This is a genomic window from Rhizobium leguminosarum bv. viciae (assembly GCF_012276115.1).
GTDB lineage: Bacteria > Pseudomonadota > Alphaproteobacteria > Rhizobiales > Rhizobiaceae > Rhizobium > Rhizobium leguminosarum_T.
Window position 1 is genome coordinate 166,732 of sequence record NZ_WIEU01000005.1, and the last position, 56,075, is coordinate 222,806.

Sequence of the window (56,075 nt, forward strand, 5' to 3'; positions counted from 1 at the left end):
TTCAGCACATCGGCAAAGTTGCCCGCGTGATAGATGTGGCGGTAGTTCATTTTCGCTGATGTCCGTATGAATTCGCGTCATGGGAAATTTTTGTGGCTTTTGGCCGTGCAAGCCTTGGAATATACAAATGCCATGAACATTGCGACCCCCATCCACGCCAAATCAGAAAAGCCGGACAACAGGGTGGGCCACACGGCCTGTCCGCATGACTGTCCCTCCACCTGCGCGCTGGAGGTCGAGATATCGGAGGATGGCCGCATCGGCCGTGTGCGCGGCGCGAATGACCATTCCTACACTTCGGGCGTCATTTGTGCCAAGGTCGCCCGTTATGCCGAGCGGCTCTACCATCCCGACCGCCTGATGCATCCGTTGCGTCGCGCCGGCGCCAAGGGGGCAGGGCAGTGGCAGCAGATTTCCTGGGACGATGCGCTGGATGAGATCGCAGAAGCCTTTGTGAAGTCCGAGGCAAGGGACGGAAGCGAAGCGATCTGGCCCTATTTTTACGCCGGCACCATGGGCTGGGTGCAGCGCGATTCCATCGATCGCCTGCGTCATGCCAAGCGTTACTCCGGCTTCTTCTCCTCGATCTGCACCAACCCCGCCTGGACCGGCTTCACCATGGCGACCGGCACGCTGCGCGGTCCCGATCCGCGCGAGATGGGCCGCACCGATTGCGTCGTCATCTGGGGCACCAACGCGGTGTCGACCCAGGTCAATGTGATGACCCACGCCATCAAGTCGCGCAAGGAGCGCGGCGCGAAGATTGTCGTCATCGACATTTACGACAATCCGACGATGAAGCAGGCCGACATGGCGCTTGTCGTCAGGCCAGGCACCGACGCCGCGCTCGCCTGCGCCGTCATGCACATCGCCTTCCGCGACGGTTATGCCGACCGCGAATACATGGCGAGATATGCCGATGATCCCGAGGGTCTCGAAGCGCATCTGAAAACCAAGACGCCGCAATGGGCCGCTGCCGTCACCGGCCTTTCGGTCGAGGAGATCGAAGCCTTCGCCAGCCTCGTCGGCACAACGAAGAAGACCTTCTTCCGCCTGGGTTATGGCTTCACCCGCCAGCGCAACGGCGCGGTCGCCATGCATGCGGCGGCCTCGATCGCCACCGTCCTCGGCTCCTGGCAATATGAGGGCGGCGGCGCCTTCCATTCGAACAGCGACATCTTCCGCTTGAACAATACGGAACTGACCGGCCGGTCGATGAAGGATGCGGATGTCCGCATGCTCGATCAGTCGCAGATCGGCCGCGTGCTGACCGGTGACGCTGTCGCGCTGCGCCATCGCGGCCCGGTGACTGCAATGCTGATCCAGAACACCAATCCCGCCAACATCGCCCCCGAGCAGCGCCTCGTCAGGCGCGGCTTTGCCCGCAACGATCTTTTCGTTGCCGTGCACGAGCAGTTCATGACCGAAACGGCCGAGATCGCCGATATCGTCATTCCCGCGACGATGTTCGTCGAGCACGACGACATCTACCGCGCCGGCGGCCAGAACCATATCCTGCTGGGGCCGAAACTGGTCGAGCCGCCGCCAACCGTGCGCACCAATCTCTTCGTCATCGAGGAACTGGCAAAACGCCTCGGCGTCGCCGATCGCCCCGGCTTCGGCTTCACTGCCCGGGAGATGGTCGACCGCATTCTGGAATCGAGCGGCCTGCCGGATTACGACCATTTCCTCGAACACAAATGGTTCGATCGTCAGCCCGCTTTCGAGGAGGCGCATTATCTGAACGGTTTTGCCCATCCGGATGGCAAGTTCCATTTCCGCCCGGACTGGATCGATCAGCCGGCGCCGAACAAACCCCCGGCTTCTATCGGCGTGCTCGGGCCGCATGCCGCGCTTCCGGCCTTCCCTGATCAGGTCGATGTCATTGAAGTCGCCGATTCCGAACATCCCTTCCGACTCGCCACCTCGCCGGCGCGCAACTTCCTGAATTCGAGCTTTTCCGAGACCAAGACCTCCCGCCAGAAGGAAGGCCGCCCTGAAGTGATGATCAATCCGGGCGATGCCGAAGCCAACGGCATCGCGCACGGCGACCTCGTCCGCATCGGCAACAGCCGCGGCGATCTGCGCATCCACGCCCGCATCACCACCGAAGTTAAATCCGGCGTGCTGATCGCCGAGGGGCTTTGGCCGAACAAGGCGCATGTCGACGGCGAAGGCATCAACGTCTTGACCGGCGCCGACCCTGTCGCGCCCTATGGCGGGGCGGCCGTGCATGACAATAAGGTCTGGCTTCGCAGGGACGCAGCATGATGCAGCCGAAATCACGCGTGAAGATCGCCGGCGAGGAAACCCTGTCGAATGGGTGGACGCGGCTGAGCAGCTACCTCCTCGACTATATCGACCGCAGGGGCGCAACCCAGCGGTTGAAGCGTGAAGTTTACCACCGCACGCCGGCCGCCTGTATCCTGCTTTATGATCCCAGGCGCGACCTCGTCGTCCTCGTCCGTCAGTTCCGCCTCGCCGTTCATCTCAACGGCGATCCCGCCTGGATGATCGAGGTTCCGGCCGGCCTTCTCGATGACGACCAGCCCGAAGCGGCAATCCGTCGCGAGGCGATGGAGGAGACCGGCTATCGCCTGCGCGATGCGCGCTTCCTGTTCAAATCCTATACGTCGCCGGGTGCCGTCACCGAAGTCATGCATTTCTTCGCAGCCCTCGTCGATACCGCCGATCGCGTGGCCGAAGGCGGTGGCCTGGACGAGGAACATGAGGATATCGAAGTTCTCGAGATCCCGCTCGACGAGGCGGCAACGATGATCGAAACCGGCGAGATCTTCGACGTCAAGACGATCGTGCTTCTGCAATGGGCGCTGTTGAACAGGGGAACGCTTTTCTAACCCAGCCCGAAGGCGAGATTTTCCGCTGACGCTGCACGTTCCAGTCTGGCGTCCAGCGTCGCAAGCGATACGTTCTCTGCGACCGCGAGCGCCAGATAAGCGGCGTCATAGGCCGATAGCTGATATTTTCCGGCAAGTCGTAGGATCGAAAGATGGTCTTCGCTTGAGACAGTGCGCAGCGGCAGGCTGGTGAGTCGCATGAGACAAGCGAGCACATCCTCGTTGGAGATGCGTTTCCGCCGTTCCGCGGTCAACAGGATGTTGCGCATCTCATGCCAGAAGAGATCGGGCACCAAGGCATCTTCCGTTTCGAGAAACGACAAGGCTTCTTCGGCAGTCCGGCTTTCCTCGTTGGCAAGCAACCAAGCTGCCGCAACCGAAGCATCAACCACGAACGGCATCAGCGCTGGCCTTCGCGCCGCCAGGCTTGAATTTCAGCCGCGGTTGCTCCGGCGCGTTCTGCCCGTTCGCTGCGGAGTGCACGGATGGCGTCGAGCCTCTGGCGACGGTCGTCGATCTTGATCATGCGGGCGACCGCGTTGTTGCCGCGTGATATCACCACATCTTCGCCTGCTTCCACCTTTGTCAGAAGCTCCGAGAGATGCGTTTTTGCCTCTGCCACTTTCACTTTGATCGTCATAGCCACCGTCCATTTTGTTTCTAAGCTAATGTCATGTCAAAACTTGGTCAACTGATTGGTCAAGTATGGCAAAGCAAGAACGAAAAGGCTAAGAAGTTTGGAAGTTCTTCATGCAGTTGTCACGAAGCGGTTCTATGCGCTGCGGTTTGTCAATCATCGGATGCGATCAGGAGAAAGCCCATGTGGCTCAGCAATTTCACCCTCGTTCTCCCAAGCGAGGTGGTGAGTGAAGGTTCCGTGCGTGTTGAGGATGGCGCCATCGCCGAGATCAGGGCGGAGCCGGTCGCAGGTGCTGCGATCGATGGCGGCGGGCGGCTGCTGATGCCGGGCTTCGTCGATCTCCACGGCGACATGATCGAGCGCGAGATTGCCCCGCGGCCGAACGCGACGATGCCGATCGATTTCGGCATCCACGAACTCGACAAGAAGCTTGCCGCTGCCGGTGTCACGACGGCGTTTGCCGCAGTCTCCTTTGCGACCGAAAGTGTCTACGGCCACGTCCGCTCGCTGGAGACGACATCGGCAGTGATCGAAGGCATCAACCGCCTGCGTGACGATCTGCTGATCGACCACCGCGTCCACGCCCGTTACGAAATCACCAATGTCGGCGCAGCCGCGGCACTCGAGCGCCTGCTGAATGCCGATCAGATCGACATGGTTTCGCTCACCGACCACACGCCGGGCCAGGGCCAGTACAACAACCTGCAGAGCTACATCCTCAGCATCTCCGAGCGCCGCGCCGTCTCCGAGGAAATGGCGGCGGAGATCGTTGCCAAGCGCATCGCCATGCGCAGCAATCCTGACATCGAAGCCAAGCTGAAGGAGATCGTCGCGCTGTCGCTGAAGCACAAGCTGTCGCTTGCCTCGCATGACGATGACAGCGTCGAAAAAGTCGCCGAGATGCATGATCTCGGCGTCACCATCAGCGAGTTTCCGGTCACCGCACCTGCAGCGGAGGAAGCGCGCCGCCGCGGTCTCTGGACGCTGATGGGTGCGCCGAACGCACTGCGAGGCCAGTCGATGTCGGGCAATCTCAGCGCGCTCGATGCCGCAAGCGCCGGCCTGCTGAGCATCATCGCCGCCGATTATCATCCGGCCGCCTTCGTGCCCGGCATCTTCAAGCTTGCCGATATGGTGGAAGGCGGCCTGCCGGCAGCCGTTGCCATGGCGACCGGCAATGCGGCCCGCTCCGCTGGCCTGTCGGATCGTGGTGAGATCGCCATCGGCCAGCGCGCCGATCTGGTCGTGGTCGAGCCGGGCGATATCAACCGCATCCGCGCCACCTTCCGCGCCGGCCGCTTCGTCTACAGCGACGGCACGCTGCATCTGTTGCAGGCCCTGGCGGCTTAGAGCAATTCCAGGAAAAGTGCGAAGCGGTTTTCCGTCCGGAATTGCGCAAAAACAAAAGCTTAGAGCCGATCGGCCTTTCCATGAAAGGCCGATCGGCTCTAAGCGCGGTCACCGATCAGCGAAATAAGCTGGGTCTTGGGTGCGGCGGTCGAAGCCTCCGCGCCGACGGCCTTGCCGTCTTCCATCGTTACACGGCCTTCCGCAAACAGCCGCAGCGCTTGCGGGTAGATCTGGTGTTCGACGGTGAGCACACGTGCAGCAAGGCTTTCGGCCGTGTCGCCGGAAAGAACCGGTACGGCTGCCTGGCCGATCGCCGGCCCCTCATCCATGCCTTCGGTGACGAAATGCACCGTGCAGCCGGCGATCCGCATGCCGGCGTCGATCGCACGCTGATGTGTATGCAGGCCGGGAAACAGCGGCAGCAGGGAAGGGTGGATATTGAGCATCCGGCCTTCGTAACGCTGGATGAAGGTCGCCGTCAGCAGCCGCATATAGCCTGCCAGGCAGAGAATGTCGGGTTTAAGCTCGTCGAGCGCCGAAAAGATCGCCGCTTCGTGCGCGTCCTTGCTGGCATAGTCCTTGCGGGGAAAGGCGAAGGTGGCGATGCCTTCGGCAGCCGCCTTGGCAAGCCCGCCGGCATCCGTCTTGTCGGAGATCACCCCGACGATCTCGGCCGGATAGTCGGCTGCCTTTGCCGCCGCAACCAGCGCCATCATGTTGGAGCCGCTGCCTGATATGAAGACGACGGCGCGTTTGCGCGGCGAGCTCATATGGCAAGCGTGCCCTTGTAGATCGTGCCGGCAGCGCCCTCGTCGCGAGCGATCATGCGGCCGAGCGTGACAACCGTCTCGCCCTCGGCTTCGAGTACGGCGGAAACCGCCGCAACATTCTCACCGGCGACGACGGCGATCATGCCGACGCCGCAGTTGAAGGTGCGCAGCATTTCCTTGGATTCGACGCCGCCCGTCTTGGCGAGCCATGAAAACACCGGCGGCACCTTGACGGCGGCAAGATCGATCTCGGCCGCCAGATGTTTCGGCAGCACGCGCGGAATATTTTCCGGGAAACCGCCGCCGGTGATGTGCGCCAGCGCCTTGATGGCGCCGGTCTCGCGGATCGCCTTGAGGAGCGGCTTCACATAGATACGGGTCGGCTCGAGCAGGGCTTCGCCAAGCTTCTTGTCTTCGGCAAACGGCGCCGTTGCATCCCAATCGAGGCCGGACAATTCGACGATCTTGCGCACCAGCGAGAAACCGTTGGAATGGACGCCGGAGGAGGCAAGGCCGAGGATTACGTCACCCTCGGCAATATCGCCTGAGGGCAGGAGCTTGCCGCGTTCGGCAGCACCGACGGCAAAACCCGCGAGGTCGTAGTCGCCGGAGGAATACATGCCGGGCATTTCGGCCGTCTCGCCGCCGATCAGCGCGCAGCCGGCCTCGCGGCAGCCCGCGGCGATGCCGCCGACGATGGCCGCACCCTGATCGGGGTCGAGCTTGCCGGTCGCGAAATAATCGAGGAAGAACAGCGGCTCGGCGCCCTGTACCACGAGATCGTTGACGCACATGGCGACGAGGTCGATGCCGACGGTGTCGTGATAGTCGGCATCGATCGCGATCTTCAGCTTGGTGCCGACGCCGTCATTGGCGGCGACGAGAACCGGATCGGTAAAGCCTGCCGCTTTGAGATCGAAAAGCCCGCCGAAGCCGCCGATCTCGCCATCGGCGCCGGGACGGCGGGTCGAGCGTACCGCCGGCTTGATCTTTTCGACGAGCAGGTTGCCGGCATCGATGTCGACGCCCGCATCGCTATATGTCAGGCCGTTTTTCCCAGACTGGCTCATGCTGGTCTCCGATGGCTATTTCAGGCGGCAAACGTGCCGCGTCATCTGCCGGTCGCAATTGCATGACAGGGGCTTTTATGCAAGCGCTGCCTGGCGAAAGCCCCCAATTTCCCGCGTCTTCTTCCGGCCTTTCCGGGATTCGGCGCGGCAGGGTTGACCATCTTTGCGCCTGCATCCTATGTGCTCAATGGCCGCTTCGGATCGGATGCGGCGTCAGACGGCGACGAGCGATCAGCGGGGAAGCAATGCCACAGCAAGTCAGCGGCAACAGTCTCAAACGTCAGATTTTCTTCTGGCTGGCGGTGCTCGTCTTCTTCATCGTCTTTCTCTACGTCTTCAGCTCGATCCTGCTGCCCTTCGTCGCCGGCATGGCGATCGCCTATTTCCTCGATCCGGTGGCAGACAGGTTGCAGCGGCTGGGACTGAGCCGCATGATGGCGACCATCGGCATTCTCGTCGCTTTCGTGATCGTCTTCGCGCTGGCGCTGATGATCCTCATTCCGGTGCTGATCAGCCAGTTCAACGATTTCGCTCAACGTCTGCCGGGTTATATCAGCCAATTACAGCAGTTCATCGCGCACACGCAGACTTCGCTGCTGCCGGACTGGGTTGAGAACCAAGTGGGCACGATCAAGGACAATCTCTCGGGCATCCTGTCGGAAGGCATGGGCTTCCTCACCGGGCTCTTTGCGCAGATCTGGAATTCAGGCAAGGCGATCGTCGACGTCATATCGCTGCTCGTCGTCACCCCCGTCGTTGCCTTTTACATCCTGCTTGATTGGGACCGCATGGTTGCCAAGGTCGATCAGTGGATCCCGCGCGATTATGTCAGCGATGTCCGCCAGATCGCCAAGGAGATCGACCAGGCAATCGCCGGCTTCATCCGCGGCCAGGGCTCGCTCTGCCTCATCCTCGGCATCTATTATGCCGTCGGCCTCTCTCTCGTGGGGCTGAATTTCGGGCTGCTGATCGGCCTCTTCGCCGGCATGATCAGCTTCATTCCCTATGTCGGCTCGATGGTTGGTCTCGTGCTGGCGGTCGGCGTCGCGCTTGTGCAATTCTGGCCGGATTATCCGTGGATCGGCCTGGTGCTCGTTGTCTTCTTCAGCGGTCAGTTCCTCGAAGGTAACATTCTGCAGCCGAAGCTCGTCGGCTCCAGCGTTGGCCTGCATCCGGTCTGGCTGATGTTCGCGCTCTTTGCCTTCGGCGCGCTCTTCGGTTTCGTCGGGCTTCTGGTCGCCGTGCCGGCGGCGGCGGCGGTCGGCGTCCTTGTTCGTTTCGCACTTTCACGCTACCTTCAGAGTGATCTTTATTTTGGCGGGTCGCCGAGTGGCAGTGCCCGGAAGACGAAATCAGTTCCCAATGAATGACGTGAAAAACGCTGATCCGAAGCGCAAGGCCGGAGAGCAGCTGCCGCTGGTCTTTTCGCACGATGCCGCAAGCGGGCGCGACGACCTCCTGATCTCGGAGCGTCTCGCCGCCGCCGTTTCGATCGTCGATGCCTGGCCGGCATGGCCATCGCCGGTCGTCGTTCTCGCCGGCCCCGTCGGCTCGGGAAAATCGCATCTCGCCCGCATCTGGCGGGAATTGAGCGGCGCCGTCGACATCCACCCCGAGCCTGGCTCTGACGCGGCGGTTGCCGCTGCCGCCGGCCCGGTGCTGTTCGAGGACGCCGACCGCCTCGGCTTCGACGACAATGCGCTCTTCCACGTCATCAACAGCGTCCGTGAAAACGGCACCAGCCTGTTGATCACCAGCCGTCTCTGGCCGATGTCGTGGCCGGTTTTGCTGCCCGATCTGCGCTCGCGCCTGAAAGCGGCAACCGTCGTCGAGATCGGCGAACCCGATGAGGCGCTGTTGTCGCAGGTGATCGTCAAGCTCTTCGCCGACCGGCAGCTTTATATTGATGACAAACTCGTGCTTTATATCGTGAACCGGATGGAGCGGTCGCTGAACGCGGCCCAGACAATCGTCGAAAGGCTTGACCGGCTGGCCCTGTCGCGGGGCACGAAAATTACCCGGTCTCTTGCTGCCGAAGTATTGAATGAATTGGGAAATTCGGAACCGGCCGATTGACTGTCACAGTTCCGTCGTCAAACTGATATAATTGCCTTTGGCGATTGAAAACGGGGTAAGCGGACCATGGATAGTGCAGTCGCAGAACATCAGGAACTCACTCCGGAAATCAACGACAACACCCCCGCGCTGGAAGAGCTGCTCAAGAGCCCCGAGCGCTTCATCAACCGAGAATTCTCCTGGCTGCAGTTCAACCGCCGTGTCCTGGAAGAAACGCTGAATACCGAGCATCCGCTGCTCGAGCGTGTTCGCTTCCTGTCGATCTCGGCCGCCAACCTCGACGAGTTCTTCATGGTGCGTGTCGCCGGCCTCGAGGGCCAGGTACGCCAGAACATCGCCATCCGCAGCCCGGACGGCAAGACGCCGGCCGAGCAGCTCGATTCCATCCTGCAGGAGATCGACCATTTGCAGATGGAGCAGCAGGCCTCGCTCGCCGTGCTGCAACAATATCTCGCCAAGGAAGACATCCTGATCGTGCGCCCCGGCGCCCTGAGCGAGGGCGACCGCCAGTGGCTGGCCGCCGAATTCGAACAGGCGATCTTCCCGGTGCTGACGCCGCTGTCGATCGATCCCGCCCATCCGTTCCCCTTCATTCCGAATCTCGGCTTTTCGATCGGTCTGCAGCTCGTCAGCAAGAACGGCCGCGAGCCGATGACGGCGCTGCTGCGCCTGCCGGTGGCGCTCGACCGCTTTGTCCGCCTGCCGGATGATGGAAACACAATCCGCTACATCACGCTGGAAGATGTCGCCAACATCTTCATCCATCGGCTCTACCCGGGTTACGAGGTGCAGGGCTCCGGTACGTTCCGCGTCATCCGTGACAGCGATATCGAAGTCGAGGAAGAGGCCGAGGATCTCGTCCGCTTCTTCGAAACGGCGCTGAAACGCCGCCGCCGCGGCAAGGTCATCCGCATCGAGACAGATTCGGAAATGCCGGCGTCGCTACGCCAGTTCGTTGTCCAGGCGCTGAGCATCCCAGACAACCGCGTCGCCGTTCTGCCGGGTCTTCTGGCGCTGAACACGCTGTCGGAGATCACCAAGGCGCCGCGCGACGATCTGCGCTTTGCCCCCTACAATGCGCGATTTCCCGAGCGCGTCCGCGAGCACGCCGGCGATTGCTTCGCCGCCATCCGCGAAAAGGACATGGTCGTCCATCACCCCTACGAATCCTTCGACGTGGTGGTCCAGTTTCTTCTCCAGGCTGCGCGCGATCCTGACGTCCTGGCGATAAAGCAGACGCTTTATCGCACCTCCAACGATAGCCCGATCGTTCGCGCGCTGATCGATGCCGCCGAAGCCGGCAAGTCGGTGACGGCGCTGGTCGAGCTCAAGGCCCGCTTCGACGAAGAGGCAAACATCCGTTGGGCGCGCGACCTCGAGCGCGCCGGCGTCCAGGTCGTCTTCGGCTTCATCGAGCTCAAGACCCACGCCAAGATGTCGCTGGTCGTCCGTCGCGAGGATGGCAAACTGCGCACCTATTGCCATCTCGGAACCGGCAACTATCACCCGATCACCGCGAAGATCTATACCGATCTCTCCTACTTCACCTGCAATCCCGTCATCGCCCACGACATGGCGAACATCTTCAACTTCATCACCGGCTACGGCGAGCCGGAACCGGGTATGAAGCTCGCGATCTCGCCCTATACGATGCGCTCGCGCATCCTGCGTCACATCGAGGAAGAGGTCCAGCACGCCAGGAACGGTGCGCCGGCGGCGATCTGGATGAAGATGAATTCGCTTGTCGATCCCGACATCATCGACGCACTCTATCGCGCCAGCCATGCCGGCGTCGAGATCGATCTTGTCGTGCGCGGCATCTGCTGCCTGCGTCCGCAGGTGCCCGGCCTTTCGGAAAAGATCCGCGTCAAATCGATCGTCGGCCGCTTCCTGGAACACAGCCGCATCTTCTGCTTCGGCAACGGCCACGGTCTGCCGTCCGACAAGGCGTTGGTTTATATCGGCTCGGCCGACATGATGCCAAGAAACCTCGATCGCCGTGTCGAAACCATGGTTCCGCTGACGAATCCCACCGTTCACGAGCAGGTCTTGTCACAGATTATGCTCGGCAACGTGATTGACAATCAACAAAGCTACGAGATATTGCCCGACGGTACGTCGCGTCGCATGGAAGTGCGCAGGGGCGAAGAACCGTTCAATGCGCAGCAGTATTTCATGACCAATCCGAGCCTGTCGGGCCGTGGTGAAGCTCTGAAGTCCAGTGCGCCGAAGCTGATCGCCGGTCTGCTCGAAGGCCGCAACAACAAGTAATACTGGACCTAAATGGTTGAATCTGAAGCCCAGGGGCGCCTTCCGGGGATCGCCCCGGTCTCCGTCGTCGATATTGGATCGAATTCGATTCGTCTTGTCGTCTACGAAGGCATGTCCCGTTCGCCGACCGTCCTCTTCAATGAAAAGGTCCTCTGTGGCCTCGGCAAGGGCGTAGCCCTTACCGGCAAGATGGATGAAGACAGCGTCAGCCGGGCTCTGGCGGCGCTACACCGTTTCAAGGCTCTGTCCGACCAGGCGCGCGCCGCCACCATGTATGTGCTGGCGACGGCGGCCGCGCGCGAGGCGAGCAACGGTCCCGATTTCATCCATCAGGCAGAAACCATCCTTAACCGAAAGGTCCGCGTGCTCTCCGGCGAGGAGGAGGCGAAATTCGCCTCGCTCGGTATCATCAGCGGTTTCTATAATCCTGACGGCATTGCCGGCGATCTCGGCGGCGGCTCGCTGGAGTTGATCGATATCAAGGGCAAGGAGGTCGGCAAGGGCATCACGCTGCCGCTCGGCGGCCTGCGCCTGTCGGAATATGCCGGCGGCTCGCTTTCCAAGGCTCAAACCTTTGCCCGCAAGCAGCTGAAGACGGCAAAGCTGTTGTCGAAAGGCGAGGGGCGCACCTTCTACGCCGTCGGCGGCACCTGGCGAAACATTGCCAAGCTGCACATGGAAATCACCCATTATCCGCTGCATATGATGCAGGGCTATGAGGTGTCTTTCGAAGCGATGATGCTGTTCCTCGAACAGGTGACCGCGCGCGATTCCAGGGAACCGGCGCTGCAGGCCGTTTCCAAGCACCGCCGTTCGCTGCTGCCCTTCGGCGCTATCGCCATGAAGGAAGTGCTGAGCGCGATGAAGCCGTCGGTGATTTCCTTCTCGGCGCAGGGTGTGCGCGAGGGATATCTTTATTCGCTGTTGTCGGAGTCCGAACGCCGCCTGGACCCGCTGCTTGCCGCCGCCGGCGAACTGGCGATCCTGCGTGCCCGTTCGCCGGAGCATGCCCGCGAGCTGGCGGAATGGACCGGCCGCATGATGCCCCTTTTCGGCATCCAGGAAACCGACGAGGAAAGCCGCTACCGTCAGGCCGCCTGTCTGCTGGCCGATATCAGCTGGCGCGCCCATCCTGACTATCGCGGCCTGCAGGCGCTGAACGTCATCGCCCACTCTTCTTTCGTCGGCATCAGCCATCCCGGCCGCGCTTTCATCGCGCTTTCCAACTATTACCGTTTCGAAGGCCTGCATGACGATGGCGCCACCGGCCCGCTGGCGCAGATTGCCACGCCACAGCTCATCGAGCGCGCCAAGCTGCTCGGCGGCATGCTGCGCGTCGTCTACCTCTTCTCGGCCTCGATGCCCGGCATCGTCAAGAACCTGATCTTCCGCAAATCCTCGAGCCCGGACCTCGACCTCGAATTCGTCGTGCCTCCCGAGTATCGCGATTTCGCCGGCGAACGCCTGGACGGCCGCCTGCAGCAGCTGTCGAAGCTGACGAACAAGCGGTTGGCATTTCGGTTCGAATAGGTCTGATTTGCGGCCGTTGTGCCGTATCAGCCCCCCTCTGCCCTGCCGGGCATCTCCCCCACAGGTGGGGAGATTGGCTGGGCGCAACGGCTTCCCCAAACAATCAGCGATTCAGCTCGGCTTGACGTTTAAGATGCGGGAAGGTCATGCCACTTGTGATCTCCCCACCTGTGGGGGAGATGCCCGGCAGGGCAGAGGGGGGCACACACGGCATGCCGCCAAATATCCAACTGCCATAAACAAGAGGGCGCCGCCTTCGCGCCGCCCTCTGCATTTCACACCAGAATTCCGAACCTACTTCGCGTTCAAAAACTCGCTAACCTCAAGCAGGCTGAACTCGTTATTGTCGGCCTTGTCGACGGCGCGGCCGGCCGAGAAGGGCAGGTTGTTGTCGTTGCCGATAATGATGTGCGTGGCGTCGACGCGGTCGACGTTTTCGATCGTCACGAACGGCATGTCGTAGACGCCGTCCTTGCTGCCGGCCTTCTTCTTGTTGTCGGGATCCTGGATGTTCATGAGGTCGATATAGCCGATCTTGCGGACAGCCTTGCCGACATTGGCATCGTTGAACTCGATCTTGTAGACGCGCTTCAGCACGGCCGGAGCTTCGAAGCAATCCGGCTTCGGCTGCTTCGGGTCGGCGCAGGCCTTGTCCGTCGTGCCGGCGCCGTTGTCGCGCTCGATGACGAGAGCGGTCGTGTCGTCGAGCATGTTGAAGTCGCCGATCGACACACCCTTGTCCTCGAATGGATAGAGCCAGCTGCGGCCGGTCCACTTCTTGGAGGCGACATCGAACTCGATGACGCGGATGGCGGTGTGGCCGTCGACCGTTTCGACCGTGCCGTCATCCTTGTAGATGGCGCCTTCGAGCAGGCCGTAGAGCTTGGCGCCGTCCTTCGACATGGCGAGGCCTTCGAAGCCGCCGGAGCGCTTCAGATTGAAGACCGGCATCTTCGCAGCCGGGTTGGCCGGAACCGAGAGAAGCGGATTGTCGGGCGAAAGCACCGGTTTACCATCGAGCGTCGTTGGGATGACGTTGGTGAGGCGCCCTGACGTGTCGAACTTCAGGATGTAGGGACCGAATTCGTCGCCGAGCCAGAAGCCGTCGGCAACCGGCTGGATCGATTCGATGTCGAAGTCGGCGCCGGTGAGATAACGCGTGTCGGAGCCTTCGAGAACGATCGGGAACGGAGCGATCTTGTTCGGATCGGAGAGAAAGAGGTTCTTGACGACTTCAGCCTTGTTGCCGGCCCAGTCGAACTTCATCTGGTGCAGGAAGAGCATGGAGTCCGACGAATTGGACTTCGAGCCGAAACCGTTGTCGGAGAGCGTCCAGAAGGTGCCGTCGGCCATCGTCTTGACGCCGGAGAAGCCCTGGATCGGCTGGCCGTCGAAGGGAAGCTTCAGATCGGTGATGCGGGCGCCGTCCTTGCCGGGAACGGTGCCGAGCGCTTCGGTGCGTTTCCGGTCCGGCGTCGTAAACTTGCCGGAATGCTTGAGGAATTCGGGGGCGTCGGCCGGCGCCGGAACCATGGTGTTGGCAGGCAGCATCGCCTGGCCGGCGAGCTTGGCCGGGAACTGCTGCTGGTCGGCCGAAGCGGAGCCCGCGACCAGGATGAAAAGCGATACGGAAGCAAAAAGGACGTTCTTCATAATATCCCCGTGGAACGGATTGCAAAGGCCTTCCGCTTAGCAGGGCTTCCGTGTCAGCGAATTGACGGTTGGGTGAAGCTTTGGTGACGTGAGGTTAAGACCGTGCTCAGCCGTGCAGAATGACCGCCGGCGTGTTCAGCACGGTGACCGCGCGCGAGGAAAGCGCCATGACGCCGAGCGCCTGGCCGCGTCCCTTCACCGCATGGGTGCCGAGATCCTCGCAGGATATGTCGTCGGGAAATTTCATGCGCCTGGCAAGTTCGCTGGAGATCAGCACCGATCGGTTCAGACTGCGGCAGAGCGTCTCCAGTCGGGCGGTGGTGTTCACCGTATCGCCGAAATAGCTGATCTTGTGATGGTCGACGCCGATTTCGGCAGTGATGATCTCGCCGCCGTGGAGGGCGGCGCGGAGCTTCGGCACCTGCCCGTAATTCTTTCGCCAGCCGGCGGCATTGGCTTCGATATCGGCGAGGATATCGAAGATGCAGCGCACGCAACGCGCATCCTTGACGCCGCGGGCAAGTGGCCAGGTGATGATCGCAGCATCGCCGACATAGTCGTTGATCATGCCCTTGTTACGCCTGACGGGCTCGGCGAAGGTCGCAAACAGCGAGCTCAGCAGTTGTTGCGCCCTGAGGTCGCCGTGCTTCTCGGCAAAAGCCGTCGAATCGACGAGGTCGATGAACAGGAAGACGCGCTCTTCCTTGACCGGATTGCGGTAGCGGCTGATGAGCATGCTGAGGAAAACTTCACGACCAAGCAGTTCCCGCACGCGCAAGACGAAGATCAGCATCGTGCAGACCGCAAGCGCATAGAGGAAGACTTCGAACGGCATGATGACGAGGTCGAAGAGCGACACCGGCTTCACCATGCCGAGCCACCAGAGCAGCAGGCCGGCGCAGGCAAAGCCGATGCTCATCAGGATTTCGTAGATCAGCAGCTCGGTGATGATGAAGGCGAAAGTCGGCAGCTTCTGGATGCGTCTGTAGAGTGCTCGAAACAGCACCTTGCGCTCGAAAGCGAGGATCGGCATGCCGATGAAGAGCGCGAAGATCGCCCCGATGATCGGCGTCTGATTGGAGTAGAACATCAGATCATAGATGACGCCGCTGGCCGCAAGGACGATCGTGATCAGGATCCAATTCTGTGTCGGAGATATTTCCCGCATGCCGCCTCTGCGCCGTGATGTTTCTTCCCGCCATTGTTTCAGGCCGGAAAAAACCGTCAAGCGAATTCGAAATTACAGCGCCGCGCGTCTTTTTCAGACGGCGGCGCTGTAGCATTTGAATGACTGCATAATCTATCCTTAAATCGATGCCGATTTAAGGCGTGATGCAGTCGCCTCAGAGGCTGACGGTTTCGACCTTCCGGTCGACGAAGCGCAGAGCGATCGCGCCCTGGATCAGTTGCAGTGCCGGCTCGCCGAAAAGATCGCGCCGCCAGCCGTGCAGGGCAGCGACTTCGGCCTTCTCGCCCTCGGCGGCGATCTTGTCGAGATCTTCGCTATTGGCGATCACCTTGGGCGCCACGCCGTGTTTTTCCGAAATCAGCTTCAGCAGCACCTTCAACAATTCGACGGCAGCAGCGGCCCCTTCGGGCGCCTGCGCCTGGCGTGGCACATGCGGCATATCGGCCTTCGGTAGAGCTAGCGCGGTGTTGACGGCCTCGATGACCGCGGCGCCGGAAGTCGAACGCTCCCAACCTTTCGGAATGGTGCGCAGACGGCCGAGCGCCTCGGTATCCTTGGGCTGTTGCTGGGCGATCTCGTAGATCGCATCATCCTTCAGCACCCGCGAACGCGGCACGTTGCGAGCCCGCGCCTCGCGTTCGCGCCAGGCGGCGACAAATTTCAGGATCGCCAGCTCCTGCGGCTTGCGCAGGCGCATCTTCAGCCGCTGCCAGGCATCGTCTGGATGCATGTCGTAGGTTTCGCGCGACTCGAGAATGTCCATTTCCTCAGACAGCCAGGAGATGCGGCCTTCGCGCTCGAGTTCCGCTTTCAGCGACAGGTAGACGTCGCGCAGGTGGGTGACGTCGGCCAGCGCATAATCCAGCTGTTTGTCCGAGAGCGGCCGGCGGCTCCAGTCGGTGAAGCGCGACGACTTGTCGATATGGACGTTCTTGATGCGGCTGACCAACTGGTCATAGGAGACGCTGTCGCCGAAGCCGCAGACCATGGCGGCGACCTGCGTGTCGAAGATCGGATGCGGTATGAGATTGCCGCGATTGAAGATGATTTCGATGTCCTGGCGCGCAGCATGAAAGACCTTCAGCACCTTCGTATCAGCCATCAGCTCGAAGAAGGGGGCAAGATCGATGCCCTTGGCCAGCGGATCGACGAGGACTTCCGTCGTCGGGCTTGCCATCTGGATCAGGCAGAGCTCCGGCCAGAAGGTCGTTTCGCGCAGGAATTCGGTGTCGATGGTAATGAAGTCGGACTTGGCCAGCTCTTTGCAGGCGGCCGCCAAATCGGCGGTGGTTTCGATCATATCATTTCATTCGCAAGGAAAAGGTCGGTTAAACCTTCCTTCTCCTTTCGGTTCGATATGTCAATACAACAGCATACGCTTCGAGCATTGCTGGCTAAGAATCACGTCCAAACTGAGGCACGGCGCGATGCACGGCGGCAATCTCGGTGAAAGTGCAGGCAGTCTCAGCTTACCCTGAGATAGCTCGTCATTCCCGTCTTCTGGTGCTCGATGATATGGCAATGCAGCAGCCAGTCGCCGGGATTGTCGGCGACGAAGGCAAGCTGCACTTTCTCGTCCGGCTGAATGAGATAAGTATCGGAGGTGAGCGGCATCACTTTCCGCGTCGAGGAGGAGATCACCGTGAAGCTCATCCCATGCAGATGGATGGGATGGGCATGCGGCGTGGCATTCTCCAGATTGAAGACATAGCTCTTGCCGAGCTTCAATTCCGCAAGCGGCACCGTCGGATCGGGCGTGTCGCCCGGCCACGGCATCTTGTTGATGGCCCAGAAACTGTAGCCGAGCGTGCCGCAGATGCTTTCGGCGCTAGCATTCTCGGCAGTGGCGCTCAGCACCAGCGGGATCTGCTCGGCAGCAGTTAGATCGGCCTTCGGGACGCGGTTGTCGACAAGCGGCCCGAGATCGCCGATATCGCGCTTCAACGATGATCCGACCGCGCGCAGGCTGGCGATCGTCTTCGGCGCCGTACCGCGGATATCCTCGAGCGTCGCGACGGCGTCTTCATCATCCGGCATGCGCACGGCAAGGTCGAGCCGTTGGCCCGGTCCGATCTGCAGCAGGTCGAGGGAAAAGCGCTTCGGCACCGGATTGCCGTCGATCGCAATCACGGTGGCGTCGGCGCCTTCCATCTTCAGCGAGAAGATCCGCGTCACGTCGGTGACGGCGATGCGCAGCCGCACCAGACCGCCGGCCGGCGCGTCGTATCGCGGTTCCTGGTGCCAGTTGGCGGTGCGCACCGTGCCGTAGGTGCCGGTCTTGGCAGCGTCGCGCGGCCGGAAGGGGGCGATGAATTGTCCGTTACCGCCGAGCCGCCAGTCGCGCAGGTTCAGCACCACCTCGGCATCGAATTGCGGATCGGCCGGATCTTCGACGACGATGACGCCTGTCATCCCATGCCCCATCTGCGTCAGCGTGTTGCAATGCGGATGGTACCAGAAGGTGCCGGCATCGGGCGGCGTGAAGGCATAGTCGAAGCTGTCGCCGGTATAGACGTAAGGCTGCGTCATGAACGGCACGCCGTCCATGCGGTTGTCGATGCGAAGCCCGTGCCAGTGGATCGTCGTCGGTTCGTCGAGCCCGTTTTTCAGCCGCACCGCATAAGGCTGCCCCTTCCTCATCCTGAGAATCGGCGGCATGCCGTCATGGCCCCAGCTCATGATATCCCTGGTCGGTCCCGCCTCGGTCAGCATGGCTTCGGTCTTCACCGCCGTCAGCAGCTGCGGCTCGGGAGCCGCCTCGGCAAACCCGAATTTGCCGGCAATGCCGATGCCGACGCCATAAGCGCCCGCAACGGCGGATGCCTTCAAAAGGTTGCGTCGGCTAAGGAGAGGCATGCGGATGCTCCACGGTGAGAATGCCGATCCTTTTAAAGTTGACCGGCGGCTTCAGCAATACGGGAAGCGCGGCCAAACTGCCGCAGCATACCGGTCGCAGCCTCGCCATAAACGCGCGTCAAACGCTCGGCCGCGCGCGCCAAGCCTTGACAAATCGGAGCGTCCATGCGCTTTTCCGCCCGATTTTCTTGTCGGCGCTTGAGGGTCTTGGAACCCTTGCTGCCGTCTTAAGCCACATGCCAGGATTTGAGATCATGCATCGCTATCGCAGCCACACATGCGCCGCCCTCCGCAAGTCGGATGTCGGCTCGACCGTCCGTATTTCCGGCTGGGTTCACCGCGTTCGCGACCATGGCGGCGTTCTCTTCATCGACCTTCGCGACCATTACGGCATCACCCAGGTCGTCGCCGATCCGGACAGCCCGGCCTTCAAGATGGCGGAAACCGTGCGCGGCGAATGGGTCATCCGTATCGACGGCCTCGTCAAGGCCCGCACTGAAGATACCGTCAACAAGACCATGGCAACAGGCGAGATCGAGCTCTACGCACAGGAGATCGAAATCCTCTCCGCCGCCAAGGAATTGCCGCTGCCGGTCTTCGGCGAGCCGGACTATCCCGAAGACGTCCGCCTGAAGTATCGTTTCCTCGATCTTCGCCGCGAAACGCTGCACCGGAACATCGTCAAGCGCACCCAGGTCATCTCGGCCATGCGCCGCGAAATGGGCAATGTCGGCTTTACGGAGTACACGACGCCGATCCTGACGGCCTCCTCGCCGGAAGGCGCGCGCGACTTCCTCGTGCCGTCGCGCATCCATCCCGGCACCTTCTACGCGCTGCCGCAGGCGCCGCAGCAGTACAAGCAGCTTCTGATGGTTGCCGGCTTCGACCGTTATTTCCAGATCGCGCCGTGCTTCCGCGACGAAGACCCGCGTGCCGATCGCCTGCCGGGTGAATTCTACCAGCTCGACCTCGAAATGAGCTTCGTCACCCAGGAAGACGTCTGGGACACGATGGGTCCGCTGATGACAGGCATTTTCGAAGAGTTCGCCGAAGGCAAGCCGGTCACCAAGGAATGGCCGCGCATCCCCTATGACGTGGCGATCCGTAAATATGGTTCGGACAAGCCGGACCTGCGCAACCCGATCGTCATGCAGGCCGTGACCGAACATTTCGCCGGCTCCGGCTTCAAGGTTTTCGCAGGCATGATCGCCTCCAACCCGAAGGTCGAGATCTGGGCTATTCCGGCCAAGACCGGCGGTTCCAGAGCGTTCTGCGATCGCATGAATGCCTGGGCGCAGTCGACCGGTCAGCCTGGCCTCGGCTACATCTTCTGGCGCAAGGAAGGTGACAAGCTCGAGGGCGCCGGCCCGCTTGCAAAGAACATCGGCGAGGAGCGCACCGACGCGATCCGTACCCAGCTCGGCCTCGATGACGGTGACGCCTGCTTCTTCGTTGCCGGCGATCCGGCGAAGTTCTACAAGTTTGCCGGTGAAGCCCGCACCAAGGCCGGCGAAGAGCTGAACCTTGTCGACCGCGACCGTTTCGAACTTTGCTGGATCGTCGACTTCCCGTTCTTCGAATGGAGCGAGGAAGAAAAGAAGGTCGATTTCGCTCACAACCCGTTCTCGATGCCGCAGGGCGGCCTCGATGCGCTTCAGAACCAGGATCCACTGACGATCAAGGCGTTCCAGTATGACGCCGTCTGCAACGGTTTCGAAATCGCCTCGGGCTCGATCCGCAACCAGTCGCCGGAAACCATGGTCGCCGCCTTCGAGAAGGTCGGCCTCAGCCAGCAGGATGTCGAAGACCGTTTCGGCGGCCTCTACCGCGCCTTCCAGTACGGCGCGCCCCCGCATGGTGGCGCCGCCTTTGGCATCGACCGTATCGTTATGCTGCTCGTCGGCGCGAAGAACCTGCGCGAAATCTCGCTCTTCCCGATGAACCAGCAGGCCCAGGACCTGCTGATGGGCGCGCCGAGCCCGGCAGCGCCGACGCAGCTGCGCGAGCTCTCGATCCGGCCGATCCCGCCTGTCAAGAAAGACTGAGATCATCTGATCCAAAATGCAAAAGCCCGGCAAATCGCCGGGCTTTTCTGTTGGTTCGGTCACTCACAATGCCGCGTAGATCGCCTCGCGAAGATCGACCGTGAATTTTCCCCACATGCCTTCAAGCGTCGTGTTGGTCAGCGCAATGACGGTCAGCCCGTTGACCGGGTCGATGAACCAGCTATGGCCGTAGACGCCGCCCCATTTCAGCGTGCCCTTGGGGAAGGGGACGCCTGCCTCGGCCGGATTGGTGATAACAGACCAGCCGAAGCCAAAGCCGGAGCCGGGTTCGTGCCGCTGGCGCTGGCCGTCAGCCTGGTCCGTCGTCATCATCCCTACAGTTTCGGTCGAGAGCAGCGGTGCGCCACCCCTACGGATGGTGTCGAGTATGGCCAGGATATCACCCGCCGTTCCCGCCATGCCGGCGCCGCCCGAATGATAGGAAGCGGGGTCGAAGATGCGGTTCGGCGCGAAGCGGATGGGACCCATCAGCGACGTCACCAGCGCAGTCTCGCCCATCAGCGCCGGTTCGGGTGAAGCGTCCATATAGGCCGCTGCCAGCCGGCTGTGGTCGCGAACCGAAAACGCGGTATCGGCAAGTCCAAGCGGTTTCGTCACCAGTTCGGCGACGGCCGCGCCCAGCGGCACGCCTGTTTCCGCCTCGATGACGCCGCCCAGAACATCCATGGCGACGGAATATTGCCAGTCGCTGCCCGGCGCGAAGCGCAGTGGCGTGCTGGCGATCCGCCGCAGGTTCTCGGCCAGCGGCAGCCCGGGTTTGTCGAGGCCGTCGGAAACGCCGGCGCGGGTATAAGAATCGTCCTCTTCGAAGAAGCTGTAGCTGAGGCCCGACGTATGGGTAAGCAGGTGGCGGATGCGAATGGTTGCTTCACTGCCGTCAGGCAGCCTCGGCCGGAAGCCCGGCAGCCATCTCGTCACCGGGTCGTCGAGCCCGATTCTTCCCTGCTCGACGAGCCGCATTGCGGCGATGGTGACGATCGGCTTGGTGATGGAGGCAAGCCTGAAGATGGTGTCCTCGCGCATCGCCAGACCGCTTTCGCGGTCGGCAAGGCCGGCGGCGCGGCGATGGACGATCTCTCCGTCGCGGGCGATAAGCACCACCGTTCCAACAAGCCGTTTGTCGTCGAGAGCACTTGTGATGGCCGCATCGACTGCAGCTGCAAGCGATGAATTCCCGTCGGCGTCTGCCATTTCGAGGGGAAGACTCATCAGATTAAACCTTCTATAATCACAATGACCGTTCCTGAATACAGAAAGCTGCCTCGAATTTCTAGAGTGATCATTGTGAAAAATAGCCGAGACGTGGAAAATTCTACCGCCCGCCGCCGCGGCCGTCCGCCGGCCTTCGACCGCGAGACCGTTCTCTCGGCGGCGCGCGAGACTTTCTGGGAGCATGGATATGAGGGCGCCTCGATCGCCGATCTCACTGCCGCCATGGGTATCACGCCGCAAAGCCTCTATGCCGCCTTCAACTCGAAGGCCGATCTCTACCGCGCCGCGCTGGAGCAATACCGAGGGCTGGGCGCCGACACTTTTTCCGCGCTCGGCGAGCCGATCGACACCGTCTCCGCCTTCGAGCGCATATTGCGGGGCTCGGCTGAGATTTTCTCGGCGCTGGAGCATCCGAAAGGCTGCATGATCTCGACGGCTGTGCTGAACTGCGCCAGCGAGAACGAGGTGATCGCCGACCATGTTGCGGCGCTGCGCCGTCGGTCGCTGGACGCTTTCGCGGCGAGGATCGAGCGTGGCATCCACGAGGGCGACATGAAGCCACAGACGACTCCCCGCGCGCTGGCACGGTTCCTCGGTGCCATCATTCAGGGCATGTCGGTGCAGGCGAGGGATGGCGCATCGCTAGGGGAGTTGCTTGATATCGCAGTCCTCGCCATCGCCGAGGTCGCCCGTCATCGCGCATGAAAACGAAAAGGCCCGGCAGTACCGAACTGCCGGGCCTTTTCGTCGCGAGATCGAAGCGATCAGTCGTTGGCGGTAACCTTGACGCCAAGCACCTGCGGCAGCGTGTTCGGAGCGCCCATGGCGGCGCCCACGATCGTCGGGAACGGCACCGGCTTTTCAGGAGCGGCCTTGACGGTCAGGCTCTTCGGATCGTCGAGGAAGGTGTTGACCGCAGCCGAAATGGCGTTTTGCAGTTCCGGGATATTGAGCTGCGCCAGCATGATCGGCGTCATCGCCTTCAACGAATCCGCCATCTGCTGGCCGGATATGTTCTGCTGTGAACCGGCATAATCGAGCGCGCGCTTGGTGATCGAGGCGTCTTCGAAACGCACCTGCGCGGCCTCGAAGGACAACTGCTGCATCAGGCCGAGCATGGCAAGGCCAAGCGCTTGTTGCGACTCTTCCTTGTTCGGGTTGGCTTCGGATTGCTTCATCGCATCCTGCAGCGACTTCACGAAGGCCATCGTGTAGCCCGAGATCTTGAAGCCAAGGTTCAGCTTGCCGATGTTGGTGAAGTCGAAGGCGAATTCCGAAATGTCGATCGTGCCGGGGGCAAGTTCCCAGGCACCCTTCATGGTGATGTCGCCCTGGATGTGCTGCAGGGCCAGCTTCTCGATCGCGTCCTTGCTCTGCGGATCCTCGGCTTTGCTGAGATCGGCTTTCATGCTTTTGAAGGCGCCGTCGAAATCGAAGCCGGATTCGTCTTCGCGCAGCGTCAGGTTGACGTCGCTTTCGAGCACCGAGAACAATTCCGCCCCATCCTTGACCACCTTCAGCGGGCCGGTATGGGCAGTTTCGTAGAGCATCATGGTATCGAGCGTGTCGCCGCCCGGCGTTGCCGGGATCGAGATGCCGCCGAGCGTCAGCTCCTGCGCCGTGACCGTGACGCCGTCTTTCGTGGTGTTGATATCGGGGAAGGCGGCCTCTTCGATGTAATAGCCGCCATCCTCGTCTTCTTCGACGCCGGAAAGCGTGACTTCGCCCACGGCCAGGCTTTCGCCGCCGGCCGATTTGACGCTGACATTCTTCAGCGTCGCGGTCGTGCCGTCGATATCGACGCTGTCAGCCGAAATCGTTCCGCCTTGTGCGGCATAGGCGGCATTGAGCTTCTTCAGCAGATCGGCACCGTCGAGAGCGAAAGCCGAGCCGGCAAGCGATAAAAAGGCTGCGCTCGATAGCATCAGCCGCGTTGTCCGGTAAAAGTTCATGGGGTGATTCCTCTGGTGGCGTGGTGGCGGTTGGAAATCTGCAGTGACGCTACTACGGATTGGACCTGCTTTATATTTGCCGACCTCTAAATTTTTGTTGAGAGGAACGGCAAACGAAGTCCAAATTGCGGCGGAACGCTTGTCTCGTCCTTTGATGCTAGTCCCAAGACTTCATCCACAGCCGTAATGGCCTGGATTCCTTGCCCGCAGGCCGCTTCTGAGCTAGTCAGAACCTATGGGACAAGAGATTTTGCCGCCTTCAGGCGGAGACGACGATCATATCCAGCCGGTCGACCTCAAGGCGGCGCTCGAGCAGCGTTACCTTGCCTATGCGTTGTCGACCATCATGCACCGCGCCTTGCCTGACGTGCGCGACGGGCTGAAGCCTGTCCATCGCCGCATCGTTTATGCGATGAACGAGATGGGGCTGAGGCCGAACTCGGCCTTCAGGAAATGCGCCAAGATCGTCGGCGAGGTGATGGGTAACTACCATCCGCACGGCGACCAGTCGATTTACGATGCGCTTGCCCGTCTCGCCCAGGACTTCTCGCAGCGCTACACGCTGGTCAACGGCCAGGGCAATTTCGGCAATATCGACGGCGATAGCCCCGCCGCCATGCGTTACACCGAATCGAAGATGACGGCGGTTTCCGAACTGCTGCTCGAAGGCATCGATCAGGATGCCGTCGATTTCCGCGACACTTACGACGAATCGAATTCCGAGCCGGTCGTCCTTCCCGGCGCCTTTCCGAACCTGCTCGCCAACGGCTCTTCCGGCATCGCCGTCGGCATGGCGACCTCGATCCCGTCGCACAATGCTCACGAGCTTTGCGACGCCGCCCTGCATCTGATTAAACATCCCGATGCGACCGTCGAAAAGCTCGTCGAATTCATTCCCGGCCCGGATTTCCCCACCGGCGGCATCATCATCGACAACCGCGACAGCATCATCGAGAGCTACCGCACCGGCCGCGGCGGTTTCCGCGTGCGGGCGAAATGGCAGACGGAAGATCTCGGCCGCGGCGGTTACCAGATCGTCATTACCGAAATTCCCTTCCAGGTGCAGAAATCGCGGCTGATCGAGAAGATCGCCGAGCTGCTGATCGCCCGCAAGCTGCCGCTGCTGGAAGATATCCGCGACGAATCGGCCGAAGACATTCGTGTCGTGCTGGTGCCGAAGACCCGCAGCGTCGATCCGACGATCCTGATGGAATCGATGTTCAAGCTGACGGAGCTCGAAAGCCGCTTCCCGCTCAACATGAACGTGCTCTCCATGGGCCGCATCCCGCGGGTCATGGCACTGAACGAGGTGCTGAAGGAGTGGCTGGATCACCGCCGCGAAGTCCTGCAGCGCCGTTCGCGCTTCCGTCTGGCGGCAATCGACAGACGCCTCGAAATCCTCAGCGGCCTGCTGGTCGCCTACCTCAACATCGACGAGGTCATCCGCATCATCCGCGAGGAGGACGAGCCGAAGCCGGTGATGATGGCGCGCTGGGATCTCACCGACAATCAGGTCGAGGCGATCCTCAATATGCGGTTGCGCGCCTTGCGCAAGCTGGAAGAGTTCGAGATCCGCAAGGAATTCGACGAACTCACCAAGGAGAAGGGCGAGATCGAGGCGTTGCTTTCCTCCGACGACAAGCAGTGGCAGACGGTCGCCTGGGAAATCGGTGAAGTGAAGAAGAAATTCGCCAAGGCGACCGAGGTCGGCCGCCGCCGCACCCAGTTTGCCGACGCGCCCGAGACCGACGAGGAAGCAATTCAGCAGGCGATGATCGAGAAGGAACCGATCACCGTCGTCATTTCCGAAAAGGGCTGGATCCGCGCGTTGAAGGGCCATATCGCCGATACGGCGGCGCTGACCTTCAAGGAAGGCGACGGCTTGAGGATCGCCTTCCCGGCGCAGACGACGGACAAGATCCTGATCGTCACCACCGGCGGCAAGGCCTTCACGCTCGGTGGCGACAAGCTGCCGGGCGGCCGCGGTCACGGCGAGCCGCTGCGCATCATCGTCGATATGGATAACGACCAGGCGGTGCTGACCGCTTTCGTCCATGATCCCTCGCGCAAGCAGCTGATTGTCTCGACAGCCGGCAACGGCTTCGTCGTTCCCGAAGCCGAGCTGGTCGCCAATACCCGCAAGGGCAAGCAGATCATGAACGTCGCGCTGCCCGAGGAAACGCAGCTGCTCGTGCCCGTCAGCGGCGACCATGTCGCCGTTGTCGGCGAAAATCGCAAGCTGCTGGTCTTCCCCTTAGCGCAAGTGCCGGAAATGTCGCGCGGCAAGGGCGTGCGTCTGCAGCGCTACAAGGATGGCGGTATTTCCGATGTCCGCTGCTTCGCGATATCGGACGGCCTCGTCTGGGAAGACAGCGCCGGCCGCACCTTCATGAAGAACAAGGACGAACTTGCCGAATGGTTGGCCGACCGCGCCACCGCCGGCCGTACCGTGCCGAAGGGTTTTCCGCGCAGCGGCAAATTCGCCGGCTGAGGCCTAAAAATTCCGCGCCCTCTCTTGGCGGGCGCGGCAATGCCTCTATCTCAATCCTGTTAGCAAAAATAAGAGAAGGCCGGCTCCGAAGGCGGACGGAATGGCCGTGGCCCGTGCGCTTGGGGAAAGTGCGCGCGCCCTTAACGGAGGAAAATCGATGCCCGCCAGCACCATCAAATTGCATGTCAGCCACACCTACAAAGCGCCGCCCGCTGTCGTCTACGACGCCTGGCTCAACCCCGAAATCGCCCGCCGTTTCCTGTTTGCGACCGATGACGGTCATGTCATTCGCGCCGATATCGATCCGCGTGTCGGCGGCCGTTTCTTCGTCGTCGACCGCCGCCCGACCGGCGACGCTTTTCATCAGGGCGTTTTCCTGGAATTGAAGCGCCCGCAGCGCATGGTCTTCAGCTTTTCCGTCGAGGAGCATGATCACAATTGCGACCGCGTCGAGATCGACATCGAGCCTCTCGACGGCGGCAGTCGTCTGACACTGACCCATGAAATGTGCGCCGAATGGGCCGAACAGGAGGAAAAGACTCGGAAAGGTTGGGCTCATGTGGTCGAGGGGCTTGGCAGGGAACTGGAGCAGCAGCAGTTCAAGGCGACGGGTTGAGCGGTATGCAGAAATCCCGCAGGAAGCGGGTCGCACCTTCTTCGTCGATCTCGCCGGCGGCGACGGCAAGAACGAAAGCGTAGAGATTGGCATCGGTCGTTTCGATCTCGTAGCCGTTTTCGAGAAGGAACACACCGGCGGTTACGATCGCGATCCGCTTGTTGCCGTCGACGAATGCGTGGTTGCGGGCAAGACCAAAAAGATAGGCGGCGGCGAGTTCAATGACGTTGTCGCAGCCGTAATTTGCCTTGTGCATCGGCCGGCCGAGAGCCGATTCCAACGTGCCTTCGTCACGCAGTCCTGCGAGGCCGCCGAACCGCTCGATCTGCATTTTCTGCAGGCTCTCCACCAACGGTCTCGTCAGGAATTTGAAGGCCATTATTCGGCCAGCTTTTTCAAGGCGACCTTATATTTGTCCATGAAATATCGCGCCGCCTCGAGCTGACGAGACAAATCCTCGTCGGCCGGTTTCAACGTGATGCCGCCGTTTTCCATCTGCAATTCCAGGGAATCGCCGGCCTTCAACCCAAGACGGTCGAGGGTTTCCTTAGGGATGATAACACCCTCGGAATTTCCGATCTTGCGGATTGTGACGTTCATCGCTTTGTCCTCTGTGGTAACGGAGTTATAACATGAGGTCGAGCAGACGACAATGTCTTAACCCGCCATTTGCCTGATGCTTCTTCTTTGCACCATCCAGACGGAATGCGCTGCGATCGCCATCACCAGGATGCCGCCGCCGACCAGCGTCATCGGCGCCGGCGTTTCCGCAAAAATCAGCCAGACCCAGATCGGTGCGAGCACGGTTTCGAGCAGGTAGAACATGCCGACCTCCGGCGCGGAAAGGTAACGCGGCCCGGTCGCCAGACACCAGAGGGCAAGCGGCATCATGACCGCGCCGTTAAAGAGGATCCAGGCCGGATGCTCGATCGAAAAACCGCCTGCCGGCATGATTGAGATCAGGCCGATCGCCGCCGGCAGCACCGTCGAAAGCAGCGAGACGAAGCCCATCTCCCGGCGGGATGCGCGGCTGATGGTGATGGCGGCGGCAATGATGAAGGCGGTAAGCAGGGCCATGGTATCGCCGAAGAGATGGCCGCCCGAAAGCCCGTCCCGCACGATCAGGCCGACGCCGAAGATCATCGCCGCCATGGCGATCAGCGTTGCCGGCGCCGGCCGCTCCTTGAGGAAAATCCAGGAAAGAAGCGCGGCGAACATCGGATTGAAGGCGACGATGAAAACGACATTGGCCGTCGAGGTGTTGAAAACGGCGAAAAGGAAGACCACCGTCGTCAGGCCGTAGAGCAAACCGGTGACGAGGCCCGGCCAGCCCGGCACCAGCAGCGGCCAGCGCCCATTGGCGATCCTGAGCACTGTGGCGACCAGAAGCGTCACGCCAAGGGTCGCGATGCTTCTTACGGCCAGGATCGACCACAGCTCGCCGTCGGCGAGCCTCATCAGCGGGATATCCACGGAAAGCGCCAGCCCGCCGATCGTCGTCAGCAGCAGGCCCTTCCGATGGTCGGAAAGAGCGGTGGGGAACATTCAGTCGTGGGTGCTCTCGGGCATGGATGAGGGATCGAAGCGTTCCCAGCCGCGCGGGGTCAGATGCTCCTGAGGCTGGAAGCGCGTCTTATAGTCCATTTTCCGCGACCCTTGAACCCAGTAGCCGAGGTAGACATGCGGCAGTCCCAACGCTTTCGCGCGCCTGACATGATCGAGAATCATGAAGGTGCCGAGCGAACGCCGCTCGAGTGCCGGATTAAAATAGGAATAGACCATCGACAACCCGTCGCTCATCGTGTCGGTCAGCGCAGCGCCAAGCAGCTCGCCCTTCGGGCGCTGCTCCAGTCCCGAGCCTTCCTCACGCAGGCGATATTCGATGATCCTCGTATTCACATGCGTGTCTTCCACCATGATTGCATAGTCGAGTACGGTCATGTCGGACATGCCGCCCTGCTGGTGGCGAAAATCGAGATAGCGTCGGAAGAGCGAATATTGCTCGCTGGAAGGCTGGGCCGCGAATTCGGTGGCGATGACGTCGGAATTGGCGGCAAGTACCCGCTTCATCGATTTCGTCGGCTCGAATTCCTGGGCGAGAATTCGCACGGAAACGCAGGCGCGACAGGATTCGCAGGCCGGGCGATAAGCGATGTTCTGCGAGCGGCGGAAACCGCCCTGCGTCAGGATGTCGTTCATCTCGGCGGCGCGCGGGCCGACCAGATGGGTGAACACCTTGCGCTCCATCTCATGCGGCAGGTACGGACACGCAGCCGGAGCCGTCAGATAAAACTGCGGGGATGGCGTTGTCTGCGTATTCATTTGTCGCGGAAATTTCCTTATCGAGACCGTGCCGTTTCCTGACAGCATGACCTAAGAATAAAAAACGTCAACAGCGGGGCGCGTTTCGCCCTTCATATCAGTCTTCTAATTTTAGATATGGAGCGCCTGCACCCACCGGCAAAGGGAGGGCGGAGACTTTATTTGATCTCCGCCCGGGGTCGCAGTTAGGGTCTCAGGCCGTGCGCACCGTCGCCGTGCCCACAAGCAGGTCGTGAACGAGACGGCTGCGTTCGATGAACAGGCCGGCAAGCAGAATGAGCGGCGTCAGCACCGAGTTGAGGATCCAAAACAGAGCCAGATGCACGATCGCTGTCATGAAATCCATCGGCCGTCCGTCGACGCGCACGATCGCAATTCCCATGGCGCGCATGCCGAGCGAGGCCTGGCTCGGCCCGCCCACCGTCAGGCCGAAGTAAATGCCGGCGACGATGACGAAGAGGGCAGGGTAGAGAAAGAAGCCGAGCCCCAGCGTGACGATCGACAGGAAGAACAGCACGATCGCCGCGGGAATGCAGAGCAGCGCCACGATGACGTAGTCGAGGATGAAGGCGAAGACCCGGCGGCTCAACACGCCGCTATAGGCGCGCCAGTCCTCCGGTGCGGCATAAAGCGGATTGGGGTTGTAGCTCATCTCAATCTCCTCAGGAAAAACGATGCCGCTGATATGGTATCGGTAGGGCCAAATGCAATAATCTGCCCTGGGTGCGGATGATTTTAGGCCGGATCGGCCAGAATCAGCGTTTGCTGAGAATCCTCGCCACCTCGACGGCGAAGTAGGTGAGAATACCGTCGCATCCCGCCCGCTTGAACGACAGCAGCGTTTCGAGCATCGCCCGCTCGCCGTCGATCCAGCCATTCATCGCCGCCGCCTTGATCTGCGTATATTCGCCGGACACCTGGTAGGCGAAGGTCGGCAGGCCAAAGGCTTCCTTCATCCGCCAGCAGATGTCGAGATAGGGCAGGCCGGGCTTGACCATCAGCATGTCGGCGCCTTCCTCGACGTCGAGGGCCGCGTCGCGGATTGCCTCAGTGCCGTTGGCGGGGTCGATATAATAGGTCTTCTTGTCACCTTTCAGCAGCCCGCCCGTCGAGATCGCCTCGCGATAGGGACCGTAGAAGGCGGAGGCGAATTTCGTCGCATAGCTCATGATGCCGACGCTCTGGTGGCCGGCCGCATCGAGCGCCATGCGGATCGCGCCGATGCGTCCGTCCATCATCTCAGACGGCGCGATGATGTCGGCGCCCGCGTCCGCCTGCATCACGGCGGCGCGCGCCACCTGGTCGACGGTCTCGTCGTTGACGATCTCGCCGCCTCTGAGAATGCCGTCATGGCCGTGGCTGGTGAAGGGATCGAGCGCGACGTCGGTAATGACGCCGATATTTGGCACCGCCTTCTTGATCGCCGCCGTCGTCTGATTGATCAGGTTGTTGGCTTCGAGGCTGTTCGAGCCGGTCTCGTCGCGCAGTTCCATCTCTATATTCGGAAAGGTGGCAAGCGCCGGAATGCCGAGGCCGGCCGCTTCCCGCGCGGCTTCGACGGCCTTGTCGATGCTCATGCGGTTGACGCCGGGCATGGCCGGGATCGGATCGATGATGCCGGAACCCGGCACGATGAAGATCGGCCAGATCAGGTCGTCGACCGTCAGCCGGTTCTCCTGCACCAGCCGGCGGGTCCAGTCCGCCTTGCGGTTGCGCCGCATGCGGCGATGGCCGGTGATGTCGTCGACGAGATGAGTCCTGTCCTGCATGATATCTGTCCTTGGCCCATTCCATTTATCGGAGCGCTCATTATCATGGCGCCTGGAAAATCCAAACCGGACGATTGGCCGCGGCGGAAGAACCTCTGGCGCATGATGCCGATAATCGGAATCGATTTTTCGGGGGTATGCGCAAACTCAAAGTGATAAAGCGTTCTCCAGCGCGTCTTTTCAGACACGCGGCGTTCTTTATGAAGATGCAACCCCAAACCGATGTCTGCGCTATGGAAACCGATACCCCGACGATACCGAAACGCACACTGGCGGATATCCTCTTCATTCTCTTCCTGAGACTGGTTGCCTTATCCTGCTTCTGGTTCGGCCTGCAATATTGGGCGATGCTCGTCGGCTATTCGCTGGTCGGCGCCGGCCGCTTCGATCTTTTGAGCCTGCCGTGGAAGGTGGCGAGCACCAGCCTCGCCGTGCTCTTCCCCGTCGCCTCCCTCGGCCTCTGGCTCACCGTCTCCTGGGGGCCTGTCATCTGGGTGCTGGCCGCCGGCGGACAAATCCTCATGTATGGCCTGCTGCCGGATATTTTCGGCCCCAACCAGCTGATCATCCTGCTGCATGTCATCGTCGCCGTGGTCTACTTGATTTTCCGCCTGCTGCTCTGGCTGGAAAAGCGCCGGCATCGCCGCCAGGTAAGTGTTGATTTACCCTGAGACAACGTGGAGTTACCGGTAAGGCTCCGTTAAGCCTGCGGTTTAAGTCGAATTTTATATGTATTCGATAGGGTCTCACTCAAGGCGGGAAGAAAACACACCGCTAAACAAACAGTGAGGCAGTCAATATGAACACGAAAATCAAGCCGCAGGCGGTATCGACCTTCCGTGACCAACAGGACCACGACATCCGTGATCTTTACATGGAATCCCTTCATCTCGTTGAACGTCTGCACCGTCGTCTTCTCGACGTCATCAAGGACGAATTCGACCGTCAGGGTCGCAGCGACGTCAACGCCATCCAGGCGCTGCTCCTTTTCAACATCGGCAATTCCGAGCTGACCGCCGGCGAGCTGCGCTCGCGTGGCTACTATCTCGGCTCCAACGTCTCCTACAACGTCAAGAAGCTGGTCGATCTCGGTTTCATCAACCACCAGCGCTCGCGCATCGACCGCCGCTCGGTCCGCATCAGCCTGACCGAAACCGGCCAGGACATCGCCGAAACGGTGGCCAAGCTCTATGAACGCCACATCGCCTCGATCGACAAGGTCGGCGGCATCGGCACCGACGAGTTCACCCAGATGAACAAACTGCTCCAGCGTCTGGACCGTTTCTGGAACGATCAGATTTTGTATCGCCTGTAACCTGCCAAGCCTGTTCCCTGCAGGCTTGTTAGGACCTCCCTACCGGCACGACGAGGCGCTACGGTGTGCAAGAATGCACGCGGTGGCGTCCGTTTGCGTCTCGGCTATATGCCTTCGTTTTGGGATGCTAGAGCTTACCGGGATTGCGCGAGAGGGGCGCGCGAAGCGCGGGTGCTTGTAACTCTAGGAATGGTTGGTAGAGATAGGCGTATCAGAAGTTGGGATGCTCCATGGCAAACAAGCCTGCCAAGAAGAAATTGTGCTTTGTCGTTGGTCCGATCGGTGATGACGATAGTGACGATCGAATCCACGCCGACTGGCTACTCGAGGACATCATCACTCCGGTTTTTGACGAGCACTTCGAGGATTTCGAGGTTACTCGCGCCGATAAGATCTCCAATCCAGGCCAAATCACCTCACAGGTGATTACTTCGCTTCTCGACGCGGAACTGGTGATCGCTGACCTGACTACCCTCAATCCTAACGCCTTCTACGAGATCGGTATTCGTCATGCGATCCAAAAGCCGATCATCCACATGCACCTGGAAGGCCAGCGGATACCCTTCGACATCGCGCCGTTTCGGTCGATCAAGTTCTCGCGCCGGAGGCCTGTCGATATCCGGGTAGCGCGAACGGCTCTGCTTGCTGCTGTGCAAGAGGCGACGAAGGATGACCACGAGGTCGATAACCCGGTGACTTTCTCGCGTGGTAAGGTTGAGTTTGAAAAAACTGCAACACCGACAGAAAGGCTCCTAACGGACCAAATAGGTGACGTTAGAGCCCGCCTGGAGTTCATAGAAGGTTACGTCGCCGGCGGTGTTACTATTTCCCGTAACACGATAAATTACGACAGCTTAGAGGGGAGCAATGTCAACAGGCTGCTCGCGCTTCCACGCAAGATTGCCATCGTCGTGCGCGCGATCCCGCAATACGTCGGGAACCACCTTCCTGAAGATGGTCGATGAATGGGCGTCTAAGGCGTTTGAAAGCTTTAATTTGGAGCCGAGCGATCAAACCGGTCGCGAGATCGTAATTTCAGTCACCGATACCCGCGAACACAGGGGCAGGGCAGAGATGTTTCGCGAGGCATACCACACTAAAGAGATCCAAGTCAGCGTCGGTTACCCCAAAGACGAATGAAAAAGCGCCCCGCACGCATTACCGGGCCGGAGGCAGTGAACCGCCATTCGCGGGAGGAGGCGGGGCGGGATTGGTCGGAGAGTTTTAACAAGCTCTCCGTGGCTTGGTGGGTCGCTTGCGACTTTCCCGCAGCGAGAGGTGGTGGAGCCCCCTTCCACTAGTTGGGCGCAATCCAACAGACTTTTATGCGGACGCACGCACTCATTACGGGTCGCGTAAGAGTCTATCTGCCTGTTGACCCTCATTGGCCTTTGTCGCCGTGGTAGCCAATTTGCACAGGCAGGCTGTCGGATGATTGCGCTTAGTTCAGCTCACCACATCAAAGGCTTTCCAGCCAATGCAGCGGCATTCTGCGATGGCACATTTCTCGCAAGGGCGCTTGATGTCCTTGGCGCGTTTGGCAGTCATCCGAGGAGGCATTTCGGGGAGTTCAAACTGCTCCTCGATATCCTTGCGGAGATGATTGGTGGGAATGTTCATGATGGAGCTCCGTATTTGGATGCACCTGAATCACTCGCCCGAGCAGCGCAATCAACTCAGACCGAGCTTCTGGAGGGGAAAGTCACGCCATCCGATTTGCCGTTTTGCATCTGCGTGGCATCTTTGCAACGCAGGGCAGGCCAAGCGGTCTCGCGTGTTTTCAAGCCGTTTTTTAGCCGTTATTAACCGGCACGCTTTACCCCGTCATATGGTTCGTTGCGTCCTGTTTCCGGCAGTCGGTAAGTCCGTCTTCCCACTGACAACACGAATTGGCCATATTGGTGTGGCAGCGGAAGGCTTAACAACCGGCGCTTTCAATAGACCGATCAGGAATGTTCAGGCTGCCGCATCGCAATCTTGTGATGGGGCAAGCGAAATTTTTCGGTGCGCCGGGACAACGAATGGACTGGGATCTGCGTTAAAGCGCAGTGATATCGCAAAGGCCGCAGATTCTCTTTATAGCGGCATTCAGTGGTTGGGACTATGTCGAAGAAAAACGGAATTGAAGCTCTCTCGCGCCGCGCTTTCCTGGCGTCCGCGGCAACGGTTGGCGCCAGCGCGCTTGCCGGGCCGGCATTCGCGCAATCGGCGCTCGATACGCTGATCAATGCGCCGCGCCGCGGCAACTGGGACGACCAGTTTGACGCCAAGGCGGCTTCGCGCACGGCGACCGCCATGGTTTCCAACACGCCGATCCTCGGACCGCAATCGGTCGCGAGCGCGCAGCAGGCAATTATGCAGTATCAGCAGATCGCCGCAGCCGGCGGCTGGCCTGAGGTCAACCCCGGTGACCAGCGCCTCCAGCTCGGCGTCAGCTCTCCCGCCGTCCAGGCGCTGCGCCAGCGCCTTGCGATCACCGGCGATCTGCCGCGCGAGGCTGGCCTGTCCAACGCCTTCGATTCCTATGTCGACGGCGCCGTCAAGCGCTTCCAGGCGCGTCACGGCCTGCCGGCCGATGGCGTTATCGGCGAATTCACGCTGAAGGCGATGAACATCCCTGCCGATGTCCGCCTGCAGCAGCTGAACACCAATGTCGTCCGTTTGCAGACCTTCCCTGAAGACTTGGGCCGCCGTCACCTGATGGTCAACATCCCTGCCGCCTATGTGGAGGCTGTTGAAGACGGCAGTGTCGCGACGCGCCACACCGCGGTTGTCGGCCGTCTCAGCCGCCCGACGCATCTCGTCAATTCGAAGATCTACGAGGTCATCCTCAATCCTTATTGGACGGCACCACGCTCGATCGTCGAGAAAGACATCATGCCGCTGATGCGCAAGGATCCGACCTATCTCGAAAAGAATGCCATCCGCCTGCTCGACGGCAAGGGCAATGAAGTCGCCCCCGAGACCATCGACTGGAACGGCGAGGCGCCGAACCTGATGTTCCGCCAGGACCCCGGCAAGACCAATGCCATGGCGTCGACGAAGATCAACTTCTACAATAAAAACGGCGAGTATATGCACGACACGCCGCAGCAGGGTCTGTTCAACAAGCTGATGCGCTTTGAATCGTCGGGCTGCGTCCGCGTTCAGAACGTGCGCGACCTGACGAACTGGCTGCTGCGCGAGACCCCCGGCTGGAACCGCCAGCAGATGGAGCAGGTGATCGCAACCGGCGTCAACACGCCGATCAAACTCGCTGCGGAAGTTCCGGTCTATTTCGTCTATATCTCTGCCTGGGGCATGCCCGACGGCATCGTCCAGTTCCGCGACGACATCTATCAGATGGACGGCAATGCGGAGCTGGCGCTCGACACCACGGCTGGCATGGAACAGCCGGTCCAGTAAGCGGCGACCTCTGCATCGCAATTCGAAAACCGCGCTTTTTTCGGCGCGGTTTTTTTATGGGCGGTAGAGGCACATCCTCGATGTGGTCGCTGGTATCGGCGCACCGCAGTCGCAAAAGAGCGTGAGCGCGCGCTTTGCTCAGCAAATGTCGTTCTCCGTATTGCCCTCGCCACGGCGGAAGGCTAATACCTCAGCGCATTCCAGTTGAGGAGCCCGCCCATGACCAATGCTTCCACCGAATCCTTCTTCAATCGCTCGCTTGCGGACGTCGATCCGGACATTTTCGGCGCGATCGGAAAGGAACTCGGTCGCCAACGGCACGAGATCGAACTGATCGCTTCTGAGAACATCGTCTCCCGCGCCGTGCTGGAAGCCCAGGGCTCCATCATGACCAACAAATATGCCGAGGGTTATCCCGGCAAGCGTTATTACGGCGGCTGCCAGTTCGTCGATATCGCCGAGGAGCTGGCGATCGAGCGCGCCAAGAAGCTGTTCGGCGTCAATTTCGCCAACGTCCAGCCGAATTCCGGTTCGCAGATGAACCAGGCCGTGTTCCTGGCGCTGCTGCAGCCCGGCGATACCTTCATGGGGCTCGACTTGAACTCGGGCGGCCACCTCACGCATGGTTCGCCGGTCAACATGTCCGGCAAGTGGTTCAACGTCGTCTCCTACGGCGTGCGCGAAGGCGACAACCTGCTCGACATGGATGAAGTCGCCCGCAAGGCCGAGGAAACCAAGCCGAAGCTCATCATCGCCGGCGGCACTGCCTATTCCCGTATCTGGGACTGGAAGCGCTTCCGCGAGATCGCCGACAGCGTCGGCGCCTATCTGATGGTCGACATGGCCCACATCGCCGGCCTTGTCGCCGGTGGCGTTCATCCATCGCCGTTCCCGCATTGCCATGTCGCGACGACGACGACCCACAAGTCGTTGCGCGGCCCGCGCGGCGGCGTCATCCTCACCAATGACGAGGATCTGGCGAAGAAGTTCAATTCGGCTGTCTTCCCCGGTCTGCAGGGCGGCCCGCTGATGCACATCATCGCGGCCAAGGCAGTCGCCTTCGGCGAGGCGCTGCAGCCGGAATTCAAGGATTATGCCGCCCAGGTGGTCAAGAACGCCAAGGCGCTTGCCGAAACGCTTGTTGCCGGCGGTCTCGATGTCGTCTCCGGCGGCACCGACAATCATCTGATGCTGGTCGACCTGCGCAAGAAGAATGCCACCGGCAAGCGCGCCGAGGCAGCTCTTGGCCGCGCCTACGTCACCTGCAACAAGAACGGCATTCCCTTCGATCCGGAAAAGCCCTTCGTTACCTCGGGTGTGCGCCTCGGCGCACCGGCCGGCACGACCCGCGGCTTCAAGGAAGCGGAATTCCGCGAGATCGGCAATCTGATCGTCGAGGTCCTCGACGGCCTGAAGGTCGCCAATTCCGATGAAGGCAACGCCGCGGTCGAAGCCGCTGTGCGCGGCAAGGTGGTCAGCCTCACCGACCGCTTCCCCATGTACGGCTACATGGGATAAGGAGTAGGGATGCGCTGCCCCTATTGCGGTTCGGAAGATACTCAGGTCAAGGATTCGCGCCCGGCGGAGGACAACACGTCCATCCGCCGGCGGCGCATCTGCCCCGATTGCGGCGGCCGCTTCACCACGTTCGAGCGTGTGCAACTGCGCGAGCTGATGGTCATCAAGAAGACCGGCCGCAAGGTGCCCTTCGACCGCGACAAGCTGGTGCGCTCCTTCGAGGTGGCGCTGCGCAAACGCCCGGTCGAGCGGGACCGCATCGAGCGCGCCGTCTCCGGCATCGTTCGGCGGCTTGAAAGCTCCGGCGAGACCGAGATCTCCTCCGAGCAGATCGGCCTGCAGGTGCTGGAAGCCATGAAGAGCCTCGATGATGTCGGCTTCGTGCGCTACGCCTCGGTCTATCGGGATTTCTCGCTTGCCGAGGATTTCGAGAAGGTCATTTCCGAAATCAACGCCAAGATCGCCCGCGACCCGCTGGACAGGTGAGCCATGAGCATCACGCCGCATGACGAACGTTTCATGGCGGCGGCGATCCGCCTGTCGCGCTGGCATCTCGGCCGCACAGCCACCAACCCCTCCGTCGGCTGCCTGATCGTCAGGGATGGTGTCATCGTCGGCCGTGCCGTTACGGCGCTTGGCGGCCGCCCGCATGCCGAGACGCAGGCGCTCGCTGAAGCAGGCGTGCTCGCCCGCGGCGCGACCGCCTATGTGACGCTCGAACCCTGCTCGCATCACGGCAAAACGCCGCCCTGTTCCGAGGCGCTGATCGCCTATGGCGTTGCCCGCGTCGTGATCAGCGTCACCGATCCCGACCGGCGTGTCTCCGGCCGCGGCATCGCTATGCTGCGCGAAGCCGGCATAGAGGTGGATGCCGGCGCGCTGGAGGCCGAGGGCCGGCAGTCGCTTGCCGCCTATCTCACCCGCCAGACGAAGAACCGCCCCTATGTGACTCTCAAGCTTGCCGTTTCCGCCGACGGCATGATCGGCCGCGCAGGGGAAGGGCAGGTAGCGATAACAGGCCCGCAGGCCCGCGCCCAGGTGCAGGCGCTGCGCGCCGAAACCGATGCGATCCTGGTTGGCATCGGTACCGCGATTGCGGATGATCCGCTGCTGACGGTACGGACGCCAAGTCTTGAACCGCAATCGCCGATCCGCATCGTGCTTGATCCCTCGCTGGCATTGCCGCTGACGGGCAAGCTCGTCGAGACGGCGCGGGAGGTGCCGGTCATCGTGGTGGCGAGCGAGGAAGTATGGCCGTTGTCGGCTGATGCGGAGGGGTTACCCCCCTCTGCCCTGCCGGACTACCGGGGTCGAGCCACGGGTCTCGACCCGTCCTTCGGACCCCCCGCAGGTGGGGAGATCGGCAAGAGGCGCGATCCGAATTCCCCAGTTTCCGATGGTGATGGTTTCGGCTTGAGGCAAGACGTAGGGCAAGGGGCTAACCCCGATCCGATCTCCCCCATTGTGGGGGAGATGCCCGGCAGGGCAGAGGGGGGTGCCGCATTGGACTCCCGCCGCGCAGCCCTCGAAGCCGCCGGCGTCGAGGTGCTCTACTGCAATCCCTATCATCCGGAAGTCCTGTTGCCGGCGCTCGCGACACGCGGTATTTCCTCGCTTCTGGTCGAGGGCGGTGCAAAGACCGCGCGGCTTTTCCTCGAAGCTGGCCTCGTCGACCGCATCCAGCTTTATCAGGCGCCCGGTGTCATCGGCGAGCGCGGTATTGAATCCCCGCTGCTGACAACCGACATACCATCGGGTTTTGTCCATACGGGCACGCTGATGTTCGGCGAAGATCGCCTGGACGAATACGAAAGAGGGCTTTGATGTTCACCGGAATAGTCACCGATATCGGTACGATCGAATCCGTTTCGCCGCTGAAGGAGGGTATCAAGCTCCGCGTTGCGACGAGTTACGACCCGGCGACCATCGATATGGGCGCATCCATCTCTCACTCCGGCATCTGCCTCACCGTCACTGGCCTGCCGCAGGAAGGCAGCAATGGTCGCTGGTTCGAGGTCGAGGCCTGGGAAGAGGCGTTGCGGCTGACGACGATCGGCGCCTGGGAGGAGGGCAGCCGCATCAATCTCGAACGGTCGCTGAAGATCGGTGATGAACTCGGCGGCCACATCGTTTCCGGCCATGTCGACGGCAAGGCGGAAATCCTCTCGGTGACAGCAGAAGGCGACGCCACACGCTACCGCCTGCGCGCGCCCGAACATCTGGCGAAATTCGTCGCCCCCAAGGGTTCGATCGCACTCGACGGCACCTCGCTGACGGTCAATGCGGTCGACGGCACGGATTTCGACGTGCTGCTCATCCGCCACACGCTCGAGGTCACCACCTGGGGCGATCGCAAAGCCGGCGATTTCGTCAATTTCGAAGTCGACACTATGGCGCGTTACGCCGCCCGGCTGGCGGAATTCCCGAGCGCATAAGTGAAAACCGTCCTGTTGGACGCGCGGCGCCTACCGCGCAAACTGAATGATCTCGCCGTTATAGTGCGTGCGCGCCGTCTCGCGGAAGCCGAGCTTGGCTGCGACCCGCAGCGAGGCCTGGTTCTCGGGGCTGATGATGCAGCTCATCGGTTTTCCGGGAAAATGCGTTTCCGCCCAGCCGATCAGGACGGTCAGCGCCTCGGTGGCATAACCGCGGCCGTGCGCCGAAGGCATCAGCGCCCAGCCGACCTCCATCGTCCCCTCGATCGAGGGTTCCATCTCGCGGCGGGCTTCGAGGAAGCCCGCTTCACCGATGAACCGGCCGCTCTCCTTTTCGACGATCGCCAGAAAGCCGAAGCCCATGTGGTGCCACATGCCGGCAACGCGCAGCATGCGGCTCCAGCTCTGCTCGCGCGTTGACGGCACGCCGGTGATGAAGCGCACAACATCCTCGTCCGCCCATAGTGCTGCATGCGCGTCGAAATCGTCGAGGCTGTGCGGGCGAAGCGTCAGACGTGCCGTTTCGAGGGTCGGAATGTCGGTCACATCGGGTCCTTGTGAAAAAACACGTCCTCAGGCGCCGGGCTCGCCGTCCCAATAGTCGAGATTGCCTTCCGGCCGTCCGATATGACGGAAGCGCTTAGTTTCTGCACCGTCCCTGTTGGTCTTGGCAAGGAACTTTCCGGAATCTGGATATTCGACGATCTCGGTCTTCGCCATCGTCGAAATGCCGAGATAGACGAGTGTGGCCGTGCCGGTATTGATGATCTGGTGCGCCGTTTCAGGCCCGCCGGCCGGCGCGCCGAGCACGTCGCCCGCCTTGATCGCATGGCGCGCATCGCCGAAGCGGTATTCGCCGGCACCGGCGATCACGTAGAAAAGCTCGTCTTCGACATGGTGATTGTGGAACGGACAGCTCGATTTGCCTGATGGCACCTCGTTGTAGCTGATACCGAGGCCGGCAAGGCCAAGAAGCGCGCCAAACGAGGTGTCGGCGCTTTCGTAGAATTCGCCTTGTTTCCAGTGGTCGAGCTTGAGATCGGCGGTATTGATCACCGCTTTCGGTTCCGTCGCCATGGTGTCCTCCTGTTGCAGGAAGAGAAACCATCATCGCGTCGGAAAATTCAATGCTTTATCTCGGAAATCCCCAGCATGGCCGGTGAGGAGACCGCCGCCCATGCTTGGAGCGCCATGCGTCCAACAGAAAACGCTGAGGACGCTCTATCACTTTCAATCCCACGCATAACCCAAAAACCGATCCGATCTTCGGGCTATGCGCTGGAGCCATCAGCGGACTTAGAAGGTCAGACTTCCATCGGCCGCCTGCTCGGCATTGACGACATTGCGAATATTGACACCCTCATTGTTGAGGCGGTGGGCAAGCGACCTGTTGGCGTCGATCGAGGCCTGGATGCCGCGGATAGCCTGGCCGGAGCGCTGCGGTGCGGAGTGTGGGCCGCTCGTCTCGTCGTCGAAGTTGCGCCAATTGTAAACCTCCTGGACATTGAAATCATTGCCCTGGTAGCTCCTGAGCGTCTGCTCGATGCCTTGAGGGGTGTTCATCCCAAGGCTTGCGGCCTGGCTGACGCCGGCAAACGCGATGGAGGAGAGGGCGGTAGCGAGGGTGATGGTGAGAACGCGGTGCATGATTTGTATCCTTTCATCTGCTTAGACGGTCGGCTGTCGTTGCAGGGGATCGTCTGCGTCACGACATGGAATTGGCGTTCTCCCATTCGCGATTCAATGGGTTAAACCACTGAAAATCCATTAAGAATTGTTCACGAAAACTGCCTTCGAATTGACGCTTTCCAGGCGTCCGGGAAAGCTGATTTCAGAGGCGTGCCCAGCTGTGCATACAGGGCGCGGCTATCCCCTTGCAGATATTTCCTCTTTCCCATTGCGGCATCGGGCGAAATTGCTTGCCATTCGGACGAAGGCATGTTTTGACCGCGGCCTGCCGAGTGGGTAAATGTCCCGCCAACTGAAGGTGAACCATGCCGAGAGAGACCGCTCCCCATATTTTGATCGTTGAGGCCCGCTTCTACGACGACATGGCCGACGCCCTGCTCGAAGGCGCGACCTTCGCCTTGACGGAGGCCGGCGCCACCTTCGAGGTCGTCACCGTTCCCGGCGCACTGGAAATTCCGGCGGCGATTGCCATGTCGCTCGATGGAGACGACAATGGCGGAACGCATTATGACGGCTATGTCGCCCTCGGCATGGTCATTCGCGGCGAGACCTATCACTTCGATATCGTGTCGAACGAATCCTCGCGCGCCTTGATGGATCTTGCGGTCAGCGAGTCCCTTGCCATCGGCAATGGCATCCTGACCGTCGAAAACGACGAACAGGCTTGGGCGCGCGTGCGCCGCTCGGACAAGGACAAGGGCGGATTTGCCGCTCGTGCAGCTCTGACCATGATCGAGCTGAAGCAGAAACTGGGTGCATAACGAATGAACGACGACAAGACGGAACGGCCGGTCAAGACTGCGAACCAGCGGGGCGCTGCCCGCCTTGCTGCCGTTCAGGCCCTGTATCAGATGGATGTCGGCGGCACGGGCGTTCTGGAAATCGTGGCTGAATACGAGGCGTACCGTCTTGGTCAGGAAATCGATGGCGCGACTTATCTGAAAGCCGATGCCGCCTGGTTCCGTTCCATCGTCTCCGGTGTCGTGCGCGATCAGGTCCGCCTCGATCCGCTGATTGCCGCAGCCCTGCAGGATGATTGGGCCTTGTCGCGCCTCGACAGCACCGTGCGCGCCATCCTGCGCGCCGGCGTTTTCGAGATCACCGACCGCAAGGACGTCCCGGTGGCGGTCATCGTCACCGAATATGTCGAGATCGCCCAGGCCTTCTTCGATGACGATGAGCCGAAGCTCGTCAATGCCGTGCTCGACCGCATCGCAAAGCAGGTTCGCGGCGAGGCGAAGAAATAAGTCTTTAGCCGCCAAACAATCCCCCTACGCCTTTCTTCGTACCGCAATGGTTTTCGCCCGTTGCGGTCTTGACGCCACGTGATCGACCACGCAATCTCCGCACCGCTTAGCTGTGGCATTTCTGTGGAGAGGAAGGCGATTCGGCGGCGTATCTGCCGGAGAAGGAGTGAGCTCCGGCCTATGGGAGGAAAGAGCGAAATGACGATTCTTTTATGCGTAATCGCATGCGGTCTGCTCTCGGTGGTTTATGCCGCCTGGGCAACCCGGTCGGTGCTTGCCGCCGATCAGGGCAACAGCCGCATGCAGGAGATCGCGGGCTATATCCGCGAAGGCGCTCAAGCCTATCTGACGCGCCAGTACAGAACCATTGCCATTGTCGGCGTTGTTGTTTTCATTTTAGCCTGGCTGCTTCTTTCCGCCGAGGCCGCGATCGGCTTCCTGATCGGCGCCGTGCTTTCCGGTGTTGCCGGTTTCATCGGCATGCATGTCTCCGTCCGCGCCAATGTGCGCACCGCCCAAGCGGCTTCCGTCAGCCTTTCCGCCGGCCTCGACATCGCCTTCAAGTCGGGTGCGATCACCGGCATGCTGGTGGCTGGCCTGGCGTTGCTCGGCGTCTCCATCTACTATACGGTCTTGACCGTCGGGCTCGGCCATGAGAGCGGCTCGCGCGAAGTCATCGATGCGCTGGTGGCGCTCGGCTTCGGCGCTTCGCTGATCTCGATCTTCGCCCGTCTCGGCGGCGGCATCTTCACCAAGGGCGCCGATGTCGGCGGAGATCTCGTCGGCAAGGTGGAAGCCGGCATTCCCGAAGACGATCCGCGCAACCCGGCAACCATCGCCGATAACGTCGGCGACAATGTCGGCGACTGCGCCGGCATGGCGGCCGACCTTTTCGAGACCTATGCGGTCTCGGTCGTCGCCACCATGGTTCTCGCGGCGATCTTCTTTGCCGGCGCTCCGATCCTCCAATCTGCGATGGTCTATCCGCTGGCAATCTGCGGCGCCTGCATCATCACCTCGATCATCGGCACCTTCTTCGTCAAGCTCGGCTCGAACGGCTCGATCATGGGCGCGCTCTACAAGGGCCTCATCGTCACCGGCCTGCTGTCGATCGTCGGTCTTGGCGCTGCCACCTCGCTCACCATCGGCTGGGGGTCGATCGGCTCCGTCGGAGGCGCCGACATATCAGGCGCGAACCTCTTCTTCTGCGGCATCATCGGCCTCGTCGTCACCGCGCTGATCGTCGTGATCACTGAATATTATACCGGCACGGGCAAGCGCCCGGTCGTCTCGATCGCCCAGGCCTCGGTCACCGGTCACGGCACCAACGTCATCCAGGGCCTGGCGGTTTCACTGGAATCGACGGCACTGCCGGCGATCGTCATCGTTGGCGGCATTCTCGCCACTTACCAGCTCGGCGGCCTGTTCGGCACCGGCATTGCGGTCACGGCCATGCTCGGCATCGCCGGAATGATCGTCGCGCTCGACGCGTTCGGACCGGTGACGGACAATGCCGGCGGTATCGCCGAAATGTCGCATCTGCCGCCGGAGGTGCGCAAATCCACCGATGCGCTCGATGCTGTCGGCAATACGACTAAGGCCGTCACCAAGGGCTACGCCATCGGTTCCGCCGGTCTCGGTGCCTTGGTGCTCTTCGCAGCCTACTCCTACGACCTCAAATATTTTGCGGCGAATGGTGACAAGTTCCCTTATTTTGCCGGCATCGGCGAAATTTCCTTCGATCTTTCCAACCCTTACGTGGTGGCTGGATTGATCTTCGGAGGTCTCATTCCTTACCTCTTCGGCGGCATCGCCATGACCGCCGTCGGCCGTGCGGCCGGCGCGATCGTCGAGGAAGTGCGTCGTCAGTTCAAGGAAAAACCCGGCATCATGCAGGGTACGGAAAAGCCGGATTACGGCAGGGCGGTCGACCTTCTGACCAAGGCCGCCATCCGCGAGATGATCGTGCCGTCGCTGCTGCCGGTGCTGGCGCCGATCGTGGTCTATTTCGGCGTGCTTCTCATCTCCGGCTCCAAGGCCTCCGCCTTTGCTGCCCTCGGCGCATCGCTGCTCGGCGTCATCATCAACGGCCTCTTCGTCGCCATCTCGATGACATCGGGCGGTGGCGCCTGGGACAATGCCAAGAAGAGCTTCGAAGATGGTTTCGTTGACAAGGACGGCGTGCGTCACATGAAGGGCTCGGATGCGCACAAGGCCTCCGTCACCGGCGATACCGTCGGCGATCCCTACAAGGATACCGCCGGCCCCGCCGTCAACCCGGCGATCAAGATCACCAACATCGTCGCGCTGCTGCTGCTGGCCGTTCTCGCCGGATAAACAACGGCGCCGGCTTGGCACACTTCAAGCTGACGCAGCGACCATCAAAAAACCCCGCCGGAGCGATCCGGCGGGGTTTTCGTATAAGGCGTGTCCGATCAGCGCAGGCTGCTTGGGTTCTGCGGCGTGCCGCCGGCGCCACCGCCGAACAGGCTGCGGGCAGCACTCGCAGCGCTGCCGCCGGAAAGCATCTGTTGCAGGAAGGTGAGTTCCTTGCCGCCGGTCGGCGTGACGCGTCCGATCGTGTCGAACACCTTGCCGTCCTGCAGCGCATAGTTGGCGCGGCGGCTGACGACGCCGTCCTTGTCGAAATAGATCGCCAGAACGCTCTGATCGACGACCTTCAGTTTCTGGAAGGCGACCGCACGCGTGCGCCGCTGCGAGATGTAATAGAAGACTTCGCCGTCGAAGGTCGCCGTCGTCGACGGGGTGCCGAGCGAAAGCAGCACCTGCTCGCGGCTGGAACCTTCCGGAACCAAGTTCAGCGACTGCTGGTCGGCGACGTAGCCGCCGTTGAGAACGGTACTGGTCTGGCAACCGGAGAGAGCGGTAGTGGAGGCAATTATGAGGGCAACGGCCGCACTGCTGAAGAATTTCATGTCAGACTTGAAATACCGTTTCTTCAACGACATCTACTCCCTGTGAGTGTCGATAGCAGCCATTTGGGGCCTTGCACGCTTTCCTCCTGCAAAACCATTGTGGCCATTCCGGGTCGAATGTCCCGAATTCGCTTCGCTGACGCATCGAAGGCGTCGTTCCGAAACTGGCCATGATCGGCATTGCAATTCGCGCCTGCTTCGGTAAACCAGCTTTCGAAATCATGCAACAAGGCCAGACGCCAGCCGGCATGAAGAATGAGGCATTTCCGGAAAAAACAATGATCCTCGGGCTCTTCCGCAAGAAAAACAACAATCAGGCGATCGTCGACAGGCAATATGCGGCGTTGGCGGCGGCCGCGCGCATGCCGGAACTCTACGAGCGGCTTAATGTGCCGGATACGGTCATGGGCCGTTTCGAGATGCTGTCGATCGCCATGATTCTGTTTTTTCGCCGCACCCGTGCTTCCGCCACCAGCGGCCAGGAAATCGCCCAGGAGATCGTCGACGCTTTCTTCCAGGATATCGACTATTCGATCCGCGAACTCGGCATCGGCGACAACAGCGTGCCGAAGCGCATGAAGAAGCTCGCCGGCATGTTTTACGGCCGGCTCGAAGCCTATTCGAAGGCGATGGACACAGGCGACGCCGAAGCCCTCGCTCTTGCTCTTCAGCGTAATATCTACCCTGAAACCGCGACGCCTGCCGATATGTCCGGCCTCGCCGGGTGGATGATGGCCGCAGAATCGCATCTGTCCGCCGTAGCCGAAGAGGTGATCGCCACCGGTTCGGCAACGCTCCCGCCAGTTGCCTGCCCACCGGTCATCTGAAGGAGGAAGCGATGCAGAATGATCGGGACGATGTTCCCTTCTCCTATCAAGTCAAGGTCGGCCACATCTCGGCCAACCCCGTCGAGGTCCATGTCGAGGCTGACGCCAGCGAACTGAAGGCGCTTGCCAAGACCTGGAACGTCGTCTCCGTCGACGATCTCAGCGCCGATCTGCAGATTGCCCGCTGGAAGCGCGACGGCGTGCGCATCAAGGGCCGCGTGCAGGCGAAGATCGTCCAGTCCTGCGTCGTGACGCTGGAACCGGTCGAATCCGCCATCGACGAGAGCTTCGAGCAGATCTTCGTGCCGGAGGGCTCCAAGCTTGCCCGCCAGGCCGGCAACGACGCCGGCGAGATGTTGCTCGATCCCGACGGTCCTGATCTGCCCGAAAACTTTGTCGGCGATACGATCGACGCCGGCGAGGTAGTTGCCGAATTCGCCGCTCTGGCGATCGATCCCTATCCGCGCAAGCAGGGTATCGAATTCGCCGGCCATGTCGAGGACAGCGGCGAGGACGATAAAAAGCCCTCCGCTTTCGCAGCCCTCAAGGACTGGAAAAAGGACTGAAGCCCCTCTGGCATTTGACACAATTCAGTTGTAAGCGACGCCAAAACCGGTATTTTGGCCGAAATTTCGCCCTCGGCGAAAAGAAGGATCAGGGACGCGTGATCAGAATATCTCTCGACCTCATGGGTGGCGACTTTGGTCCCCAGGTTGTCATCCCCGGCGCCGCCAAGGCGTTGGATCGGCATCCGGATATTTCCTTCGTTCTCTATGGTCTCAAGGAACAGTGCGATCCGGTTCTCGCCAAGTTTCCGAAGCTGAGGGAAAAATCGATCTTTCACGACTGCGAGCTTGCCGTCGCCATGGATGAGAAGCCGAGCCAGGCGCTGCGCCGTGGCCGCTACATCTCCACCATGTGGCGCTCGATCGCGGCGGTGAAGACGGGTGACGCCGATGTCGCTGTCTCGGCCGGCAATACCGGCGCGCTGATGGCGATGGCGAAGTTCTGTCTGCGGACCATGGCCAATATCGAGCGTCCTGCGATCGCCGCGATCTGGCCGACGCTGAAGGGTGAGAGCATCGTGCTCGATGTCGGCGCGACGATCGGCGCCGATGCGCAGCAGCTGATGGATTTTGCCCTGATGGGCGGCGCTATGGCGCGCGCGCTTTTCGAGGTCGAACGTCCGACGGTCGGCCTTCTGAACGTCGGCGTCGAGGAGATGAAGGGCCAGGAGGAGGTCAAGGAGGCGGGCCGGCTGTTGCGCGAGGCGAACATCGATTCGCTCGAATATTCCGGTTTCGTCGAGGGTAACGACCTTGGCAAGGGCACGGTCGACGTCGTCGTCACCGAAGGATTTTCCGGCAATATCGCGCTGAAGACCGCCGAAGGCACCGCCAAGCAGATCGGCGAATATCTGCGTGCCGCCATGTCGCGCACGCTGCTCGCCCGCATCGGCTACCTCTTTGCCAAAAGCGCCTTCGACATGCTTCGCGAAAAGCTCGATCCGAGCAAGGTCAATGGCGGCGTGTTTCTCGGCCTGAACGGCATCGTCATCAAGAGCCATGGCGGGGCGAATGCCGAAGGCATCGCAGCCGCCATTGAAGTCGGCTACGACATGGCCAAGAACGGCCTCAATCAGAAAATAGAAAACGATCTTAAGAAATATCATGCCAAGCGGCTGCCCCCGATGGGCCCGGAAGCGGCATGAGCGATGGGGTTCAATCAAAGATGATCCGTTCAGTGGTTCGCGGGTTCGGAGCCGCACTTCCGAAGCGCGTAATGACCAATCGTGACATGGAGGCCATCGTCGATACATCAGACGAATGGATCGTCCAGCGCACCGGCATCCGCCAGCGTTATGTCGCCGGCGATGACGAAACGACGGCGTCGTTGGGCGAGGCCGCTGCGCGCGCAGCGCTTGCCAATGGCGGCCTGACGCCTGCCGATATCGATCTTGTCATCTGTGCCACCTCGACGCCGGATAACACGTTTCCGGCGACGTCGGTCAACATCCAGAACCGCCTCGGCATGAACCACGGCTTCGCGTTCGACGTCCAGGCTGTCTGCACCGGTTTCGTCTATGCGGTGACGACCGCGGATGCCTATATCCGCGGCGGGCTTGCCAAGCGCGTTCTCGTCATCGGCGCCGAAACTTTTTCGCGAATTCTCGACTGGAACGACCGCACCACCTGCGTGCTTTTCGGCGACGGCGCCGGCGCGATCGTGCTCGAAGCGACCGAAGGCGAGGGCACCGTTGCCGATCGCGGCGTGCTGACCGCGCATCTGCGTTCCGACGGCTCGCACAAAGAAAAGCTCTATGTCGATGGCGGGCCGTCGACGACGGGCACTGTCGGCAAGCTGCGCATGGAAGGCCGCGAGGTCTTCAAATATGCCGTCGGCATGATCACCGACGTCATTCAGGCGGCTTTCGATTCGACCGGCACCACCGCCGATGACCTCGACTGGCTGGTGCCGCACCAGGCCAATCGCCGCATCATCGACGGTTCGGCGAAGAAGCTGAACATCGATGCAGCGAAGGTCGTCATCACTGTCGACCTGCACGGCAATACATCGGCCGCCTCGATCCCGTTGGCACTTGCGACCGCTGCCGGCGACGGCCGCATCAAGAAGGGCGACCTGGTGATGCTCGAAGCGATGGGTGGCGGCTTTACCTGGGGTGCGGTTCTGCTGCGCTGGTAGGCACGAATCCTAAAAAACTGGCGGCGAACAAGAGCTTGACCGTAAGGCGCAAGACAAATACTCTTCGTGCGATTTCACAAAATATTTGTATGGGCGGGGAAACCATGACCGGAAAAACAGTGACGCGAGCAGACCTAGCGGAATCCGTTTTCCGAAAGGTTGGGCTTTCCCGGACCGAATCTGCCGAACTTGTGGAAACCGTCATCGACGAGATCTGCAACGCCATCGTCCGTGGCGAAACCGTAAAGCTTTCCTCCTTCGCCACCTTCCAGGTGCGCGACAAGAACGAGCGGATCGGCCGCAACCCGAAGACCGGCGAGGAGGTTCCGATTTCCCCCCGCCGGGTCATGACCTTCAAGGCGTCGAACGTGTTGAAGACACGCATCCTCAAATCGCATGTCGCTCGCAAGATCAAGCTGAAGCCGCTGAATCCGGCTCCCTGATAATCGGCTTCCCGTTTCGGAAACGGCTTTTTTCTCCCTCGCGCTCTCCATCCTTGTGTGCAACGTCAAGACATGACTTGAATTGTCGGCGCCAAACCGTTGAAATATGATGAGTCGCCGTAGGATCGAGCCGCGAGGTCGCGTAGCAGCATGACGTTGGACAAGAGCCCCGATGCCTTTCGCACCATCAGCGAAGTCGCAGACGATCTTGATCTGCCGCAGCATGTGCTGCGCTTCTGGGAGACGCGTTTTCCCCAGATAAAGCCGATGAAGCGCGGCGGCGGCCGTCGCTACTATCGGCCGGAGGACGTGGACCTCCTCAAGGGCATCCGGCATTTGCTCTATGATCATGGCTATACGATCAAGGGTGTGCAGAAGCTTCTGAAGACCAACGGCAACAAGTTCGTCATATCGGTCGGTCATGGCGACCTCGCCAGCGTCGAGGCGCTTACGTCGGGCGTGCAGGACACGGGTGCCGGGGAACCGCGCGTCGGCATGGCCGACGAAGACCAGATCGTGGGCCGCGCCAAGCCGCCGATCACCCGCCGGTTCTTCAATTTTGTCGCCGGAGACGACGAGCAGGAAGTCTCGATCGGCAAATCGAGCGTTGGCAAGGAAGACAGGGCGTTGCTGCAGGAGGCGCTCTACGACCTCCTGGAATGCAAGCGTCTGCTCGATCAGGTGCGCTGAATAGGAAAATCAGGCTTCGGTAAGCCGCTTCATCGCCTGTTCGAGTTCGCCGAGCTGGAAGGGTTTTTGCAGCACGGGCAGCGTGCTTGGGCTGCTGCCATCAGGCGGCGTGCCGTATCCCGTCGCATAGAGATAGGGTTTTCCGCGTTCGTCGAGCAACTTTGCGACCGGCAGCGAACTCTGCCCGGCAAGCGAGACATCGAGTATGGCAGCATCGAACTCTGTATCCCTGGCGGCTGTCAGCGCCCGTTCCAGGTCGGGCGCGCTGGCGCAGACCCGGTAGCCCAGATCGGCGAGCATGTCCTCGAGCAGCATCGCAATCAGCGCGTCGTCTTCGACGATGAATATGTCTTTCATGATTCCGTCCACCCATTGCCCCCTTGCTAAAGCATGTCGCGCAAAAGTGTGCGGCGGTTTTGCGGTAACGACATGCGTAAAAACAAAGACCTAAAGCGCGAGGAGCGAATCTGAAAGATCGCGACGCGCTTTAGGCATGGAGGTTTATGTGGACTGCTGGCACGGCTCGTCAAGACGTCATGGCCGGCAGTGCGAGAAACAGCATATTGCCGGCTGAAATTCGATGTGCAAAAGCTGGAATGCCGTCTCCGCAATGGCTCATGCATAATTCATTAAATCGGAATCGAGTTATGGACAAAATTATGCAGAAATTCAATATGTTGCAGCGTCTTCTGCCGCTCTCGAAAAGACGCGCGGCGCTGTAAGAAAGGGTGTCGAATGGATTTGCTGAGTGCCACGGATTGGCTGCGTCACAGGCCGGGTTTTACATATCCGCTGGCCATTGCCTTTGTTGGCCTGACGTTTCTTCTGAGGCTTGCCGCCAGCGACACTCTCTCTGAGTTTCCCTTCCTGAGCTTCCTTCCGGCGATATTGCTCGCGAGTTTCATAGGCGGCGCCGGGCCGGGCTTTGTCGCGACCTTGGTTGCCGGTTTCACTGTCCAGCAGTTTTTCGTCGAGCCGCACAATGTTTTCTGGCCGGCCAGTGCGGCCCAATGGGTCGGCCTTTCCACCTATCTCATCAATGCCGCGATCATCGTCGGCCTGATGGAGATGATCATCATCGCCCATGGCAGGCAGAGCCGCCTCCGCAGCGAGCTCAACAGCTTCAACACGCGCCTCGAACAGACTGTGGTCCAGCGCACTGCCGAGCTCAGGCATGAGATGGAAGAGAATGCTGCCGCTCAGGCGCAGGTCCGCCAGCTGCAGAAGATGGAGACGATCGGCCATCTGACCGGCGGCGTCGCCCATGATTTCAACAATATGCTGGCAATCATCATCGGCAATCTCGATCTCGCCCAGCGGCGCCTGACCGGCAGCGAGGATCCTCGCCTGCTATACTCCATCCAGAACGCCAGAGATGGTGCGCAGAGAGCGGCGGTGCTCACCGCGCGTCTTCTCGCCTTCTCGCGCCAGCAGCCGCTCGCCCCGGAGGTGATCGACCTCAACAAGCTGGTCGGCGGCATGTCGGAGCTGCTGCGGCGCACGCTCGGCGAGCACATCCGGATCGAGACCGTGCTTGCCGGCGGCCTCTGGCCGAGCTTTGCCGATTTGAGCCAGCTCGAGAATGCCATCCTGAACCTTGCCGTCAATGCCCGCGACGCTATGCCGGGCGGTGGAAATCTGACGATCGAGACCGCCAATACCGAACTCGACGAGCGATATTCGCGCATGCATTCGGAGGTCGAAGCAGGTCAATATGTGATGATCAGCATCACCGACACCGGCACCGGCATGTCGCCGGAGGTGATCGAACGCGCCTTCGACCCGTTCTACACGACCAAGGGACCCGGCAAAGGCACAGGTCTCGGCCTCAGCCAGGTCTACGGCTACATCAAGCAGAGCGGCGGCCACATCAAGATCTATTCGGAGATCGACAGGGGCACGACGTTGAAGATCTATCTCCCCCGTCATGTCGGCACGGCGGATACCCGCTTGAACGTCGCCGGCGCCCAGCCGCTTCCTCAGGGCAGCGTCAATGATACGATCCTGGTGGTGGAGGACGATGAGAACGTCCGCACCATGACCGCCGAAAGCCTGCATGAACTCGGTTACACCGTGTTGCAGGCGGCTAGCGGCATGGAGGCGCTTGTGCTTCTGGAGCAGAATGCGGCAGTCGATCTGATCTTCACCGATATCGTCATGCCGCAGATGAGCGGACGCCAGCTTGCCGATATCGTCCAGGAAAAATGGCCGACGATCCGGATCCTCTACACGACGGGTTACACCCGCAATGCCATCGTCCACAATGGCGTGCTTGATCACGGCGTTTCCCTGCTTGCCAAGCCCTTCAGCCTGGAGCAGCTCGCTCATAAGATCCGTGAGCTTCTGAATGTCGCGGTGAGGGTGGGAGACGAGCGGACGTGAAGCCGGAATACGGCCGCACGCCCGCAATTCTGTGTCAGCGTTATTCCAAGACCTGGATGATGCGATGCGTCTTCGGTTCGACGATCACGCGCCGCTCGTTGACGACCGTATAGCCATAGCCGTCGATATTTGGCACCGTATGCACTTCGACGGTATCGGGCAGCGTCGCGCCGACCGCGATATCGCCGTCATAGACGACGGATGGCGTGTTCTGCTCCATCACATAGGTGCGCACTTCGCCGGGCAATACGACGGAGCCGGTCGGTGCGGGATCGGTGACGATGACGCTGCTCTGCGCGAAGGCGGCGGAGCTGATGGTCAGCATGGCGGCCGCAGCCAGCATGGTCTTGCGCATGGGATTTCTCCTTTCTACCTGAGACATCAAGGCAACGCTGGCCATGCGGCATAGTTCCCCGCGGGCTTTCGCGATCGCGGTAACAGACGCAAAGAGAGAAATTAAGTTGTTACTAAATTAATTTTTACATCAGACGGTTGAGCCGTCTGAACAGCGTTCGAAAAGAGTCCAGATGGTGATGTTAGAGCTCGCTTGTTTACTTTTCGCTAACCATGTTGGACGTTTATTCTGAACGGACGACCAACCGGTCGTTGATTCGACGATCCGTCGCGTTTCGGCTTGCGAATGGATCTCTGGAAGACGATTGCGGCGGCTCGAGACATGCGCTTGCGAAAGACGATATTGCTGGTGGCCGTGGCGGGCATGATGGCCGGCTGCACATCGACAGGCGGTGTGCGCCAGCCTTCCGCGCCGGAAACCGTGGCGCCTGAAAAGGCGCTGGTCCTACCGCCGCCGGGCGGCCCGTCGATCGTCAGCGTCGTCGAGCGCAAGCGCGGCAACGGCGTCGAGCAGACGATCTCGCTGTTTACCTCATCCTCCGTGCCCGGTCAGAATTCCCTGAAGGTCCAGTTCTTCGGTGCTTCGGGCGCCAATCCCGGCGCCGGCAATGCCGGCTTCAGCAAGATCAATGAGAGCGGCATTGCCCGCGAGGTGGCCCGTTCGGTCCCGGGCGTGCCGATGGCGACGTCGGCGACCTTTCTGCAGAACGCCTATGGCCCCTTCGGTTATGCCTCCGGCCGCAGCCGTGCCGGCGACACCTGCGTCTATGCTTGGCAGCAGATCCGATCGAGCACTGCTGCCAATACCCAGGCGCGTAATTTCGGCATGATCCAGCTGCGCCTGCGCCTTTGCGATGCGAGAGCGAGCGAACGCCAGCTGCTTGGCATCGTCTATGGCTACACCGTCACCGGCACCTTCGACGGCGAGGTCTGGAACCCTTACGGCAATCCGCCGCCCGCCGACGCAGCGCTCGGGCGCACCGGCGCACCGATCTATCCCGACGAAGGCGGTTATCGCCCCAGCCCGATGCCGATCGGCTACGAGCCGGCGCCTGCCATTGTCACCCGGCCGCGCGCCGTCGTTCGCAGCGCCTCGACCGCGCAATCGGATCAAGGTGTGGCAGCGGTGCCGGCACCCATCGGCCCGCGCGTGCCGCTGCCGGGCGAGCCGCCGCAGACAAGTGCAAGGCCGGCTGCGGCAGTTGCGCCAATCGAACAATCGGTAAGGGCGATCGGCGTCACCGTGCCTTCGCCGGACTGCATAGGCGACGCGGCCATGACGGCCGCCTGCCGGAGATAGAGCATGATGCCGAAAAGTGTGAGCGGTTTTCGGACGACATCATGCTCTAACTCTTTAATTTAGAACAGGATTCAGATTTTAGGCCGACCCGGCCTAAAATCATCCTGTTCTAGCGAGCATGTCGCGGGCGCCGGATGATGCCCCGGTTGAGCAATTTCGAAGGAACGCCGATGCGCAAAGCCCGCAGTGTCTTTATATGGGCCGTTGTTTCGCTCTGTATGATCGTGCTGATCACGCTGCCGGTCAACCTGCAGACCCAGCTCATCACCGCCATCACGGTCGTGACCGTGATGGCGGTCATCAAGATTCTGAAGGGCGAGGGGACCTGGCGCCTGGTGGCGCTCGCCTTCGGCACGTCGATCGTGCTGCGCTATGTTTACTGGCGCACCACCAATACGCTGCCGCCTCTGAACCAGCCCGAGAATTTCATTCCCGGCCTGCTGCTCTATCTGGCCGAAATGTATAGCGTTGCGATGCTGGCGCTCAGCCTCTTCATCGTCGCGACGCCGCTGCCATCGCGCCCCTCGCGTGCCGCCAGGAATGAGCGTTTCCCTCATGTCGACGTCTTCGTGCCATCCTACAATGAGGATGCCGGCTTGCTTGGAAACACTCTGGCCGCCGCCAAGGCCATGGATTATCCGGCCGAGAAGCTGCATGTCTGGCTGCTCGACGACGGCGCCACCTTGCAGAAGCGTAACTCCGGCAAGCTGCTCGAAGCCCAGGCGGCCGCGGCCCGGCATATCGAGCTGAAGCAGCTCTGCGACGATCTCGATGTCCACTACCTCACGCGCGACCGCAACGAGCACGCCAAGGCCGGCAATCTCAACAACGGCATGAAACATTCGACCGGCGAACTCATCGCCGTCTTCGATGCCGACCACGCGCCGGCCCGCGATTTCCTCCTCGAGACCGTCGGTTACTTCGAAGACGATCCGAAGCTCTTCCTCGTCCAGACTCCGCACTTCTTCATCAATCCCGACCCGCTGGAGCGCAACCTGCGCACCTTCGACAAGATGCCGAGCGAGAACGAGATGTTCTACGGCATCATCCAGCGTGGCCTCGACAAATGGAATGCCGCCTTCTTCTGCGGTTCGGCCGCCGTTTTGAGCCGCAGGGCGCTCGAATCCCAGAATGGCTTCAGCGGCATCAGCATCACCGAGGATTGCGAGACGGCGCTGGCGCTCCATGGTAGCGGCTGGAACAGCATCTATGTCGACAAGCCGCTGATCGCAGGCCTGCAGCCCGCCACCTTCGCAAGCTTCATCGGCCAGCGCAGCCGCTGGGCTCAGGGCATGATGCAGATCCTGCGTTTCCGCTTTCCGCTTCTGAAGCGCGGCCTGACTATCCCGCAGCGTTTCTGCTATATGTCCTCCACGCTGTTCTGGCTCTTCCCGTTCCCGCGCACGATCTTCCTGTTTGCGCCACTCTTCTACCTGTTCTTCGACCTGGAAATCTTCACAGCCTCGGGCGGCGAGTTCCTCGCCTACACGTTTGCCTATATGCTCGTGAATCTGATGATGCAGAATTACCTCTACGGGTCGTTCCGCTGGCCCTGGATTTCAGAGCTCTACGAGTATGTTCAGACGGTGCATCTGCTGCCGGCAGTCGTCTCCGTCATGCTCAATCCGCGAAAGCCTACTTTCAAGGTCACCGCCAAGGACGAATCGATCGCCGTCAGCCGACTGTCGGAAATCAGCCGTCCGTTCTTCGTCATCTTTGCGGTGCAGATCGTCGCGCTCGTCATCACCATCTACAAAATCTATGCTGAGCCCTATAAGGCCGACGTCACGCTCGTCGTCGGCGGATGGAATGTCATCAACCTGATCATGGCCGGCTGCGCGCTCGGTGTCGTGTCGGAGCGCGGCGAGCGTGCTTCGTCCCGTCGCGTCCGCGTCAACCGGCGCTGCGAATTCGGCGTTAACGGCAAGTGGTACGCGGCCTCGATCGAGGACGTCTCGGTTCACGGTGCAAGGCTTCACATCTTCAACAAGCAGCTCGACGAGATGCTGGTTGGCGCACTCGGAGAGATCCGCTTCCGGCCCTATAGCGGCGCGGAACTGGAAACTCTGCCGCTCATCGTCCGCAATATCGAGCCGTCGGGTGACATCTCCAATGTCGGCTGCCAGTACGTTCCGAAAAG

55 protein-coding genes and 1 pseudogene (2 of these 56 only partly in view) are annotated in these 56,075 nt (G+C 61.0%); 31 read left to right on the forward strand and 25 right to left on the reverse strand.

The features are described from left to right. A protein-coding gene (locus tag GFM02_RS11835) for a 23S rRNA (adenine(2030)-N(6))-methyltransferase RlmJ (protein ID WP_020049383.1) crosses the window boundary here: on the reverse strand, positions 1–50 show its start. The gene continues 820 nt to the left of window position 1, outside the view; the window shows 50 of its 870 coding nt (coding positions 1–50); its start codon is at positions 48–50; its stop codon lies off the left edge, out of view. Between the two features lie 16 nt (positions 51–66). Here GFM02_RS11835 and GFM02_RS11840 point away from each other — a divergent pair, with 16 nt between their 5' ends. Further along, entirely contained in the window at positions 67–2,271 is a 2,205-nt protein-coding gene (locus GFM02_RS11840) for a molybdopterin oxidoreductase family protein (RefSeq protein WP_026265133.1), read from the forward strand. After that, on the forward strand, positions 2,268–2,858 hold the full coding sequence (locus GFM02_RS11845) for an NUDIX domain-containing protein (RefSeq protein ID WP_168321776.1): 591 nt from the start codon (positions 2,268–2,270) through the stop codon (positions 2,856–2,858). The genes GFM02_RS11840 and GFM02_RS11845 overlap by 4 nt, the downstream gene beginning before the upstream one ends. Here GFM02_RS11845 and GFM02_RS11850 read toward each other — a convergent pair. Both GFM02_RS11850 and GFM02_RS11855 read right to left on the reverse strand, forming a co-directional pair. Continuing rightward, the gene (locus GFM02_RS11850) at positions 2,855–3,259 is read right to left on the reverse strand and encodes a type II toxin-antitoxin system VapC family toxin (RefSeq protein ID WP_020049386.1); all 405 of its coding nucleotides are present in this window, start codon (positions 3,257–3,259) and stop codon (positions 2,855–2,857) included. The genes GFM02_RS11845 and GFM02_RS11850 overlap by 4 nt on opposite strands. Then, positions 3,259–3,498 carry a type II toxin-antitoxin system Phd/YefM family antitoxin gene (locus GFM02_RS11855; RefSeq protein WP_017959842.1) on the reverse strand — a complete coding sequence of 80 codons (240 nt, stop codon included), beginning with the start codon at positions 3,496–3,498 and terminating at the stop codon, positions 3,259–3,261. The genes GFM02_RS11850 and GFM02_RS11855 overlap by 1 nt, the downstream gene beginning before the upstream one ends. Before the next feature lie 180 nt (positions 3,499–3,678). On the opposite strand from GFM02_RS11855, the gene GFM02_RS11860 reads away from it, so the two are divergent. After that, positions 3,679–4,848: an alpha-D-ribose 1-methylphosphonate 5-triphosphate diphosphatase gene (locus tag GFM02_RS11860; protein WP_020049387.1), complete on the forward strand. Its 1,170-nt coding sequence runs from the start codon at positions 3,679–3,681 to the stop codon at positions 4,846–4,848. A 98-nt stretch (positions 4,849–4,946) separates the two neighbouring features. Here GFM02_RS11860 and purN read toward each other — a convergent pair whose 3' ends face one another. Both purN and purM read right to left on the reverse strand, forming a co-directional pair. Continuing rightward, the gene (gene purN / locus GFM02_RS11865) at positions 4,947–5,618 is read right to left on the reverse strand and encodes a phosphoribosylglycinamide formyltransferase (protein WP_020049388.1); all 672 of its coding nucleotides are present in this window, start codon (positions 5,616–5,618) and stop codon (positions 4,947–4,949) included. Then, entirely contained in the window at positions 5,615–6,688 is a 1,074-nt protein-coding gene (purM, locus tag GFM02_RS11870; RefSeq protein WP_020049389.1) for a phosphoribosylformylglycinamidine cyclo-ligase, read from the reverse strand. Before purM ends, purN begins: the two co-directional genes overlap by 4 nt. A gap of 245 nt (positions 6,689–6,933) precedes the next feature. Between purM and GFM02_RS11875 the strand changes: the two genes are divergently transcribed. From GFM02_RS11875 to ppx, 4 genes and pseudogenes are all read left to right on the forward strand, one after another. Beyond that, entirely contained in the window at positions 6,934–8,058 is a 1,125-nt protein-coding gene (locus GFM02_RS11875; protein WP_020049390.1) for an AI-2E family transporter, read from the forward strand. Next, positions 8,051–8,764 carry a DnaA regulatory inactivator HdaA gene (gene hdaA / locus GFM02_RS11880; RefSeq protein ID WP_020049391.1) on the forward strand — a complete coding sequence of 238 codons (714 nt, stop codon included), beginning with the start codon at positions 8,051–8,053 and terminating at the stop codon, positions 8,762–8,764. Before GFM02_RS11875 ends, hdaA begins: the two co-directional genes overlap by 8 nt. Before the next feature lie 66 nt (positions 8,765–8,830). Continuing rightward, a pseudogene (locus GFM02_RS11885) lies at positions 8,831–10,993 on the forward strand (RNA degradosome polyphosphate kinase); the annotation flags it as partial. Positions 10,994–11,047: 54 nt separating this feature from the next. Continuing rightward, positions 11,048–12,565: an exopolyphosphatase gene (gene ppx, locus GFM02_RS11890; protein WP_020049393.1), complete on the forward strand. Its 1,518-nt coding sequence runs from the start codon at positions 11,048–11,050 to the stop codon at positions 12,563–12,565. Positions 12,566–12,859: 294 nt separating this feature from the next. Here ppx and GFM02_RS11895 read toward each other — a convergent pair whose 3' ends face one another. From GFM02_RS11895 to GFM02_RS35455, 5 genes are all read right to left on the reverse strand, one after another. Further along, complete coding sequence (locus tag GFM02_RS11895; RefSeq protein WP_020049394.1) at positions 12,860–14,218, reverse strand: esterase-like activity of phytase family protein; 1,359 nt, start codon at positions 14,216–14,218, stop codon at positions 12,860–12,862. Positions 14,219–14,324: 106 nt separating this feature from the next. Beyond that, a complete protein-coding gene (locus tag GFM02_RS11900) occupies positions 14,325–15,386 on the reverse strand; it encodes an adenylate/guanylate cyclase domain-containing protein (protein WP_020049395.1) in 1,062 nt (353 codons plus the stop codon). Between the two features lie 175 nt (positions 15,387–15,561). Then, positions 15,562–16,707, reverse strand: a complete 1,146-nt coding sequence (gene rnd / locus GFM02_RS11905) for a ribonuclease D (RefSeq protein WP_020049396.1) — start codon at positions 16,705–16,707, stop codon at positions 15,562–15,564. A gap of 164 nt (positions 16,708–16,871) precedes the next feature. Further along, the gene (locus GFM02_RS11910) at positions 16,872–18,263 is read right to left on the reverse strand and encodes a multicopper oxidase family protein (RefSeq protein WP_020049397.1); all 1,392 of its coding nucleotides are present in this window, start codon (positions 18,261–18,263) and stop codon (positions 16,872–16,874) included. Positions 18,264–18,295: 32 nt separating this feature from the next. Beyond that, on the reverse strand, positions 18,296–18,430 hold the full coding sequence (locus tag GFM02_RS35455; protein WP_263857686.1) for a hypothetical protein: 135 nt from the start codon (positions 18,428–18,430) through the stop codon (positions 18,296–18,298). 87 nt (positions 18,431–18,517) lie between these two features. Between GFM02_RS35455 and aspS the strand changes: the two genes are divergently transcribed. Further along, positions 18,518–20,308: an aspartate--tRNA ligase gene (aspS, locus tag GFM02_RS11915; protein WP_026265137.1), complete on the forward strand. Its 1,791-nt coding sequence runs from the start codon at positions 18,518–18,520 to the stop codon at positions 20,306–20,308. A 63-nt stretch (positions 20,309–20,371) separates the two neighbouring features. Here the strand turns inward: aspS and GFM02_RS11920 are convergent, their stop codons facing one another. After that, positions 20,372–21,538 (reverse strand): serine hydrolase domain-containing protein, encoded by a 1,167-nt coding sequence (locus GFM02_RS11920; RefSeq protein ID WP_168262976.1) that lies wholly within the window; start codon positions 21,536–21,538, stop codon positions 20,372–20,374. A gap of 66 nt (positions 21,539–21,604) precedes the next feature. Here GFM02_RS11920 and GFM02_RS11925 point away from each other — a divergent pair, with 66 nt between their 5' ends. Next, positions 21,605–22,246 carry a TetR/AcrR family transcriptional regulator gene (locus GFM02_RS11925; protein ID WP_348643963.1) on the forward strand — a complete coding sequence of 214 codons (642 nt, stop codon included), beginning with the start codon at positions 21,605–21,607 and terminating at the stop codon, positions 22,244–22,246. A gap of 59 nt (positions 22,247–22,305) precedes the next feature. Here the strand turns inward: GFM02_RS11925 and GFM02_RS11930 are convergent, their stop codons facing one another. Next, complete coding sequence (locus GFM02_RS11930) at positions 22,306–23,493, reverse strand: hypothetical protein (protein ID WP_020049400.1); 1,188 nt, start codon at positions 23,491–23,493, stop codon at positions 22,306–22,308. Positions 23,494–23,728: 235 nt separating this feature from the next. Here GFM02_RS11930 and parC point away from each other — a divergent pair, with 235 nt between their 5' ends. Beyond that, entirely contained in the window at positions 23,729–25,984 is a 2,256-nt protein-coding gene (gene parC / locus GFM02_RS11935) for a DNA topoisomerase IV subunit A (protein WP_020049401.1), read from the forward strand. A 157-nt stretch (positions 25,985–26,141) separates the two neighbouring features. Continuing rightward, entirely contained in the window at positions 26,142–26,600 is a 459-nt protein-coding gene (locus tag GFM02_RS11940) for an SRPBCC family protein (RefSeq protein ID WP_020049402.1), read from the forward strand. Here the strand turns inward: GFM02_RS11940 and GFM02_RS11945 are convergent. From GFM02_RS11945 to hemB, 6 genes are all read right to left on the reverse strand, one after another. Continuing rightward, positions 26,584–26,979, reverse strand: a complete 396-nt coding sequence (locus GFM02_RS11945) for a type II toxin-antitoxin system death-on-curing family toxin (protein WP_020049403.1) — start codon at positions 26,977–26,979, stop codon at positions 26,584–26,586. The genes GFM02_RS11940 and GFM02_RS11945 overlap by 17 nt on opposite strands. After that, complete coding sequence (locus GFM02_RS11950; protein WP_020049404.1) at positions 26,979–27,200, reverse strand: AbrB/MazE/SpoVT family DNA-binding domain-containing protein; 222 nt, start codon at positions 27,198–27,200, stop codon at positions 26,979–26,981. Before GFM02_RS11950 ends, GFM02_RS11945 begins: the two co-directional genes overlap by 1 nt. A gap of 57 nt (positions 27,201–27,257) precedes the next feature. Further along, positions 27,258–28,145, reverse strand: a complete 888-nt coding sequence (locus tag GFM02_RS11955; RefSeq protein WP_020049405.1) for a DMT family transporter — start codon at positions 28,143–28,145, stop codon at positions 27,258–27,260. Further along, a complete protein-coding gene (locus GFM02_RS11960; protein WP_020049406.1) occupies positions 28,146–28,922 on the reverse strand; it encodes an arginyltransferase in 777 nt (258 codons plus the stop codon). It abuts the gene before it with no gap. Positions 28,923–29,115: 193 nt separating this feature from the next. Further along, positions 29,116–29,574 (reverse strand): RDD family protein, encoded by a 459-nt coding sequence (locus GFM02_RS11965; protein WP_003547150.1) that lies wholly within the window; start codon positions 29,572–29,574, stop codon positions 29,116–29,118. 103 nt (positions 29,575–29,677) lie between these two features. Beyond that, positions 29,678–30,691 carry a porphobilinogen synthase gene (gene hemB, locus GFM02_RS11970; RefSeq protein ID WP_168270359.1) on the reverse strand — a complete coding sequence of 338 codons (1,014 nt, stop codon included), beginning with the start codon at positions 30,689–30,691 and terminating at the stop codon, positions 29,678–29,680. A gap of 233 nt (positions 30,692–30,924) precedes the next feature. Here hemB and GFM02_RS11975 point away from each other — a divergent pair, with 233 nt between their 5' ends. The 3 genes from GFM02_RS11975 (at position 30,925) to GFM02_RS11985 (ending at position 32,971) form a co-directional block, all read left to right on the forward strand. Then, positions 30,925–31,362 carry a DUF6163 family protein gene (locus tag GFM02_RS11975; protein WP_062940717.1) on the forward strand — a complete coding sequence of 146 codons (438 nt, stop codon included), beginning with the start codon at positions 30,925–30,927 and terminating at the stop codon, positions 31,360–31,362. 128 nt (positions 31,363–31,490) lie between these two features. Further along, complete coding sequence (gene ldtR, locus GFM02_RS11980; RefSeq protein WP_003547156.1) at positions 31,491–32,006, forward strand: transcriptional regulator LdtR; 516 nt, start codon at positions 31,491–31,493, stop codon at positions 32,004–32,006. A 230-nt stretch (positions 32,007–32,236) separates the two neighbouring features. Next, the gene (locus tag GFM02_RS11985; RefSeq protein WP_168270361.1) at positions 32,237–32,971 is read left to right on the forward strand and encodes a hypothetical protein; all 735 of its coding nucleotides are present in this window, start codon (positions 32,237–32,239) and stop codon (positions 32,969–32,971) included. Positions 32,972–33,452: 481 nt separating this feature from the next. Here GFM02_RS11985 and GFM02_RS11990 read toward each other — a convergent pair whose 3' ends face one another. Then, positions 33,453–33,626 (reverse strand): hypothetical protein, encoded by a 174-nt coding sequence (locus GFM02_RS11990; RefSeq protein WP_168270363.1) that lies wholly within the window; start codon positions 33,624–33,626, stop codon positions 33,453–33,455. A 483-nt stretch (positions 33,627–34,109) separates the two neighbouring features. Between GFM02_RS11990 and GFM02_RS11995 the strand changes: the two genes are divergently transcribed. The 5 genes from GFM02_RS11995 to GFM02_RS12015 all read left to right on the forward strand — a co-directional run bounded on the left by GFM02_RS11995 (position 34,110) and on the right by GFM02_RS12015 (position 39,364). Continuing rightward, positions 34,110–35,411 (forward strand): L,D-transpeptidase family protein, encoded by a 1,302-nt coding sequence (locus GFM02_RS11995; RefSeq protein WP_168270365.1) that lies wholly within the window; start codon positions 34,110–34,112, stop codon positions 35,409–35,411. Between the two features lie 219 nt (positions 35,412–35,630). Next, entirely contained in the window at positions 35,631–36,929 is a 1,299-nt protein-coding gene (glyA, locus tag GFM02_RS12000) for a serine hydroxymethyltransferase (RefSeq protein ID WP_020049415.1), read from the forward strand. 9 nt (positions 36,930–36,938) lie between these two features. Further along, a complete protein-coding gene (gene nrdR, locus GFM02_RS12005) occupies positions 36,939–37,415 on the forward strand; it encodes a transcriptional regulator NrdR (RefSeq protein ID WP_003547190.1) in 477 nt (158 codons plus the stop codon). Positions 37,416–37,418: 3 nt separating this feature from the next. Beyond that, a complete protein-coding gene (gene ribD / locus GFM02_RS12010; RefSeq protein ID WP_168270367.1) occupies positions 37,419–38,753 on the forward strand; it encodes a bifunctional diaminohydroxyphosphoribosylaminopyrimidine deaminase/5-amino-6-(5-phosphoribosylamino)uracil reductase RibD in 1,335 nt (444 codons plus the stop codon). Continuing rightward, entirely contained in the window at positions 38,753–39,364 is a 612-nt protein-coding gene (locus tag GFM02_RS12015) for a riboflavin synthase (RefSeq protein ID WP_077976191.1), read from the forward strand. Before ribD ends, GFM02_RS12015 begins: the two co-directional genes overlap by 1 nt. Positions 39,365–39,394: 30 nt before the next feature. Here the strand turns inward: GFM02_RS12015 and GFM02_RS12020 are convergent, their stop codons facing one another. The 3 genes from GFM02_RS12020 to GFM02_RS12030 all read right to left on the reverse strand — a co-directional run bounded on the left by GFM02_RS12020 (position 39,395) and on the right by GFM02_RS12030 (position 41,011). Next, a complete protein-coding gene (locus GFM02_RS12020) occupies positions 39,395–39,910 on the reverse strand; it encodes a GNAT family N-acetyltransferase (RefSeq protein ID WP_168270369.1) in 516 nt (171 codons plus the stop codon). Between the two features lie 27 nt (positions 39,911–39,937). Further along, positions 39,938–40,441 (reverse strand): cupin domain-containing protein, encoded by a 504-nt coding sequence (locus GFM02_RS12025; RefSeq protein ID WP_168270371.1) that lies wholly within the window; start codon positions 40,439–40,441, stop codon positions 39,938–39,940. A 219-nt stretch (positions 40,442–40,660) separates the two neighbouring features. Next, complete coding sequence (locus GFM02_RS12030; protein ID WP_168321778.1) at positions 40,661–41,011, reverse strand: hypothetical protein; 351 nt, start codon at positions 41,009–41,011, stop codon at positions 40,661–40,663. A gap of 347 nt (positions 41,012–41,358) precedes the next feature. On the opposite strand from GFM02_RS12030, the gene ribH reads away from it, so the two are divergent. From ribH to GFM02_RS12045, 3 genes are all read left to right on the forward strand, one after another. Continuing rightward, entirely contained in the window at positions 41,359–41,814 is a 456-nt protein-coding gene (gene ribH, locus GFM02_RS12035; RefSeq protein WP_020049421.1) for a 6,7-dimethyl-8-ribityllumazine synthase, read from the forward strand. Positions 41,815–41,817: 3 nt separating this feature from the next. Then, positions 41,818–42,300 (forward strand): transcription antitermination factor NusB, encoded by a 483-nt coding sequence (gene nusB, locus GFM02_RS12040; protein WP_020049422.1) that lies wholly within the window; start codon positions 41,818–41,820, stop codon positions 42,298–42,300. A gap of 198 nt (positions 42,301–42,498) precedes the next feature. Further along, positions 42,499–44,637, forward strand: a complete 2,139-nt coding sequence (locus GFM02_RS12045) for a sodium-translocating pyrophosphatase (RefSeq protein ID WP_168321779.1) — start codon at positions 42,499–42,501, stop codon at positions 44,635–44,637. 98 nt (positions 44,638–44,735) lie between these two features. On the opposite strand, the gene GFM02_RS12050 is transcribed toward GFM02_RS12045, so the two are convergent. After that, positions 44,736–45,269, reverse strand: coding sequence for an outer membrane protein assembly factor BamE (locus GFM02_RS12050; RefSeq protein WP_168321780.1), 534 nt, complete (start codon positions 45,267–45,269; stop codon positions 44,736–44,738). A 137-nt stretch (positions 45,270–45,406) separates the two neighbouring features. Here GFM02_RS12050 and GFM02_RS12055 point away from each other — a divergent pair, with 137 nt between their 5' ends. From GFM02_RS12055 to GFM02_RS12080, 6 genes are all read left to right on the forward strand, one after another. Next, positions 45,407–46,063 (forward strand): ubiquinol-cytochrome C chaperone family protein, encoded by a 657-nt coding sequence (locus GFM02_RS12055; RefSeq protein WP_168321781.1) that lies wholly within the window; start codon positions 45,407–45,409, stop codon positions 46,061–46,063. 11 nt (positions 46,064–46,074) lie between these two features. After that, on the forward strand, positions 46,075–46,629 hold the full coding sequence (locus tag GFM02_RS12060) for a YceD family protein (protein WP_168321782.1): 555 nt from the start codon (positions 46,075–46,077) through the stop codon (positions 46,627–46,629). Between the two features lie 98 nt (positions 46,630–46,727). After that, positions 46,728–47,774: a phosphate acyltransferase PlsX gene (plsX, locus tag GFM02_RS12065; RefSeq protein ID WP_011651316.1), complete on the forward strand. Its 1,047-nt coding sequence runs from the start codon at positions 46,728–46,730 to the stop codon at positions 47,772–47,774. A 20-nt stretch (positions 47,775–47,794) separates the two neighbouring features. After that, positions 47,795–48,766, forward strand: coding sequence for a beta-ketoacyl-ACP synthase III (locus GFM02_RS12070; RefSeq protein ID WP_077976291.1), 972 nt, complete (start codon positions 47,795–47,797; stop codon positions 48,764–48,766). A 104-nt stretch (positions 48,767–48,870) separates the two neighbouring features. Further along, a complete protein-coding gene (locus tag GFM02_RS12075; RefSeq protein ID WP_003547228.1) occupies positions 48,871–49,209 on the forward strand; it encodes an integration host factor subunit alpha in 339 nt (112 codons plus the stop codon). Positions 49,210–49,359: 150 nt separating this feature from the next. Continuing rightward, positions 49,360–49,899, forward strand: coding sequence for a MerR family transcriptional regulator (locus GFM02_RS12080; protein WP_168321783.1), 540 nt, complete (start codon positions 49,360–49,362; stop codon positions 49,897–49,899). A 9-nt stretch (positions 49,900–49,908) separates the two neighbouring features. On the opposite strand, the gene GFM02_RS12085 is transcribed toward GFM02_RS12080, so the two are convergent. After that, on the reverse strand, positions 49,909–50,256 hold the full coding sequence (locus GFM02_RS12085) for a response regulator (protein ID WP_168321784.1): 348 nt from the start codon (positions 50,254–50,256) through the stop codon (positions 49,909–49,911). 378 nt (positions 50,257–50,634) lie between these two features. Between GFM02_RS12085 and GFM02_RS12090 the strand changes: the two genes are divergently transcribed. Then, positions 50,635–52,281 (forward strand): ATP-binding protein, encoded by a 1,647-nt coding sequence (locus GFM02_RS12090; RefSeq protein ID WP_168321785.1) that lies wholly within the window; start codon positions 50,635–50,637, stop codon positions 52,279–52,281. Between the two features lie 40 nt (positions 52,282–52,321). Here GFM02_RS12090 and GFM02_RS12095 read toward each other — a convergent pair whose 3' ends face one another. Further along, entirely contained in the window at positions 52,322–52,636 is a 315-nt protein-coding gene (locus tag GFM02_RS12095) for a DUF1236 domain-containing protein (RefSeq protein ID WP_020049431.1), read from the reverse strand. 321 nt (positions 52,637–52,957) lie between these two features. Between GFM02_RS12095 and bcsN the strand changes: the two genes are divergently transcribed. Continuing rightward, positions 52,958–53,935: a cellulose biosynthesis protein BcsN gene (gene bcsN / locus GFM02_RS12100; RefSeq protein ID WP_168321786.1), complete on the forward strand. Its 978-nt coding sequence runs from the start codon at positions 52,958–52,960 to the stop codon at positions 53,933–53,935. A 170-nt stretch (positions 53,936–54,105) separates the two neighbouring features. Continuing rightward, a protein-coding gene (gene bcsA, locus GFM02_RS12105; protein ID WP_168321787.1) for a UDP-forming cellulose synthase catalytic subunit crosses the window boundary here: on the forward strand, positions 54,106–56,075 show its 5' portion. It continues 223 nt past the right edge of the window; only the first 1,970 of its 2,193 coding nucleotides appear in the window; it begins with the start codon at positions 54,106–54,108; its stop codon lies beyond the right edge, outside the window.

Coding starts and splice junctions, on each gene's coding strand:
- GFM02_RS11840 (WP_026265133.1), top strand. CDS start 67: ATGAATTCGCGTCATGGGAAATTTTTGTGGCTTTTGGCCGTGCAAGCC.
- GFM02_RS11845 (WP_168321776.1), top strand. CDS start 2,268: ATGATGCAGCCGAAATCACGCGTGAAGATCGCCGGCGAGGAAACCCTG.
- GFM02_RS11850 (WP_020049386.1), bottom strand. CDS start 3,259: ATGCCGTTCGTGGTTGATGCTTCGGTTGCGGCAGCTTGGTTGCTTGCC.
- GFM02_RS11855 (WP_017959842.1), bottom strand. CDS start 3,498: ATGACGATCAAAGTGAAAGTGGCAGAGGCAAAAACGCATCTCTCGGAG.
- GFM02_RS11860 (WP_020049387.1), top strand. CDS start 3,679: ATGTGGCTCAGCAATTTCACCCTCGTTCTCCCAAGCGAGGTGGTGAGT.
- purN (WP_020049388.1), bottom strand. CDS start 5,618: ATGAGCTCGCCGCGCAAACGCGCCGTCGTCTTCATATCAGGCAGCGGC.
- purM (WP_020049389.1), bottom strand. CDS start 6,688: ATGAGCCAGTCTGGGAAAAACGGCCTGACATATAGCGATGCGGGCGTC.
- GFM02_RS11875 (WP_020049390.1), top strand. CDS start 6,934: ATGCCACAGCAAGTCAGCGGCAACAGTCTCAAACGTCAGATTTTCTTC.
- hdaA (WP_020049391.1), top strand. CDS start 8,051: ATGAATGACGTGAAAAACGCTGATCCGAAGCGCAAGGCCGGAGAGCAG.
- ppx (WP_020049393.1), top strand. CDS start 11,048: ATGGTTGAATCTGAAGCCCAGGGGCGCCTTCCGGGGATCGCCCCGGTC.
- GFM02_RS11895 (WP_020049394.1), bottom strand. CDS start 14,218: ATGAAGAACGTCCTTTTTGCTTCCGTATCGCTTTTCATCCTGGTCGCG.
- GFM02_RS11900 (WP_020049395.1), bottom strand. CDS start 15,386: ATGCGGGAAATATCTCCGACACAGAATTGGATCCTGATCACGATCGTC.
- rnd (WP_020049396.1), bottom strand. CDS start 16,707: ATGATCGAAACCACCGCCGATTTGGCGGCCGCCTGCAAAGAGCTGGCC.
- GFM02_RS11910 (WP_020049397.1), bottom strand. CDS start 18,263: ATGCCTCTCCTTAGCCGACGCAACCTTTTGAAGGCATCCGCCGTTGCG.
- GFM02_RS35455 (WP_263857686.1), bottom strand. CDS start 18,430: ATGGACGCTCCGATTTGTCAAGGCTTGGCGCGCGCGGCCGAGCGTTTG.
- aspS (WP_026265137.1), top strand. CDS start 18,518: ATGCATCGCTATCGCAGCCACACATGCGCCGCCCTCCGCAAGTCGGAT.
- GFM02_RS11920 (WP_168262976.1), bottom strand. CDS start 21,538: ATGAGTCTTCCCCTCGAAATGGCAGACGCCGACGGGAATTCATCGCTT.
- GFM02_RS11930 (WP_020049400.1), bottom strand. CDS start 23,493: ATGAACTTTTACCGGACAACGCGGCTGATGCTATCGAGCGCAGCCTTT.
- parC (WP_020049401.1), top strand. CDS start 23,729: ATGGGACAAGAGATTTTGCCGCCTTCAGGCGGAGACGACGATCATATC.
- GFM02_RS11940 (WP_020049402.1), top strand. CDS start 26,142: ATGCCCGCCAGCACCATCAAATTGCATGTCAGCCACACCTACAAAGCG.
- GFM02_RS11945 (WP_020049403.1), bottom strand. CDS start 26,979: ATGGCCTTCAAATTCCTGACGAGACCGTTGGTGGAGAGCCTGCAGAAA.
- GFM02_RS11950 (WP_020049404.1), bottom strand. CDS start 27,200: ATGAACGTCACAATCCGCAAGATCGGAAATTCCGAGGGTGTTATCATC.
- GFM02_RS11955 (WP_020049405.1), bottom strand. CDS start 28,145: ATGTTCCCCACCGCTCTTTCCGACCATCGGAAGGGCCTGCTGCTGACG.
- GFM02_RS11960 (WP_020049406.1), bottom strand. CDS start 28,922: ATGAATACGCAGACAACGCCATCCCCGCAGTTTTATCTGACGGCTCCG.
- GFM02_RS11965 (WP_003547150.1), bottom strand. CDS start 29,574: ATGAGCTACAACCCCAATCCGCTTTATGCCGCACCGGAGGACTGGCGC.
- hemB (WP_168270359.1), bottom strand. CDS start 30,691: ATGCAGGACAGGACTCATCTCGTCGACGACATCACCGGCCATCGCCGC.
- GFM02_RS11975 (WP_062940717.1), top strand. CDS start 30,925: ATGGAAACCGATACCCCGACGATACCGAAACGCACACTGGCGGATATC.
- ldtR (WP_003547156.1), top strand. CDS start 31,491: ATGAACACGAAAATCAAGCCGCAGGCGGTATCGACCTTCCGTGACCAA.
- GFM02_RS11985 (WP_168270361.1), top strand. CDS start 32,237: ATGGCAAACAAGCCTGCCAAGAAGAAATTGTGCTTTGTCGTTGGTCCG.
- GFM02_RS11990 (WP_168270363.1), bottom strand. CDS start 33,626: ATGAACATTCCCACCAATCATCTCCGCAAGGATATCGAGGAGCAGTTT.
- GFM02_RS11995 (WP_168270365.1), top strand. CDS start 34,110: ATGTCGAAGAAAAACGGAATTGAAGCTCTCTCGCGCCGCGCTTTCCTG.
- glyA (WP_020049415.1), top strand. CDS start 35,631: ATGACCAATGCTTCCACCGAATCCTTCTTCAATCGCTCGCTTGCGGAC.
- nrdR (WP_003547190.1), top strand. CDS start 36,939: ATGCGCTGCCCCTATTGCGGTTCGGAAGATACTCAGGTCAAGGATTCG.
- ribD (WP_168270367.1), top strand. CDS start 37,419: ATGAGCATCACGCCGCATGACGAACGTTTCATGGCGGCGGCGATCCGC.
- GFM02_RS12015 (WP_077976191.1), top strand. CDS start 38,753: ATGTTCACCGGAATAGTCACCGATATCGGTACGATCGAATCCGTTTCG.
- GFM02_RS12025 (WP_168270371.1), bottom strand. CDS start 40,441: ATGGCGACGGAACCGAAAGCGGTGATCAATACCGCCGATCTCAAGCTC.
- GFM02_RS12030 (WP_168321778.1), bottom strand. CDS start 41,011: ATGCACCGCGTTCTCACCATCACCCTCGCTACCGCCCTCTCCTCCATC.
- ribH (WP_020049421.1), top strand. CDS start 41,359: ATGCCGAGAGAGACCGCTCCCCATATTTTGATCGTTGAGGCCCGCTTC.
- nusB (WP_020049422.1), top strand. CDS start 41,818: ATGAACGACGACAAGACGGAACGGCCGGTCAAGACTGCGAACCAGCGG.
- GFM02_RS12045 (WP_168321779.1), top strand. CDS start 42,499: ATGACGATTCTTTTATGCGTAATCGCATGCGGTCTGCTCTCGGTGGTT.
- GFM02_RS12050 (WP_168321780.1), bottom strand. CDS start 45,269: ATGTCGTTGAAGAAACGGTATTTCAAGTCTGACATGAAATTCTTCAGC.
- GFM02_RS12055 (WP_168321781.1), top strand. CDS start 45,407: ATGATCGGCATTGCAATTCGCGCCTGCTTCGGTAAACCAGCTTTCGAA.
- GFM02_RS12060 (WP_168321782.1), top strand. CDS start 46,075: ATGCAGAATGATCGGGACGATGTTCCCTTCTCCTATCAAGTCAAGGTC.
- GFM02_RS12070 (WP_077976291.1), top strand. CDS start 47,795: ATGATCCGTTCAGTGGTTCGCGGGTTCGGAGCCGCACTTCCGAAGCGC.
- GFM02_RS12075 (WP_003547228.1), top strand. CDS start 48,871: ATGACCGGAAAAACAGTGACGCGAGCAGACCTAGCGGAATCCGTTTTC.
- GFM02_RS12080 (WP_168321783.1), top strand. CDS start 49,360: ATGACGTTGGACAAGAGCCCCGATGCCTTTCGCACCATCAGCGAAGTC.
- GFM02_RS12085 (WP_168321784.1), bottom strand. CDS start 50,256: ATGAAAGACATATTCATCGTCGAAGACGACGCGCTGATTGCGATGCTG.
- GFM02_RS12090 (WP_168321785.1), top strand. CDS start 50,635: ATGGATTTGCTGAGTGCCACGGATTGGCTGCGTCACAGGCCGGGTTTT.
- GFM02_RS12095 (WP_020049431.1), bottom strand. CDS start 52,636: ATGCGCAAGACCATGCTGGCTGCGGCCGCCATGCTGACCATCAGCTCC.
- bcsN (WP_168321786.1), top strand. CDS start 52,958: ATGCGCTTGCGAAAGACGATATTGCTGGTGGCCGTGGCGGGCATGATG.